This is a genomic window from Burkholderia oklahomensis C6786 (assembly GCF_000959365.1).
GTDB lineage: Bacteria > Pseudomonadota > Gammaproteobacteria > Burkholderiales > Burkholderiaceae > Burkholderia > Burkholderia oklahomensis.
The window spans coordinates 4051013-4108683 of record NZ_CP009555.1 but is presented as its reverse complement, the minus strand read 5'-3'; the positions used below and the strand labels follow the sequence as shown (position 1 = coordinate 4108683).

The following is a 57671-nucleotide window of genomic DNA, read 5'->3' as shown; positions in this document are numbered from 1 at the left end:
GCGCGGGCTCAATTGCCCGCTGCCGATCCTGCGCGCGAAGAAAGCGCTGGCCGACATGGAAAGCGGCCAGATTCTCAAGGTGCTCGCCACCGATCCCGGCTCGCAGCGCGATTTCGCCGCGTTCGCGAAGCAGACGGGCAACGAGATCGTCGAGTCGTCGACCACGCAGGACAAGACGTTCGTTTTCCTGATGCGCCGCCGCTGACGCGCAAGGCGGCGGTGCCGCGTCGTTCCGATGCCGCGCGGGCGTGCCCGGCGCGGCATTTTTTCATCGCGGGCTTGCCGCGCGAACGCCGCAAACGAACGCGCCGGGCCGACGGCGGCCCGGCGCGTCTGACAATCCTTAAACCACCTGTCATCGCGCACTGCTTATACTGCGCTGTCGGATCTCGTCTGCAGAAACACGCCGTGCGACGCCGCGGCCGTGGACGGGACGTATCGCGAAGGACATGCCCCGTGCGTGTCGTTGCGGCAAACAGGGGAATGTCATGCTGTTCAGATCGGGAACGATTCGGATACCGTTCGAGCCGAACGGCAAGGCGCGCGAGCGGATGCGGCCGATGCAGCGCGTCGAGCTCGATCCCGAGCATGACCGCCATGCGCGTGCCGCGCTGGAGGCCTATGCGGATGCGAGCGCGGTCGACATGCCGTGGCTCGCCGAATGGATGCGCGAAGCGCTCGGCAGTCCGCAGCCGGACCTGACGCGCTGCGCGGCGACCGTCGAGCGCGTGTTCGATCTCGCGCACGCATGGGCGGCCGATCAGCCGGACTATGCGCGCGCCGCTTGGGAGCACGTGCGCGGCCGTCTGCACGAAGCGTTGCAACACGCGCCGCGTGCGATCGCACGCGGCGCACTCGAAACCGATCCGGCCTAGCGGAGCGCTCCCGGCGTGCTCGTCGGGCAAGCAGCTGGCGGCGCGGCGTGCGGTTCGATCACCGTTGACATAATTACGCGGCGATACGCACATTTCTCAGGACGTTTTCATACTACCATCATGAAAACGCCGTTCAGGCGTGCCCCGTTTTTGAGATATGGGGCATCGATCACATAGAATACCGGTTCGCGCGTAGCGCGCCGGACAATCATCACCATTCAGCCGATAATGGCGGGTTATTACGAATCGGGGCTCGTGCGGGCTTGCCCATGGCCGCTCGGCGGACGCGGGAGCCCGAATGGATTTCGTTTTGCGGGGTGCTATGAGAATTGCTGTACTGGATGACGATCAGGCCCAAACGGATTTTGTCAGTCAGACGCTGACTGCCGCAGGCCATACGTGCTATGCGTTCAAGGAAGGCAAGGCGCTGAAGAAGCGCCTGCAGCGCGAGACGTTCGATCTGCTGGTGCTCGACTGGAACGTGCCGGACATGTCCGGCGAGGAAGTCCTGAAGTGGGTGCGGGCGAACCAGGTCGAGCATCGTCTGCCGATCATCTTCATGACGAGCCGCGACGACGAAGCGGGCATCACGCAAATCCTGAACGCGGGCGCCGACGACTACGTCGTGAAGCCCGTGTCCGGCCCGATCCTGCGCGCGCGGATCGGCTCGCTGCTGCGCCGCGCGTATCCCGTCAACGCGGAGTCGTCGATCCGCGAGTTCGACAACTACAAGTTCGACGCGAACCTGAAGCAGGCGTACGTCGGCGACAAGCCGGTGAGCCTCACGCAGAAGGAGTTCGAGCTCGCGCTGCTGCTGTTCCAGCACCTCGACCGGCCGCTGTCGCGCGCGCACATCCTCGATCTCGTCTGGAAACAGGCGACCGACATTCCGTCGCGGACGATGGACACGCACATTTCGATGCTGCGCACGAAGCTCGGCCTGCGTCCGGAGAACGGCTACCGACTCGCGCCGATCTACGGCTACGGCTACCGGCTCGAGCGCGTGATGCAGGGAGACGCCGAGTGAGCGCAAGCGGCATCGTGACGAAGTACGTGCTGACGGCGTGCTGCGCCGCGGCAGTGGCCCTGGCGGCGCAGCACGCCGGCGCGCAGCCGGCGAAGCGCCCGGCCGCGCAGACCGTCGACTACACGACGCGCGGCGGCGACACGCTGTACGACGTCGCGGCCCGCTACCTGCAAGGATCGGACGATTGGCCGCTCGTCGCGCAGCTGAACGACGTGCCGGTGCCGAAGCACCTGCAGCCGGGCATCGTGCTGAAGCTGCCCGCGGCGCGGCTGCGCAAGGAGCGGCTGTCGGCGCGCGTGATCGCCGCGCACGGCACGGTGGAGAGCGCGGGGCGCGGCTCCGCGCAGTTCGCGCCCGTCGCCGTCGACACGACGCTGACGGAAGGCGACCGCCTGCGCACGGGCGCGAACGCGTTCGTCACGCTCGAGCTCACGGACGGCACGCACCTGAGCATGCCGCCCGACAGCCAGATCGATCTCGCGACGCTGCGCCGCACCGTGCTGACGGGCACGCTCGAGCGCGTGATCGATCTGCGGCGCGGCTCGGTCGACAGCGAAGTCACCCATCTGAAGAAAAAGGACGATCGCTTCCAGATCCGTTCGCCGTCGGTCGTCGCCGGCGTGCGCGGCACGCGCTTTCGCGTGAATTACGACAAGGACGGCCATGAGTCGACGACGGTCGAAGTGCTGGACGGCACGGTCGGCGTCGCGCCGAGCGTGAAGCGCACGACCGACACGCTCGTCCACGCGAACTTCGGCAACGTGTCGAGCGCGAGCGGCGTGGTCGGCAGCCCGATCGCGCTCCTGGGCGCGCCGCAGCTCGCCGATCCGGCGAAGGTGCAGGACGAGCCGCAGGTGGCGTTCGATCTCGTGCCGCTGGGCGGCGCGCAGAGCTACCACGTGCAGATCGCGCGCGACGCGGGCCTGTACGATCTCTTCAAGGAATTGCGCGTGAATGCGCCGCACGCCGCGTTTGCGGACGTGCCGGACGGCACCTATTTCGTCCGGATCTCGGCCGTCGATTCGCACGGCCTCGAAGGCCAGCCGCGCATCTACGCGTTCGAGCGCCGACGCTTCGGGATCGACGCGTCCGCTGCGCCCGCCGACGGCGGATACGCGTTCCGCTGGTCGACGACGGACGGCGGCGCGGCGGGCGGCGCGACGCGCTTCCGCTTCGTGCTGTCGGGGGCGAAGGACCTGAGCAATCCGATCGTCGACCAGGTCGACGTGCAGGGCGGGCGCATCGTCGTATCGAACCTGAAGCCTGGCGACTACTACTGGTCCGTGATCGCGGAGCGCTTCGAAGGCGGCCGTTTCTACGAGAAGGCCAGCGCGGTCAACGCGTTCACGATCGCGCGTTGATGGGCGGCGGATGAGATTCGACCGCACGCAACGGCGGCGGCTGCTTGGCCGCCGCTTTCTCGTCGAGTGGATCGCGATCGGCTGTCTCGGGATCGCGGTGATCCTCGGGGGCGTCGCGGGCCGGATGACGGCGAGCGTCGACCGGATCATCTACGACCGCTTGCTGACGCTGCGCAAGCTGCCGATCGAGCCGAACATCGTGATCGTCGAGATCGACAACCGCAGTCTCGACACGCTCGGCCGCTGGCCGTGGCAGCGCAGCGTCCATGCGGAATTCCTCGACGCGCTCGCGAAAACGCAGCCGGCCGCCGTCGTCTACGACGTGCTGTTCACCGAGCCGTCCGCCGACGACAAGGCGTTGGCGAAGTCGCTCGATCTCGTGCCGACGTTCCTGCCCGTGCTGCTGAGCCCCGAGGAGGGCGACGGCACGCGCACCGTCAATCCGCCCGTGCCGGTGCTCGCGCAGCACGTCGCGGGCGCGGGCCACATCAATCTGGAAGTCGACCCGGACGGTATCGTGCGCAGCGTCGCGCTCTTCGAGAGCGACGGCCGGCACCGCTGGCCGCAACTGATGGTGCCCGTGTTCCACGCGCTCGAGAACGGCCAGCTGAAGCTCGCGCAGCCCGCGCCCGTCGCGCGGCGCGCGCACGACATCGCACGGGACGACAACGGCGAATCCCGCTATTTCATTCCGTTCAGCCGCGCGTCGCAGAACTATCCGGCGATCTCGTTCGTCGACGTGCTCGCGGGCCGCGTGGACCCCGAGCAGCTCCGCGGGAAGATCGTGATCGTCGGCGCAACCGCGTCGGGACTCTACGACCGCTTCGCGACGCCGATCTCGGGCGAGTTCGGTCCGCTGCCGGGCGTCTACATCCATGCAAGCGTGCTCGATACGCTGATGACGGGGCGCGCGATCTCGCCCGTGTCCGGCTGGCTCGTGTTCAGCGCGTCGCTGCTGCCGCTCGTCGTTCTGCTCGCCGGCTTCCTGATGCTGTCGCCGTGGCGCTCGCTGCTCCTCACGCTGAGCCTCGCGGCGCTCGCGGTCGCGTCGAGCACGGCGCTCCTCTACGAGGCGAGGCTGTGGCTGTCGCCCGCGCCGGCGATCTTCGGGCTGATCGCGGTCTACCCGATCTGGAACTGGCGGCGCCTCGAGATGACGATGTCGTACCTGCGCCACGAGCTGCAGCGTCTTGCCGACGAGCCGCATCTGCTGCCCGAGGCGCCGCGCGAGCGGGGCGAATTCGGCGGCGACGTGCTCGAGCGGCAGATGGCGCTGATGGCGCAGGCCGCGCAGCGCGTGCAGGACATGAAGCGCTTCGTCTGGGACAGCCTCGACAGCATGCCGGAGCCCGTCGTCGTCACCGATCTCGCGGGTACCGTGCTGATCGCGAACCACGCGGCGAAGCGCTATTGCGCGCGGCTCAACGCGCCGGCGCCGGAAGGGCGGCCGCTGCGCGTCGCGTTCGGCGAGCTGGCGTTTACGAAGACGGTCGACGGCAACGCCGAGCAGGACCTCGACATCCGCACGCACTGGCCCGCCGCGCTCGACCCGACGCTCGACTACGAGAACGACGTGATGGAGCGCGGCATCGAAGTCCGCGACCTGAGCGGGCTCGATCATCTGCTACGCTACGCGCCGTGCACGAACGCGCAGGGCCACGTGACGGGCTGGATCGCGAGCCTCGTCGACGTGACCGCGCTGCACGCGGCCGAGCGGCAGCGCGAGGAAGCGCTGCACCTGCTGTCGCACGACATGCGCTCGCCGCAGTCGTCGATCCTCGCGCTCGTCGAGATCGAGCGGCAGCGGGCCGAATCCGATCACGCGCGCGGGCTGCTCGCGCGGATCGAGCGCTACGCGCAGCGCGCGCTGATGCTCGCCGACGAGTTCGTGCAGCTCGCGCGCGCCGAGTCGCAGACGTACCAGCTCGAAGCGGTGAGCTTCACCGACCTGCTGATCGACGCGAGCGACGAGGTCTGGCCGCAGGCGCAGGCGAAGCGGATCCGCATCGACACGTCGCTCGGCGACGAGCCGTGCTGGGTCGGCGCCGACCGCTCGCTGATGACCCGCGCGCTCGTGAACCTGTTGAACAATGCGGTCAAATACAGTCCGACGGATACGGTGATCACGTGTACGCTATCGGTCGAGCCGGACACGAAGCGCCTGCGCTGCACGATCCGCGACCAGGGCTACGGCATTTCGCTCGAGGATCAGCGGCACCTGTTCGAGCGCTTCAAGCGGTTTCACACGAGCGAGCGGCCGGAAGTCGCCGGGTCCGGGCTCGGGATGGCGTTCGTCAAGACCGTCGTCGTGCGGCATGGCGGCGGCATCGGCGTCGACAGCACGCCGGGCGTCGGCACGGCGATCACCGTGTCGCTGCCGACGCTCGACGAGCCGCCGGCGTGACGCCGGCGCGATTCGACGCCCGGCGCGGGTGGGGCCCGCGCACGGGCGAATGGCTAGGACGGGGGCGAACAGCGATATGGGAGAAGCTATGAAGATCTTGTGGGCGGGGGCGGCGCTGGCGGGCGCGTTGTTGTCCGGATGCGCGTCGGTGACGACAGGCGTCAGCGCATCGGCGGCGCCGGGCGCGCTCGCGGGCACGCGGACATACGATTTCGCGCGGACGGCCGCGCAGGCCGATAACGCAGACTACCGGCAAGTGGAAACGCTCGTGCGCCGCGAGCTCGCGCAGCGCGGCTTCGACGAAGCGGCCGACGCGCAGGCCCGCTATCGCGTGACGATCGCCTATGCGACGCAGCCGGCGTCCGTCGCGCTGACGATGCCGGGCTGCGGCGGCGCGCAGCAACCGGCGTGCGTCGTGGTCGACGGGCCGGCGCCGTTCGCGCTGCCGTTCGCGGGCACGGTCTACCGGCACGTGCTGACGTTGCGTTTCGTCGAGCGCAGCAGCGGCGCCGAGGCGTATCGCGTGTCGGCGGCCGTGCAGGACCGGCGTCCCGACGCGCTGCGGGCGGCGCCCGCGCTCGTGCGCAGCGCGCTCGCGCGCGTGCCGTACACGGACGGGAAGGGCTGGCTGGTCGAAACGAAGAAGAGCGACGCGGACGCGATGCCGGGCGTCGTATCGGTGAAGCCCGCCCGCTCGAACTGAGCGGGGGCGGGCGGCGGTGCGCGGCGCGGCAGGAGTGGACATGGCCGCCCGCTGCGCCTGACTGGGGGTTACGACGGCTGTGTTTCGCTGCGCGAGCGCAGATACGCTTCGAACTCGGTCTTTACTTCGGGATGGCGCAGCGCGAATTCGACCGTCGCCTTCAGATAGCCGAGCTTGCTGCCGCAGTCGAAGCGGGTGCCGCGATACTTGTACGCGAGCACCTGCTCGTCGGCGAGGAGCGCCTGGATCGCGTCCGTCAGTTGCAGCTCGCCGCCCGCGCCGGGCTTCAACGCGCGCAGGTGATCGAAGATCCGCGGCTTCAGCACGTAGCGGCCGACGACGCCGAGGTTCGACGGCGCGACTTCGGGCGCGGGCTTCTCGACGATCGCGGACATCTTGATGATCGAGTCTTCCCACTCCTTGCCGTCGACGATCCCGTAGGACTTCGTGTCCTCGGGCGGAATCTCTTCGACGCCGATCACCGAGCTGTGATAGTGGTCGAACACGTCGACCATCTGCTTCATCACGGGCGGGTCGCCGTCGAGCAGATCGTCCGCGAGGATCACGGCGAACGGGTTGTCCGCGACGAGCTTCTCCGCGCACAGCACCGCGTGGCCGAGGCCGAGCGCTTCCGGCTGGCGCACGTAGAAGCAATCGACGTGGCTCGGCTTGATGTTGCGCACGAGATCGAGCAGCTTTTCCTTGCCGCGCGCTTCGAGCTCCGCCTCGACTTCATACGACTTGTCGAAATGATCCTCGATTGCGCGCTTGCTGCGGCCCGTCACGAAGATCATTTCGGTGATGCCCGCTGCAATCGCTTCTTCCACCGCATACTGGATCAACGGTTTGTCGACGACCGGCAGCATTTCCTTCGGACTCGCCTTCGTGGCGGGCAGGAACCGCGTGCCCAAGCCCGCGACCGGGAAAACCGCCTTGGTGACTTTCAGCATGATTGAACCCTTGTTCCTCGTATTGATTCGGCCGAATCAAATGGTGATTGCAGCATTATAGTGAACGCAAGATTCCTTACGGATTGTTACGCCGGCAGCCGGGCAAGCTGCGCACTCAGTTTCGTCAACATATTCTGAAACTCTGCGAGCCGCTTTTGCTCTTGTTCAACCACGGCGGGCGGCGCCTTCGCGACGAACGCCTCGTTGCCGAGCTTCGCGTTGCACTTCACGACTTCGCCTTCGAGGCGCGCAATCTCCTTTGACAGGCGCTCGCGCTCCGCCGCGACGTCGATCTCGACCTTCAGCACCAGCTTGTTGTCGCCGACGATCGCGATCGGCGCGCCGTGCGCTTCTCCATCGAGCGCCGCTTCGTCCGCGAGGACGCGCACTTCGGACAGGCGCGCGAGCGCCTGGACGTACGGCGCGAACGCTTGCAGCTTCGCGGCGTCGCCGGCTGCGAGAAGCGGCACCTTGGTCGCGGGAGACAGATTCATCTCGCCGCGGAGATTACGGCATGCATCGACCACTGTCTTCAGTTCGGCCGCCCACTGTTCGGAGGCCTCGTCGAGCTTCTTCGGATCGGCGATCGGATACGCCTGCGTCATCAGCGACGCTTCGCCTTCCGCCTTGCCCGCCGGATAGCGGCCGGCGAGCGGCGCGACCTTCTGCCACAGCGCCTCGGTGATGAACGGGATGACCGGATGCGCGAGACGCAGCACCGTCTCGAGCACGCGCAGCAGCGTGCGGCGCGTCGCGCGCTGCTGCTCGGGCGTGCCGTTCTGGATCTGCACTTTCGCGAGTTCGAGGTACCAGTCGCAGTACTCGTCCCAGACGAACTTGTAGATCGCGTTCGCGATGTTGTCGAAGCGGTAGTCGGTGAAGCCCTTCGCGATGTCCGCCTCGACGCGCTGCAGGAGCGACACGATCCAGCGGTCCGCGGCCGAGAAGTCGAGATATCCGCCCGGGCCGCAGTCGGCGGCGCCGCACGACTGCGGCTTGTCGAAGCCGCAGTCGTGACCCTCGCAGTTCATCAGCACGAAGCGGGTCGCGTTCCACAGCTTGTTGCAGAAGTTGCGGTAGCCTTCGCAGCGCGCGAGGTCGAAGTTCACGTTGCGGCCGAGCGTCGCCATCGACGCCATCGTGAAGCGCAGCGCGTCGGTGCCGAACGCCGGGATGCCGTCGGGGAATTCCTTGCGCGTCTTCTTCTCGATCGTCGCGGCCTGCTTCGGATTCATCAGGCCCGTCGTGCGCTTCGCGACGAGCGCGTCGAGACCGATGCCGTCGACGATGTCGATCGGGTCGAGCGTGTTGCCCTTGCTCTTCGACATCTTCTGGCCTTCGGCGTCGCGCACGAGGCCGTGCACGTAGACCGTCTCGAACGGCACCTTGTTCGTGAAGTGCGTCGTCATCATCACCATCCGGGCGACCCAGAAGAAGATGATGTCGAAGCCCGTCACGAGCACCGACGATGGCAGGAAGTGCCTGAGCTCGGGCGTGTCGTTCGGCCAGCCGAGCGACGAGAACGGCACGAGCGCCGACGAGAACCACGTGTCGAGCACGTCCTCGTCGCGCCTGAGCGGACCCGTGTCGCCGTTCGCGGCGGCCTGCGCGCGCGCTTCCTCTTCGCTGCGCGCGACATACACGTCGCCGTTCTCGCCGTACCACGCGGGGATCTGATGGCCCCACCAGAGCTGGCGCGAGATGCACCAGTCCTGGATGTTCTCGAGCCATTGGTAATAGGTGGTCGTCCAGTTTTCCGGCACGAACTTGATCTGGCCGCTGCGCACGACGTCGAGCGACACCTCGGTGATCGACTTGCCCGGATGGAACGTGCCTTCCGGCGCGGGCTTCGTCATCGCGACGAACCACTGATCGGTGAGCATCGGCTCGATCACGACGCCGGTGCGGTCGCCGCGCGGCACCATCAGCTTGTGCGGCTTCACCGATTCGAGGAGGCCGAGCGCGTCGAGCTCGTCGACGATCGCGCGGCGCGCGTCGAAGCGGTCGAGGCCGCGGTACGGCTCGGGCGCGTTGTCGTTGATCTTCGCGTCGAGCGTCAGGATCTCGATCGGCTCGAGCTTGTGGCGCAGGCCGACCTGGTAGTCGTTGAAGTCATGCGCGGGCGTGACCTTCACGACGCCCGTGCCAAATTCGCGGTCGACGTAATCGTCGGCGATCACCGGAATCTCGCGGTCGCAAAGCGGCAGCTTCACGTGCCGGCCGATCAGGTGCCTGTAGCGCTCGTCTTCCGGATGAACCATCACCGCGACGTCGCCGAGCATCGTCTCGGGACGCGTCGTCGCGACGGTCAGGTGGCCCGAGCCGTCGTCGAGCGGATACTTGATGTGCCACAGATGGCCGTTTTCCTCTTCGCTCGCGACCTCGAGGTCGGACACCGCGGTGAGGAGCACGGGATCCCAGTTGACGAGGCGCTTGCCGCGATAGATGAGGCCCTGTTCATAGAGGCGCACGAACACTTCGCGCACGACGCCCGACATCTTGTCGTTCATCGTGAAGTACTCGCGCGACCAGTCGGGCGACGCGCCGAGCCGGCGGATCTGGCCGGTGATCGTCGAGCCCGACTTTTCCTTCCATTCCCATACGCGCTCGACGAATTTCTCGCGGCCGAGTTCGTGCCGCGACACGCCTTGCGCATCGAGCTGGCGCTCGACGACGATCTGCGTCGCGATGCCCGCGTGGTCGGTGCCGGGCAGCCACAGCGTGTTGTGGCCGAGCATCCGGTGGTAGCGCACGAGCCCGTCCATGATCGTCTGATTGAACGCGTGGCCCATGTGCAGCGTGCCCGTCACGTTCGGGGGCGGCAACTGGATCGAGAAGTCAGGCCGGCTCGGGTCGAGCGCGGGAGTGGCATGGCCGCGCTTTTCCCATTCCGGCCCCCATTGGGATTCGATGGTCTGGGGCTCGAAACTCTTCGCAAGCGTGGTGTCGCTCATGGTAGGAAATTCGCCGAAAGATGGGGTGATTGATGCGGAAACCGTCAATTATAAATGGATGCGCATCCGCTGGGCGGCGCAGGCCGCGCGCGATTTATAATGTCCGGTCTGCGTCCACCCGCTCGACCGCCTTCTCTCCATGCCCGATCTGCTCGCCAACCTGAACCCCGAACAACTCGCCGCCGTCACGTTGCCGAACGAGCCGGCGCTGATCCTCGCCGGGGCGGGCAGCGGCAAGACCCGCGTGCTCATCACGCGGATCGCGTGGCTGATCCAGCACGGCTACGCGTCGCCCGCGACGGTGCTCGCCGTCACGTTCACGAACAAGGCCGCGCGCGAGATGATGGCGCGCCTGTCCGCGATGATGCCGATCGACACGCGCGGCATGTGGATCGGCACGTTCCACGGCCTCTGCAACCGGATGCTGCGCGCGCACCATCGCGACGCGGGCCTGCCGCAGACGTTCCAGATCCTCGACACGGCCGACCAGCTCTCCGCGATCAAGCGGCTGATGAAGGCGGCGAACGTCGACGACGAGAAATATCCGCCGAAGAACGTCCAGTACTTCATCAACAACGCGAAGGAGCAGGGGCTGCGTCCCGACAAGGTCGACGCGACCGACAGCTTCAACCGCAAGTTCGTCGAGCTGTACCAGGCGTACGACCAGCAATGCCAGCGCGAGGGCGTGGTCGATTTCCCCGAGCTGCTGCTGCGCTGCTACGAGCTGCTCGCGCACAATCCGCCGCTGCGCGCGCACTATCAGGCGCGCTTCAAGCACATCCTCGTCGACGAGTTCCAGGACACGAACAAGCTGCAGTACGCGTGGCTGAAGCTCCTCGCGGGCGGCCACAACGCGATCTTCGCGGTCGGCGACGACGACCAGTCGATCTACGCATTCCGCGGCGCGAACGTCGGCAACATGCGCGACTTCGAGAACGAATTCCGCGTGCGCAACCTGATCAAGCTCGAGCAGAACTACCGGTCGCACGGCAACATTCTCGACGCGGCGAATCATCTGATCGCGAACAACGCGCACCGGCTCGGCAAGAACCTGCGCACCGACGCGGGCCACGGCGAGCCGGTGCGCGTCTACGAGGCGGCGACCGACGCGCAGGAAGCGGCGTGGATCGTCGAGGAGATCCGCTCGCTCGTGAATACGGGCCTCGCGCGCAGCGAGGTCGCGGTGCTGTACCGGAGCAACGCGCAGTCGCGCTCGATCGAGCACACGCTGATGACGGCGGGCATCCCGTACCGCGTGTACGGCGGCCTGCGCTTCTTCGAGCGGCAGGAAGTGAAGCACGCGCTCGCGTATCTGCGCCTCATCGACAATCCGAGCGACGACACCGCGTTCGCGCGCGTCGTCAACTTCCCGACGCGCGGGATCGGCGCGCGTTCGATCGAGCAGCTTGCCGACGCCGCGCGCCTGTACGACTGCTCGATGGCGGCCGCGATTCCGTACGTGACGGGCAAGGCGGGCACGAGCCTCGGCGCGTTCGCGAACCTGATCGCGAAGATGCGCGCGGAAACGGCGCAGATGAGCCTGCCCGAGACGGTCGAGCACGTCGTGCGCGCAAGCGGCCTCGCGGAGTTCTACCAGGGCGAGCGCGAAGGGCAGGATCGCCTCGAGAACTTGCAGGAATTGGTGAACGCGGCCACCGCGTTCGTCTCCGAGGAAGGTTACGGGCTCGACACGCCCGCGCGGTCGATTCCGCTGCATGCGCGCGCGAGCGCGGCGCCCGAGCTCGCCGCGGGCGACGCCGATCCGGCCGATGCGGTGCTCGCGCCCGCGAACCTCGCCGATCCCGCGCAGAACCCCGACGCGATGACGCCGCTCGCGGGCTTTTTGTCGCATGCGTCGCTCGAGGCGGGCGACAACCAGGCGCAGGCGGGCCAGGACGCGGTGCAGCTGATGACGGTCCACGCGGCGAAGGGGCTCGAGTTCACCGCGGTGTTCATCACCGGGCTCGAGGAAGGCCTGTTCCCGCACGAGAACAGCGCGGTCGAATCCGACGGCCTCGAGGAAGAGCGCCGGCTGATGTACGTCGCGATCACGCGGGCGAAGGAGCGGCTCTACCTGTCGTTCGCGCAGAGCCGGATGCTGCACGGCCAGACCCGCTACAACATCCGCTCGCGCTTCTTCGACGAGCTGCCGCAGCACGTGCTCAAGTGGCTGACGCCGAAGGTCGAGGCGGGCGCCCGCTGGGGCGGCCGCTCGGACAACGCAGGCTGGGGCCGCGACTGGTTCGCGCGGCCGGGCGGCGCGCGCGACAGCGTCGTCGACGCGGCGGTGTCCGCGCCGCTGCCCGCGTTCGCGAACCAGCAGCGCGAGGCCGAAAACGGCTTCCGGATCGGCCAGCAGGTGTTTCACACGAAGTTCGGCGAAGGCACGGTGACCGCGCTCGAAGGCAGCGGCGCCGACGCAAAGGCGCAAGTCAAATTCAAGCGGCACGGCGAGAAGTGGCTCGCGCTCGCGGTCGCGAAACTGCAGGCGGTCGAATGAATCGGCAGACGTTTTCGAACCGGCCGCTCGGCATCCTCGCCGCGTTGCCGGAGGAGTTGGGCGACCTCGTCGCCGCGATGCGCGGCGACGGCCGCGTCGACACGGTCACGCTCGGCCAGCGCGATTACCACGTCGGCGTCGCGTACGGCGTGCCGTGCGTCGTCACGCTCGCGCGGATCGGCAAGGTCGCGGCCGCCGCGACGGCGAGCGCGCTCATTCATCGCTTCGACGTGCGCGCGGTCGTGTTCACGGGCGTCGCGGGCGGCGTCGCGAGCGACGTGAGCGTCGGCGACGTCGTCGTCGCCGACACGCTGCTGCAGCACGATCTCGACGCGTCGCCGCTCTTTCCGCGCTTCGAGGTGCCGCTCCTCGGCGTCACGCGCTTCGCCGCCGACGCCGCGCTCGCCGCGCAGTTGAAGGTCGCCTGCGCGCGCTTCGTCGAGGACGAGGGCGATGCGCTGAACCTGCGCTTCCGGCTGCGCGGCGCGCGCGTGCGCGAAGGGCTCATCGTCAGCGGCGATCGCTTCGTGTCGAGCGAGCGCGAAGTGACCGCGCTGCGCGACGCGTTGCCGGATGCGCTCGCGGTCGAGATGGAAGGCGCGGCGCTCGCGCAGGTGTGCCACGAGTACGGCGTGCCGTGCGCGATCGTCCGGACGATTTCCGATACCGCCGACGATCACGCGAGCGCGTCGTTCACGACGTTCCTGACCGACATCGCCGGTGCGTATTCGTCGGGCATTCTGAAGCGATTTCTCGCCGCGCACGCGAAGGCGGCTTGATTCGATAGCGGGTCGGGCGGCGCGCCGCCGCGGACCGCGCCGGGTGACGGCGGTTCGATGCGCGGCGTGGGCCGGACCGGTCGGTTCGGCGGCGGCGCGCGCCATTTCTCTTGACCGGAACCAGCCGGTATCTACGGCCGCCGCGATGCGGCGTTCGCCGCGCGCACGGCACGCACCGCACCGCGCCGCGCTACGTGCAGATCGACATCGATTCATCGGCGGTCGACGCGGACGACGCGCCGGCGACGGCCCCGAATCCGGTCCCGCCCGTGCATCCGCGCACCGATCGCTTTTGTCTCAGGCGGATCCCCGGATTGCGCCGCCCCCTCAAGCAGCCCGCTTGCCGAGCGCCTTCTTGCTCTCGACGTTCGGCAGGAACACCGTCAGCACGCCGATCAGCGGCAGGAACGAACAGATCTTGTAGACGAACGCGATGCTCGTCGCGTCGGCGAGCTGGCCGAGCACCGCCGCGCCGACGCCGCCGAGGCCGAACGACAGGCCGAAAAAGAGGCCCGCGACCGTCCCGACCTTGCCCGGAATCAGCTCCTGTCCATAGACGATGATCGCCGCGAACGCCGACGCGAGCACGACGCCGATCACGACGGTCAGCACCGTGGTCCAGAACAGGTTGGCGTACGGCAGCATCAGCGTGAACGGCGCGACGCCCAGGATCGACGTCCAGATCACGTACTTGCGCCCGATCCGGTCGCCGACCGGCCCGCCGATGATCGTGCCCGCCGCGACGGCCGCGAGGAACACGAACAAGTGGATCTGCGCGGCCTGCACCGACAGATGGAATTTGTCGATCAGATAGAACGTGAAATAGCTGTTGATGCTGGCGAGATAGAAATACTTCGAGAACACGAGCATCACGAGCACGCCGACGGCGAGCATGACCTGCCGCCGCGACAGCGTCGGGTGCGCCGTATGCGCGGCCTTCTTCTTCGCGGCCGGATGGCGCTGGTACCAGCGGCCGATCTGCACGAGCACGAAGATCGCGACGAGCGCCGCGACCGAGAACCACGCGATGCTGCGCTGGCCGTGCGGGATCACGATGAGCGCGGCGAGCAGCGGCCCGAGCGACGAGCCGGCGTTGCCGCCGACCTGGAACAGCGACTGCGCGAGCCCGTGCTGGCCGCCCGACGCCATCCGCGCGACGCGCGACGATTCCGGGTGGAACACCGACGAGCCGCAGCCGACGAGCGCCGCGGCGACGAGCAGGAGCGGGAACGACGGCGCGAACGACATCAGCAGCAGGCCCGCGAGCGTGAAGCCCATGCCGATGGGCAGCGAGTACGGCTGCGGGCGCTTGTCCGTGTAGAGCCCGATCACGGGCTGCAGCAGCGACGCGGTGATCTGGTAGGTCAGCGTGATGAGGCCGATCTGCGCGAACGACAGTGCGAACGCCGATTTCAGCATCGGATAGATCGCGAGGATCAACGACTGGATCATGTCGTTGAGCAAATGCGAGAAGCTGATCGCGCCGAGCACCGGATAGACGGTGCGCGAGACGGCGGCGGCCGGCGCGGACGGCGTGGTGGGGCGGGCAACGGACGGACGGTTGTCGAGGCTGGTTTCCATAGGAATGCGAGTGTCTCGGAAGGGGCGCTGCGTGCTCGAAAGGGCACGGCGCGTGTTTTTTCTTTGATGCGTCAACGGAGTCTAATGTGGCTCATCGGCAATGTCCGGCCAACTTTTGTCGCAAATCGGACAATTCTGCGTGCGACTGTTGCGCGCTTTTGCGCGCCGGCCCGCGTGTTTAGCGTTTGCGCCGTTGCCGGCCGGGCGCCGCGCGCGAGACGAGGGGTTTTACCCCACTCAAGAAAAAAAAGCGTCTGCCGTAGATCCCGGCAAGGCGTATCGCGCGAGCGCCGACGGTCACGCCGAAACCGCCTTTTCGGCCGCAGCACAAGAACGGGGATCCATCGATGAAAGGAGTATCGCTGCACGGCAAGCACTTCCTGCCCGACGACTCGACGGGGAGCCAGGCGCGCGCGCCCAGGCCCGGCAAGTCGCGCCGAGGGCGCCGCGCGTGGTCGGTGAAGACGACGCTGCGCGCCGCGTTCGCCGTGCTGCTCGTGGGCACGCTCGCCGTCGGCCTGTTCTCGCTCGCGCAGATCAGCCGGCTCAACAGCTCGATCAAGTCGGTCTACGAGCAGGGGCACGTCGCGAGCCGCGCGGCCGAGGAAGTGCGCGCGTCGGTGCTGCGCGCGAGCCGGGCGCAGAAGATGCTGATCACCGCGACGACCGCGAAGGAGCGCGACGACCTCGGCGCGGACATCGACAAAGGGCTCGCGGCGATCGGCGCCGAGCTCGCGACGCTGCAGCGGCATGCGGACGGCGCGGCCGACGACGCCGCGCGGCTCAACGCGTTCAGCGCGGCCGTCGCCGCGTGGAGCGGGCATCTGCGCGATTTCGTGAAGCTCGTGCGCGAGCAGCCGCTCGATCTGTCGCAGATGAGCTGGCAGGTCGGCTCGCAGGACGTGTCGCTGCTCGTCGAGACGGGCAAGCTCGAGAAGCGCGTCGACGGGCTCGTCGACGCGCGCGGCGACGCGTCGAAGGCGACGCTCGACGCATCGGGCGCGATCTACCGCGAATCGTTCGCGATGCTCGCCGCGATGACGGCCGCGCTCGTCGTGCTCGCGTTCGTGATCGCCGCGTGGGTCGTGCGGCGGCTCGGCGCGCAGCTGGGCGGCGAGCCCGCGTATGCGAAGGAGATCGCGGTCAGCATCTCGCGCGGCGATCTGTCGAACGCGATCCGGCTCGACCGCCGCGACCACGACAGCATGCTGCACGCGCTGCGCGACATGCAGGAGGGGTTGGCCGGCACCGTGCGGGAGATCTCGGCGAGCGCCGAGGCGATCGCGTCCGCCGCGGGCGAGATCGCGATGGGCAACCTCGATCTGTCGCAGCGCACCGAGCAGCAGGCGGTCGCGCTCGAACGGACCGCGACGAGCGTGGGAGCGCTGACGTCGACCGTCCATCAGAATGCGGAAAACGCGCGCCAGGCGAGCACGCTCGCGGCGAACGCGTCGTCGGTCGCCGAAGCGGGCGGCACGGTCGTCGGCCGCGTGGTCACGACGATGAACGAGATCGACGAGAGCGCGAAGAGCATCCGCGACATCATCGGCGTGATCGAGAGCATCGCGTTCCAGACCAACATCCTCGCGCTGAACGCGGCCGTCGAGGCGGCGCGCGCGGGCGAGGAAGGGCGGGGGTTCTCGGTCGTCGCGAGCGAGGTGCGCTCGCTCGCGCAGCGCTCGGCGACGGCCGCGAAGGAGATCAAGGCGCTGATCGGCGCGTCGGTCGAGCGAGTGGCGAACGGCGCGGTGCTCGCGCAGGACGCCGGGCGCACGATGGACGAAGTCGTGCGCGCGGTGAAGCGCGTGACCGACATCATGGGCGAGATCTCGGCCGCGTCGAACGAGCAGAGCTCGGGCATCGACGCGATCGAGCGCGCCGTCACGCAGATGGATGCGGGCACGCAGCAGAACGCGGCGCTCGTCGAGGAGGCGGCCGCGGCCGCGCGCTCGCTCGACGAGCAGGCGCAGATGCTGAAGGCGATGGTCGGGCGCTTTCATTTGCCCGCGCACGCGGTGGGTTGAGCGGGCGCGCGTCGGCTCGCTGTCGCGCCGCGTGTCGCGCCTGCGTCGCATCGCATCGCGGCGCGGCGGACAGGCCGAGATGCGCTGACGGCCCTGGCCGCGAACACGGCGTTCGACGTCGAGGCATGTGCCGCGAGGCGGCGGGCGGCGCCGGAGCAAGCCGCTGGCTCCGCTCGCGCTCTATCGGGCCGTGTCGTGCCCCTCGGTGACGAAGCGCCCGCCGCTGCCGGGCGCCGTATCTTTCCGCCGCGGCTTGCCGGCAAGCGCCCCTGAAGCAAGACGGCCGGCGCGCAATCGCGCACCGGCCGTCTTCCCACGCCGCGCGCCGTTTCGCGCGGCCACCTCGAGTTCGAATCGCGGCCTACGGCCTACGGCCTACGGCCTACGACTTGCGATTGCCGCCGTCGTCCGGCTCGACGATCACCGTGCACGTCGTGCCAGCCGACAGCACGAGATCCTTCGGCACCTCGTCGATATGGATGCGCACCGGCACGCGCTGCGCGAGCCGCACCCAGTTGAACGTCGGGTTCACGTCGGCGACGAGGTCGCGGCTCTGCGGATTGTCGCGGTCGTAGATGCCGCGCGAGATGCTCTCGACGTGGCCCTTCAGCACGCCGCCGCTCATGAGCCGCATCTGCGCCTTCGCGCCGATCTTCACGCGCGGCAGCTTGGTTTCCTCGAAGTAGCCGTAGACCCAGAACGAGTGGCTGTCGACGATCGCGAGCTTCGCCTGGCCGGCCGTCGCATAGTCGCCCTTGAACACGCTCAGGTTCGTGATGTAGCCGTCGACCGGCGCGACGACGCGCGTGCGCTCGAGATTGAGCTTCGCGGCGTCGAGCGCGGCGATCGCCTGCTGGTACTGCGCCTCGGCGCTCGACGCGGTCTGCACCGAGTTCTCGCGGTTTTCCTTCGACACGACGAGCGCGTCGAGGTCCGCGCGGCGCGCGGCGTCGGCGCGGCGCATCTGCAGCTCGGCGCGGCGGGCGGCGACGGCCGCCTGCGCCTGCTCGATCGCGATCTGGTAGTGCGACGGGTCGATCTGCATCACGAGGTCGCCTTTCTTCACGAACTGGTTGTCGCGCACCGGCAGCTCGACGACCGCGCCCGACACGTCCGGCGCGACGTTGACGATCTCCGCGCGCACGCGGCCGTCGCGGGTCCAGGGCTCGTCCATGTAATGGACCCACAGCGTGCGCCCGATCAGGATCGCGACGATCAGGATGGCGGCTGTCGCGACGAAGCCGAAGAGTTTTCGCAAGAGCATGGTTCGATTCATTTCAACGGTAGACGGCGAGACTGAGTCCGCCGCAAATGCAGACGAGGAGGCTCGCCCGGAACAGCGACGGGTGCCAGACGACGCGGTAGAGCCCCGTGTAAGCAAGCAGGCGGTCGATCAGCCAGGTCGCGAACGCGCCGATGACGAACATCAGCACGACGGTCGGCACGTATGCGTCGAGGATGGCGAGGTCGCGCGGCATCATGATGGAGCTCCTTCTTGAGCGGGCGGCACACGCTCGCCATTGAGCGCGGCGAGCGGCGATTCGGGATCGAGCAGCGCGGTGCGCACGAAATGCAGGTGCGACAGGATCCGCTGCAACTGGTGGCGCGCTTCGCGCGGCGGCGCGAACGTGACGAGCGCCTGCCGGGTCGCCGCGATCGCTTCGACCGCGGCCGCGAGCGCCGCGTCGAAGCGCGCGGGCGTCGGCTTGCCGAACAGCGCGGCGAGCGCGTCGCGCGCCGACTCGATCGCGCGCCGCCACGGCATCGTCGCCGCGTAGCGCGGATCGTGCGGCAGCGTCGCGAGCTCGTGGCGCAGGTCGATCACCGCGTTGCCGGTCTCGAGCACCGCGAACATCCAGCGCAGCGCATCGCGCTGCGCGTCGGGCTGGTCGGCCGACAGCGTGTGCGCCTGGAACATCAGGTCGCGCGCGCCGCTTTCGAATCGCGTGCGCAGGCCCGCGAGGCGCGCATGGCACGCGGCGACCGCCTGATGGCGCAGATCGGCGAACAGGCGCTTCTTGAGCCACGGCGCGCTCGGCGGGAACAGCACCGCGAACGCGATCGCCGACACGATCATCGACAGCACGAGCGCGAGCGCGTCGTTCATGAAGCCGACCGGGTCGTAATGCGTGACGTTTTCCGGGCCGGCGAGCGTGCAGAAGAAGATCAGGTAGCCCGCGCCGCAGCCCGCGTACTTCGGCTTGAGCGACAGGAACACGCCGGGCGCGAGGAACGGCGCGAGCGCCGCGCACAGCAGCGCGAAGCCGTCGATGTGCGGATAGACGCCGAACATCAGCACGAAGCCCGTGACGACCGCGAACGCGGTGCCGAGCGCCATCTGCGCGGCCATCTTGGTCGGCTGCGGCGACGACGACGCGAGCGCGCACACGGCCGCCGCGTTCAGCACGAGCATCACGCCGCTCGGCCACGCGCTCTCGATCCAGAACACGCTCAGGAGCAGCATCACGCTCGCGGTGCGGATTCCCGCGATCAGCGCGGCAGTCGCGTTCGTGCGCGGCTCGTAGCGCTCGATCCAGCGCTCGCGCTCGTGCGTGCTCGCGGCGAGCGACGCGTAGGTCGCCGCATACGCGTGCAGGTCGGTGACGAAGCGATACAGCAGTTCGGACGCGGTGTCGAAATCGAGGAGCGGAAAGCCGGACTGCGTCTCGTGCTCGGCGCGCGTCGCGCGGATCCGGCGCGGCAGCGCGTCGCGATACGCGAGCAGCTGCTCGGCCGCGCGCGCGGCGTCGGCGGACGTGCGCACGTGCTCGCCGTCCTTCGACAGGAGCGGCGCGATCTCGCGGAAATACGGCTCGAGCGCGTCGACCGCCTGCGCGTTCGCCGCGTGCAGCCGGTTCATCAGCTGATGCAGCGCGTGGAAGCGGCTCGACGCGGTCATGAATTCGCTGTTGAGGCGCGACAGCCGGCCGCTGCGCATCCGCGTGTCCGGGTTCTCGAACACGGCCATGCTGCGCGCGGACTCGAAGCCGACGACGTCCGCGACGAAGCGCGTATGGACGCTCTCGATCTTCGAGCGGTCGAGCGTGCCCGCGAGCGCGGCCGCGACGTAATCGACGAACGCGCCGAAGCGCCGGCGCACCGTCGTGCGCATCTGCTCGCCCGTGTACTGCGGGAAGATCAGCGCGCTCACGATGCCCGCCGACAGGATGCCGACCGAGATCTCGGACACCCGCGTCATCGCGGTCATGAACGCGCCGTCGGGATGCTGCGACGCGGGCAGGCCGATCAGCGCGGCCGTGTAGCCGGCGAGCAGGAATCCGTAGCTGCGGAAGTTGCGATTGCGCGCGGCGCCCGCCGTGCAGACGGCGACCCACAGCGCGACCGCGAGCAGGAACAGCACCGGCTGCTGCGGGAACAGGCCGACGAGCGCGAGCGTCGCGGTCAGGCCGACGAACGTGCCGATGAGCCGGTAGAAGCTCTTCGCGAACACCGCGCCGCTTTGCGGCTGCATCACGATGAACACGGTCGTCATCGCGGTCTTCGGCGCGGGCAGGTCGAGGACCATCGACACGCCGAGCGCGAGGAACGCGGCGACGAGCGCCTTCGCGAGATAGAGCCACGCGGCGCCGTCGGTGTGCGCCCAGTCGCTCATCGACGCGACGAACGCGGCGCCGGCCGACTGCGGCGGCGGGGCGGAAGCGGGGGAGGCGGCTGACATGATCGGCTCCTCGGTTAGCGCGCGGCGCGCGCGCCGGACGTTGCGGGGTTCGCCGCAGCGGACGTCGGCGCGGATGTCGGCGCGGACGTCGGCGCGAACGCGCCGGCGATGCCGGTCGCGGTCGCGACGCGTGCCGTTGCCGACGCGCGTGCCGTGGCAGCCGCGCCGGTGCCGGCCGGCGAAGGGGATGCGGCCGCGCCGGCCGGAGCGTGGGCTCCGGTCGAAGCACCCGAAGCACCCGAAGCACCCGAAGCACCCGTGCCCGTGCCCGTGCCCGTGCGCCCGGCATCTCCCGCCGGCGCGTCATGCGGCGCGTCGCTTTCGGTTTCGAGCCCGCCGCCGAGCGCGACCATCAGCGACGCATGCGCGGCGAGCCGAGCGGCTTCGATGCGCGTCTGGTTCTCCTGCGCGGTCAGCAACTGGCTCTGCGCGAGCAGCACGTTCACGTAGTCGGTCAGCCCGCGGCTGAAGCCCGTATGCGACAGATCGTACGAGCGCCGCGTGAGCGCGACCGCGCGCGCGGCGTCCTTCTGCTGCGAGTCGAGCGAGTGCAGCCGCACGACGTTGTCGGCGATGTCCTTCAGCGCGCCGACGATCGTCTGGTTATAGTGCTCGACCGCCTCGTCATAGCCGGCCGACGCGACGCCCAACTGCGCGCGCAGCCGGCCGCCCTCGAAGATCGGCAGCGTGAGCGCGGGGCCCGCGGACCAGCCGCCGTTCATCGCGCGCAGAAACGTCGCGAACGGCGCGCTGACCGCGAAGCCGCCGAGCGACGCGATCAGGTCGACGTTCGGGTAGAACGCGGCCTTCGCGACGTCGATCCCGCGCGCCTGCGCGCCGACCGTCCAGCGCGCGGCGACGACGTCCGGCCGGCGGCCGATCAGCTCGGCGGGCAGCGCGGACGGCAGGCCGGCGGTTGCGTCGAGCGCGAGCCTGGGCCGCGCGAGCGACGCACCCGCGCCCGGTCCCTTGCCCGCGAGCGCGGCGAGCTGGTGGCGGCCGAGCTGAATGGCCTCTTCGTACGAATCGATCTGGCGTGAATAGTCGGGGAGCGGCGCTTCGGCCTGGCTCACTTCGAGCTGCGTGCCGATGCCCGCGCGAAGACGCTTGTGCGCGAGTTCGGCGAGCTCGCGCTGGCGCTCGTAGGTCGTGTGCGCGATGTCGAGGAGCGCGTAGTTCTTCGCGAAGTCGACGTACGCGCGCACGACGTTCGCTTCGAGCTCGAGCTGCGCGGCGCGGGCGTCGGCCGCGCGGGCGCGCGCCGCGTCGAGCGCGCGCTCGGCGTTGTTCTTGTCCTTGCCCCACAGATCGAGGTGGTACGACAGGCTCAGCGTGCCCGTGTTGTTCCAGGTGTCGGCGTTGGCGAGCGGGCCGGGGCCGTAATAGACGTTGTCCGGCCAGTGCTGGCGCATCAGCGACAGGTTGCCGTCGATCTGCGGCAGCTCCTCGGCGTGCGCGATGCGCGCGAGCGACTGCGCCTCGCGCACGCGCGCCTGCGCGGCCGCGAGCGACGGATTGCCGGCAAGCGACGCGGCGATCCACGCGTCGAGCTGCGGATCGCGATACGCGCGCCACCAGTCGGACGCGGGCCAGCCCGCATCGCGGTCGGCCGCCGCGATCGCCGCGCCCGCGTCGAGCGACGCCGGATCGGTCTGCTTTGCTTGCGGTGCAACATCGCCCATGCTCGCGCATCCGGCCATTATTAATGAGAATGCAAGAACCGCGAGTGCAAGCGCCCCTCTTGTTGCCGGAGACTGCACGATTTTCTCCCTTTCGGATAAAGATGAGTCGGATGCGATTATATTTTTTTGCGGATTGCCAAATAAACCGACAATGGTGCAACGCATTCTTACGGACATTGAGACAATATTGTTGAATATTTATGCAACAATCCTCCCGGATTCAATAGGGAAATAGCATGGATACGCTCCAAAACATGCGTGTGTTCGTCCGCGTGGTCGATGCGGGCAGCTTCACGGCGGCGGCGCAGCAGCTCAATTCGACGACGGCATACGCGTCGCGAGCGGTTTCCGATCTCGAAGCGCATCTGCGCACGCGCCTGCTGAACCGGACGACGCGCCGCATCGCGCTCACCGAGGCGGGCGAGCGCTATCTGCAGCGCTGCGAGCAGATCCTCGCGTACGTCGAGCAGGCCGAGGCGGAAGCGAGCGACGCGCACGCGCGCCCGTCCGGCAAGCTGAAGGTGCACTGCATGACGAGCCTCGGCCAGCACTACACGGTGCCCGCGGTGTCGCGCTATCAGCAGCGCTATCCGGAGGTCCACGTCGATCTGACGCTCGCGCAGCGGCTGCCGGATTTGCTCGACGAAGGATTCGACGTGTCGCTCGTCGTCGGGCGCGAACTGCCTGATTCGGGGCTCGTGTCGCAGCGGCTCGGCGTGACGTTCAGCGTCGTCTGCGCGTCGCGCGGCTACATCGAGAATCACGGCGCGCCGCAACGGCCGCGGGATCTCGCGAATCACGTGTGCCTCGGAATGGTTGCGCCCGGCCTCTACTGGGACGAATGGAAGCTGATGGGGCCGCGCGGCGAGGAGAGCGTGACGCTCGCGCCGCCGCCGTTTCGCGTGAACGTCGCGGAGGCGCTCGCGGCCGGCATTCGCGAAGGGATGGGGATCGGCGTGCTGCCGCTCTATTCGGCGATCGCCGGGCTGCGCAACGGCGACTTCGTCCGCGTGATGCCCGAGTACCGGTCGCACGTGATGAACATTTATGCGCTCTACGCGTCGCGCCAGTATCTCGACGCGAAGATCCGCACGTGGGTCGACTTCCTGCGCGACGAACTGCCTTCGATTCTCGAAGCCGACGAAGCGGCGCTCGAGCGCTTCACCGTGCAGACCTGAGGCGGCGCTCTACCGAATTGACGCATTTTGACGCTGTCGCAACACTTTTTTACGCTCGTGCCGCACCGGGTTTGTTACTGTCTTCCCATGCATTCGTTCAACGCAATCGACGGATCGGGGGGAAATCGATGAATACGCCTTTGCTGCTGGGTTTCGGCGCGCTCGCGCTGTTCGGCGCAATCGGGATCGCCGCGTCGCGCGAGATGCTGCGCGCGCTCGAAGCGCAAAAGCGCCGCGTGCCGGTGCCGGTGCCGGTGCGCGTGCGCACGCATCGTCCGCATCGGGACGGCCGCCGCACCGTGCTCTGAACGCCTGGCGAGGCGTGGAGTTTTGTTTTGCCGCGCGCTCGCGTCACGCGAGCGTGACGACCTTGTCCCATTCGAACGACGGATTTTCCCGCTCGCCGGTGCGCCGGCGGATGTAGCCGTGCGGATTGCAGACGACCCGCGTGCCTTCCGCGGTCGTGTAGTCGAACGACGTATGCGTATGACCGTGAATCCATAGCGCGACGGGCGGCCGCACGAGCGCGCTCAGATCGCTGATGAAGCCGGCCGACGCGAGATCGTCGGCGTAGCGCGCGGCGAGGCTCGCGCGGTGCGGCGCGTGGTGCGTGACGATGATCGTCGCGCCCGCCCACGGCTTCGCGAGTTCGCGCTCGAGCCACGCGCGGGCGGTGCGATGCAACGCGAGCGCGTCGCGCGGCGCGAAGCTGCGCGGGCTCGGCGCGGAGTTCGCGGCCGGGCCGGGGGCTTTTTCGGCGTGCCCGTTCGTGCCGGCGGCCTTTTCCGCCGTCGCAATCTCGTCGGCCGCTTCTCCGTCGCCCGGCCAATCCACCTGAATCAAGCCCTTGAAATCGAGCATCACGCGCTCGCATTCGGCGATCGACTGCGCGCGCGTTTCCGCGTCGCCGCCGAACAGCTCGAAATCGCTCCAGAGCGTCGTGCCGAGCACGCGAAAGCGTCCGGCCGGATCGGCGTATGCGGCGTTGTTCAGGTAGTGGACGTGATCGAGCGTCGCGGCGGCATCGCGCATCGCCGCTTCGAGCGCGCCGAACTCGCCGTCGTAATACTCGTGGTTGCCGGGCACGTAGACGACGGGCACGTCCGGATCGAACGTCTCCGCCGCCCAGCGCAAGCCTTCCGCGTGATTGTGGATATCGCCCGCGAGCACGACGAGATCCGCGGGCGCGTACGGGATCGCGTCGGGCTCGTTGCATTCGAGATGCAGGTCGGACAGCACGCGGATCTTCACGGACGGCTCCTTCGTGTCGCGGTTGGCGGCGTCAGCGCAGCACCTTGCCGGGGTTCATCAGGTTGAGCGGATCGAGCGCCGTCTTCAGCGCGCGCATCAGCCCGATCTCGACGGCCGGCTTGTAGCGCTGCGCGTCGTCGATCTTCAGTTGGCCGATGCCGTGCTCGGCGCTGATCGTTCCGCGATGCTTGTGGACGTTGTCGTAGACGATCCGGTTGATGGGCGCCTGGTGCGCGGCGAGGAACGCCTTCGGATCGCCGCCTTCGGGCATCTGCACGTTGTAGTGCAGGTTGCCGTCGCCGAGGTGGCCGAACGTGACCATCCGCGCGCCGGGCGCGGCCGCCTGGATCGCCGCGTCGGTCTCGTCGATGAAACGCGCGATCGACGAGATCGGCACCGCGATGTCGTGCTTGATGTTGAGCCCTTCGTCCGCCTGCGCGAGCGGGATGTGCTCGCGCAGATCCCAGAACGCGCGCGACTGCGCGAGGTTTTCGGCGACGACCGCGTCCACGACGAACCCCGCCTCGAACGCTTCCTCCATCATCCTCTCGAAAAGCGCGCGCGCGTGCGCTTCGCTTTCGTTGTCGGACAATTCGAGCAGCACGGTCTGCGGATGCGTCGCGTCGAACGGGTAGCGCAACTGCGGATAGTACTTGCCGACGAGCTTCATGCAGAAGTCGGACATCAGCTCGAAGCCCGTCAGCAGCGGGCCGGCGGCGCGCTGCGCGAGCGCGAGGAAATCGAGCGCCGCGTGCGGCGATTCGAGCGCGGCGAGCGCCGTGACCTTCGCGGCGGGGCGCGGATGCAGCTTCATCACCGCGGCCGTGATGATGCCGAGCGTGCCTTCGGCGCCGATGAAGAGATCGCGCAGGTCGTAGCCGGTGTTGTCCTTGCGCAGCCCGCGCAGGCCGTCCCAGATCTCGCCTTGCGGCGTGACGACCTCGAGACCGAGGCACAGCTCGCGCGCGTTGCCGTAGCGCAGCACCGCGGTGCCGCCCGCGTTCGTCGCGAGATTGCCGCCGATCGTGCAGCTGCCTTCCGCGGCGAGGCTCAGCGCGAAGAGCCGGTCCGCTTCCTGCGCGCGTGCCTGCACGTCGGCGAGGACGACGCCCGCTTCGACGGTGATCGTGTTGTTGTGCGGATCGAGCGCGCGCACGCGGTTCAGGCGCGCGAGGCTCAGCACCGCCTGCGCGCCGCTCGCGTCGGGCGTCGCGCCGCCCGCGAGGCCCGTGTTGCCGCCTTGCGGCACGAGCGCGACGCGGTGCTCGACCGCGAGCTTCACGAGCGCCGCGACCTCTTCGGTGCTCGCGGGCTTGAGCACCGCGCACGCGGCGCCCTGATAGCGGCGGCGCCAGTCGGTCAGGAACGGGGCGGTGTCGTGAGGATCGGTCAGCACGTAGTCGGCGCCGATCGCCTGGCGGCACGCGTCGACGAAAGTGGAAGAGGAAGTCATGGCGTTCGTTCGGAAGTCTGGCAATCGAGAAAATCAGGAACGGGGGCGGCCGGGCGCGGACGGACGGTCTTGCGCGTGCTTCGCCGTCTGCTTCGCCGCTTGTTTCGCGGCGCGCTTGTACGGTGCGACGTAGGCGAGCGCGGCGCAGAAGAAGCCGAGCGCGAGCGCGGCCTCGAACCAGCCGAGCCGCGCGGACAGGCCGCCGTCCGTCATGCCGCGCACGATGCCTTCTGCAAGATAAATCAAAATCAGCATCGACGCCCACTGCAGCGTGTAGACGCTGCGCCGCCACACGCCGGGCAGCGCGAGCGCGAGTGGCACGGCCTTCAGGATCAGCGCGGAGCCGCCCGGCCGCAGCGGCGCGAGCCAGGTTTCCCACGCGACGCAAAGCGCGATCAGCGCGACGAGGCAAAGCACCGCCGCGCGCGCGGCGAGCGGTTTCGCCGAGCCGGGCGCGGGCGCGTTCATGCGGACGCGGCGCCGAGCAGCGACGCGGTCCGTGCGAGCCGCGCGCCGAGCGCGTGCGCGAGCGCCTTTTCGTCGGCGGAAATGCGCTCGTGCGCGGCGTCGGCCGCGCGCGCGAAATGGGACGCGCCGTATGGCGTGCCGCCCGTCTGCGTGACGGACAGCGCGGATTCGGTATAAGGAATCCCGACGATCATCATGCCGTGGTGCAGGAGCGGCAGCATCATCGACAGCAGCGTCGATTCCTGGCCGCCGTGCAGGCTGCCCGTCGACGTGAACACGCTGGCCGGCTTGCCCGCGAGCGCGCCCGACAGCCATTGCGGCGTCGTGCCGTCGAGGAAGTACTTGAGCGGCGCGGCCATGTTCCCGAAGCGGGTGGGCGAGCCGAGCGCGAGACCCGCGCATTCGTCGAGGTCGCGCGGCTCCGCGTACGGCGGGCCGTCGTCGGGGATGTCGGGCTGCGTCGCCTCGCAGACGGTCGACACGGGCGGCACGGTGCGGATGCGCGCCTGCATGCCCGGCACGCTGTCGATGCCCGCCGCGATCGCGAGCGCGAGTTCGCGCGTCGCGCCGTGGCGGCTGTAATAGAGCACGAGGATGTCTTTCATAGGCCCCTTGAGTGAGCGGCTATTATAGGGGCTGAAGCCGCAGCGAAGGGACGCGGCTCGACCTGTCGCGCGACGCGCGCGGCGCCTGCAGCAAAAGGAGAAAGCCGTTGCCGAAGTTGAGCGTCGACCTCGACACCATCAAGCGTCTCGCGCGCTTCGCCGCGAAGCGCAGCGCGGAAGACCGCATCCCGCAGGTCGCGGGCAGCCTCACGTTCACGACGATGCTCGCGCTCGTGCCGCTCGTGACGGTCGCCTTCGCGCTCTTCACCGCGTTTCCGATGTTCGCGTCGTTCCAGAACTCGCTGCAGGGGTTCCTCGCCGATCACCTGATGCCCGCGCAGTTCAACAGCCAGATCTTCAAGTACCTGAACCAGTTCGCGGCGAAGGCGAAGGGGCTGACGACGGCGGGCCTCATCGTGCTCGTCGTCACGGCGGTGATGACGATGATGACGGTCGAATCCGCGTTCAACCTGATCTGGCGCGTGCGCAAGCCGCGGCCGTTCGCGCAGCGCGTGCTCGCGTACTGGGCGCTCATCACGCTCGGGCCGCTGCTGTTCGGCGTGAGCCTTTCGATTTCGTCGTACCTGTTCACGAAATCGCTCGCGTTCGCCGGGTCGACGAGCACGCCGCCCATCTTCGAATGGCTGCTGACGGCCGCGTCGCTGCCGCTCACGGTGCTCGCGTTCACGCTGCTGTACGTGTATCTGCCGAACTGCACGGTCGCGTGGCGCGACGCGGCGGTGGGCGGCGTCTGCGCGGCGGTCGCGTTCGAGCTCGCGAAGCGCGGCTTCGGCTACTACGTGCGGCGCATTCCGACCTATACCGCGGTGTACGGCGCGTTCGCGACCGTGCCGATGTTCCTGCTGTGGATGTATCTGAGCTGGTTCGTCACGCTCGCGGGCGCGATGATCGCGTCGGCGCTGCCGGCGATCCGGGTCGGCCAGTTCCACCGAATCCACTATCCGGGCAGCGACCTGCTCGATTCGCTGGAATTGCTCGCGCGGCTCGCCGAGGCGCAGGAGGCGGGCAAGCCGGGCTATACGGCCGCGCGGCTCGCGCTGATGGCGCGCTGCGACATGGAAACCGCGCAGCGGCTCCTGTCGACGCTCGAGGAGCGCGAGTGGGTCGCGCGGCTGCAAAGCGGCAGCGACGCCGCGCCGCACTACGTGATGCTCGCGAACCCGCAGCGCCTGACGGTCGCGAATCTGTTCGACGTGCTCGTGATCAATCGGTCGGAACTCGTCTACCAGGCGCAGCGCGGCAAGACGGAGGTCGACTGCGCGGCGCTTCTCGACGCGTTCGCGAGCGAGAAGCTCGACCTGTCGCTCGCGGAACTGATCGCGCGCCGCAAGGCCGGCGCGGCGCGGGGCGCGCAGGAAGCGGCGCGGCCGACGTCGACGCGGCCGCCGCGCACCGCCTGACGCGCGGACGAAGCCGGTGTCATCGCGGCGTCATTTTTGGAAGGGTGTCGACACGACGCTCGTGCGACCGCCGCAAAGCGCGGGCCCGCTCGGACGGCGGCCGCGCGACGCGCGGCGCCGGTGCCGCCCCGGCTTGCGGCGCATCGTTCGCCCGCCGCGTGCCCAAGCGGGTCAGATCGAAAGCTTGCCGGTGCAGATGTCCTTGAACATCACCCAGTCGCCCATCAGGCTGTAGATCGGGTGCCGGAACGTCGCGGGGCGGTTCTTCTCGAAGAAGAAGTGCCCGATCCACGCGAATCCGTAGCCGCAGACGACGGCGGCGGGCAGCCACCACCAGAGGCCCGTCGCGAGCGCCATCGCGACGCAGCCGATCACGCCGAGCGAGCCGATGAAGTGCAGCCGCCGCGAGACGATGTTGCGGTGCTCGTCGAGATAGAACGGATAGAACTCGGCGAAACTCGAGAAATGCTCGGTATGCGCGGAATGTGCCATGACAGTCTCCTCGGGCGCCGGCGGCAGCCGCGCGGCGCGTCACGGGTTTCATTGTGCGGCGGGGCGCCGCCCGCCGCAACCGGTGCGGCTGTCCACCGCCGCGCGCTTTCCTTTTGCGGGGCTTTCCGTTAGGATCGAAAGCCGATTATGCACAAGTTGCAATAGGGGACAACGATGCGCGTCAGCGATATTCTGAAAGTCAAGGGCAATACGCTGTTTACCGTGACGCCCGATATGCCGCTGCGCAATGCGGTCGACACGATGGCGGAACACGACATCGGCTCGCTCGTCGTGATGGAGTACGGCGATCTCGTCGGGATCCTGACGTTCCGCGAGATCATCCTGCGCCTGAAGGCGAACGGCGGCAGCATCGGCGAGGTGCTCGTGCGCACCGTGATGGACGAGCCGCTCACGTGCACGCCGGAGACCGACATCGACGAAGTGCGCCGGATGATGCTCGAGCGGCACGCCCGCTACATGCCGGTGCTCGACAAGCGCGTGCTGATGGGCGTGATCTCGTTCTACGACGTCGCGAAGACGGTCGTCGAGGCGCAGAGCTTCGAGAACCGCATGCTGAAGGCGTACATCCGCGACTGGCCGGAACCCGACAGCGACGAGCGCAAGCCGCTTGCGAGCTGAGCCCGCGCGCGGCCGCGCGCGCAGGCCGCCGGGCGGCGCTTCCGTCCCGGCGATCACTACCATTTCTTCGTCCGCCTGCGTGCGCGATCGTGCCGACGCGATGCGCGGGCGCATCCACGCATGAGCGATCCCTCCATTCTTTCGACCGCGCGGCGCGAGAAGCGCCACGCCCGCCCGTCGCAGTTCGATCTGCTGCGCGAGCGCCGCTTCGCGCCGTTTTTCGCGACGCAGTTCATGGGGGCGCTGAACGACAACGTCTTCAAGATCGGCTTCACGTCGCTCGTCACGTATCAGACGGCGAAATTCAGCGGCATCGATCCGAAAACCGCCGCGTTCGCGATCTCGGCGATCTTCATTTTGCCGTTCGTGCTGTTCTCGGCGACGGCGGGGCAGATCGCCGACAAGTACGACAAGGCGCGCCTCACGCGCTTCGTGAAGACCTTCGAGATCGCGCTGATGCTCGTCGGCGCGGCGGGCTTCGTCACGCATGGCGCGCTGCTGCTGTATCTGTGCACGTTCATGATGGGCATGCACTCGACGCTGTTCGGGCCCGTCAAGTATTCGTACCTGCCGCAGCATCTGAACGATCACGAGCTCGTCGGCGGCAACGGGCTCGTCGAGATGGGCACGTTCGTCGCGATCCTGATCGGCACGATCGTCGGCGGCGCGGCGGCGGGCATCTCGGGGCGCGGCGAGGTGCTGCTCGCCGTCTGCTGCGTCGGCGTCGCGCTCGTCGGGCGGCTCGCCGCGGCGGGCGTGCCGGCGACGCCCGCGCCGCAGCCGAATCTCTCGATCAACTGGAACCCGTTCTCGGAAACGTGGCGCAACCTGAAGCTCGCGCGCGCGAACCGCACGGTGTTCCTGAGCCTGCTCGGCATCTCGTGGCTGTGGTTCGTCGGCGCGACGTTCCTCACGTCGTTCTTCGGCTTCGCGAAGGACGTGCTGTCGGCGAACCCGGACGTCGTCACCGTGCTGCTCGCGACGTTCTCGTTCGGCATCGGCCTGGGCTCGCTGCTGTGCGAGCGGCTGTCGCGGCGGCACGTCGAGATCGGGCTCGTGCCGCTCGGCTCGCTCGGCATCAGCGCGTTCGCGATCGAGCTCTACTTCGCGAGCCACGCGCTGCCCGCGCAGACGCATTTGCTGACGGTCGGCGAGTTCCTCGGCCACGCGGCGCACTGGCGGATTCTCGCGGACCTGTTCCTGCTCGCGATGTTCGGCGGCTTCTACAGCGTGCCGCTCTATGCGCTGATCCAGAGCCGCAGCGCGCCGACGCACCGCGCGCGGATCATCGCCGCGAACAACATCCTGAATGCGCTCTTCATGATCGTGTCGGCGCTGATGGCGATGCTGCTCACGAAGGCGGGCGTCAGCATCCCGGGGATCTTCCTCGTGACCGCGCTCCTGAACGTCGTCGTCGCGTCGTACATCTATTCGCTCGTGCCGGAGTTCCTGCTGCGCTTCATTGCGTGGGCGCTCGTGCATACGTTCTACCGGATCCGCCTCGTGCACGCGGAGCGGATTCCGGATGACGGCGCCGCGCTCCTCGTCTGCAACCACGTGAGCTACGTCGATGCGCTCGTGCTCGCGGCGGCGAGCCCGCGGCCGATCCGCTTCGTGATGGATCACCGGATCTTCAAGACGCGCTTCGCGAACTGGGCGTTCCGCCACGCGAAGGCAATCCCGATCGCGTCGCGCCACGAGGACCCCGCGATGCTCGCGCGCGCGTACGACGCGTGTGAGGCCGCGCTGCGCGAAGGCGAGCTCGTCTGCATCTTTCCGGAAGGCAAGCTGACGAAGACGGGCGACATCAACACGTTCCACCACGGCGCCACCGAGATCCTGGCGCGTGCGAGCGTGCCCGTCGTGCCGATGGCGCTGCGCGGGCTGTGGGGCAGCGTGTTCTCGCGGCACGAGGACGCGCGCTGGCCGCGTCCCGTGAAGCGCGGCGTGATGAGCCGTCTCACGCTCGCGGTCGGCGAGCCGATCCCGGCCGCGGCGGCGACGGCCGAGGCGCTGCAGTCCGCCGTGGCCGAGCTGCGCGGCGCGCGGAAGTGAGCGGCGCGCGCTGCGGGCGGGGCGGGTCGCTTCGTCATGACGGCCGCCCGTGTTCGAACGCGGTTCAGGCCGGGCGATGCGTTGCGGCGCCCGCCCGGTCGCCTCGCGGCCCGATCGGGAAGGCCCGTTGCATCGCGCGCCGGCTGCTTTCCCGTTTTGTTCCGAGTCGTTTCGCTGTATTGGTGGCGCCATGTCCGGTCGTGCGACGCCGCCAGGCGGTGCGCAACATCGGCCGGCCGCGCGCCATATCGCCGCATCGCCCGAAACGGGCTGGCATAATGACGATTTCCCCGACTGACTCTCTTTGGACGGCCCTATGTCCGGCAACACCCTCGGCACGCTTTTCACTGTCACGACCTTCGGCGAGTCGCACGGTCCCGCGATCGGCTGCGTGATCGACGGCTGCCCGCCGGGCATGGCGCTCACGGAAGCCGACGTCCAGCTCGAGCTCGACCGCCGCAAGCCCGGCACGTCGCGCCACGTCACGCAGCGTCAGGAGCCCGATCAGGTCGAGATCCTGTCCGGCGTGTTCGAAGGCGTGACGACGGGCGCGCCGATCGCGCTCCTCATCCGCAACACCGACCAGCGCAGCAAGGACTACGGCAACATCGCCGACACGTTCCGCCCCGGCCATGCCGACTACACGTACTGGCAGAAATACGGCGTGCGCGACTATCGCGGCGGCGGCCGGTCGTCGGCGCGGCTGACGGCGCCCGTCGTCGGCGCGGGCGCGATCGCGAAGAAGTGGCTGCGCGAGCGCTTCGGCGTCGAGGTGCGCGGCTACATGAGCGCGCTGGGCGAGATCGAGATTCCGTTCGTCGACTGGTCGCACGTGCGCGAGAACCCGTTCTTCGCGCCGAACGCGGACGTCGTCCCGCAGCTCGAGGACTACATGGACGCGCTGCGCAAGGACGGCGATTCGATCGGCGCGCGGATCAGCGTCGTCGCGTCCGGCGTGCCGGCCGGCTGGGGCGAGCCGCTCTTCGACCGCCTCGATGCGGACATCGCGCACGCGATGATGGGGATCAACGCGGTGAAGGGCGTCGAGATCGGCGCGGGCTTCGCGAGCGTCGCGCAGCGCGGCTCGGTGCACGGAGACGAGCTGACGCCGGAGGGCTTCGTCGGCAATCACGCGGGCGGCGTGCTCGGCGGCATCTCGACGGGGCAGGACGTCACGGTGTCGATCGCGATCAAGCCGACGTCGAGCATCCGCACGCCGCGCCGCTCGATCACGAAAGCGGGGGAGCCCGCCGTCGTCGAGACGTTCGGCCGTCACGACCCGTGCGTCGGGATTCGTGCGACGCCGATCGCCGAGTCGATGCTCGCGCTCGTCCTGATCGATCACGCGCTGCGGCATCGCGCGCAGTGCGGCGACGTGTCGACCGCGACGCCGAGGATCGCGGCGCGCGCGCCGGGAGCGGAGTGAGCATGATTTGAACACGCGCGGCGCATCCCGCGCCGCTGGCGTGCGGCGCGTCGAAATCGCCGCATATCGAAGAAATCGGCAAAAGACGAAGTCGAAAAAGCGGGCGCCTCGGCGCCCGTTTCGTTTTGCCGCATCCGCCGATGCGGCCGCCATGCCCGCGCGGCGCGCGGGCGTGCGGTCACATGTTCGGATAGTTCGGCCCGCCGCCGCCCTCCGGCGTGACCCACACGATGTTCTGCGTCGGGTCCTTGATGTCGCAGGTCTTGCAATGCACGCAGTTCTGCGCGTTGATCACGAGGCGATCGGTGCCGTCGTCGCTCTTCACGAACTCGTAGACGGCGGCCGGGCAGAAGCGCGCTTCCGGCCCCGCGTACGTGCGCAGGTTCACGTTCACCGGCACGGACGCATCCTTCAGCGTCAGGTGCGCCGGCTGGTTCTCCTCGTGATTCGTGTTCGAGACGAACACCGACGACAGCCGGTCGAACGTCAGCTTGCCGTCCGGCTTCGGATAGTCGATCGGCTGGCACTGCGACGCGGGCTTCAGCATTTCGTGGTCCGCGTGCTGGTGATGCAGCGTCCACGGCACGTTGCCGTTCATCAGCTTCTGCTCGACGCCGACCATCAGCGTGCCGAGGTACAGGCCCTTGCCCATCCATTGCTTGAAGTTGCGCGCGCGATAGAGCTCGGTGTAGAGCCACGATGTCTTGAACGCGTCCGGGTACGCGGTCAGCTCGTCGGCCTGGCGGCCCGCCTGCACCGCGTCGAACGCGGCTTCGGCGGCGAGCATGCCGGTCTTGATCGCCGCGTGGCTGCCCTTGATCCGCGACGCGTTCAGGAAGCCCGCGTCGTCGCCGACGAGCGCGCCGCCCGGGAACACGGTCTTCGGCAGCGACAGCAGGCCGCCTGCCGTGATCGCGCGCGCGCCGTACGACACGCGCTTGCCGCCTTCGAGGAACGGCCGGATCGCCGGATGGGTCTTGTAGCGCTGGAACTCTTCGAACGGCGACAGGTACGGGTTCGTGTACGCGAGGCCGACGACGAAGCCGACGACGACCTGGTTGTTGTCCATGTGATACAGGAACGAGCCGCCGTACGTGTCGGACGACAGCGGCCAGCCGGCCGTGTGGATCACGAGGCCCGGCTTGTGCTTGACCGGGTCGATTTCCCACAGCTCCTTGATGCCGATGCCGTACGCCTGCGGATCGCTGTTCGCGTTCAGCTTGAACTTGTCCATCAGCTGGCGGCCGAGGTGGCCGCGCGCGCCTTCGCAGAAGAGCGTGTACTTCGCGTGCAGCTCCATGCCGAGCTGGAAGTTCTCGGTCGGCTCGCCGTCCTTGCCGATCCCCATGTTGCCTGTCGCGACGCCCTTGACCGAGCCGTCGTCGTTGTAGAGGATCTCGGCCGCCGGGAAGCCCGGGAAGATCTCGACGCCGAGCGCCTCGGCCTGCTGGCCGAGCCAGCGCGTGACGTTGCCGAGGCTGATCACGTAGTTGCCGTGGTTCTTGAAGTTGTCCGGCAGCGCCCAGTTCGGCACCTGGAACCCGCTCTTCTCGGTCAGGAACAGGAAGCGGTCTTCGGTGACGTCGACGGTGAGCGGCGCGCCTTGCGCCTTCCAGTCGGGGAACAGTTCGGTGATCGCGCGCGGGTCCATCACGGCGCCCGACAGGATGTGCGCGCCGATCTCGGAACCCTTTTCGAGCACGCAGACGCCGATTTCCGTGCCTTTCCCAGCAGCGAGCTGCTTGAGGCGGATGGCCGCCGACAGGCCTGCGGGGCCGCCGCCGACGATCACGACGTCGTATTCCATCGATTCGCGCGGGCCGTATTGCTCGATGAGGCTTGCGGGGGTCATGAACGCTCCTCTAACCATTAGAATGCTTTTATTCGGGATCGTATTGTCGGCGAAATAAAACGCTCGCCGCAACAGCGGAATCCAAGATTAGCACGATCGTTCTATTTGTGGGGTTGGGTCGCACGCGGGAACGCTTCATACTGGTGCGGCATGATGTCATCGGAATAATGAGGAGTCGGCATGGGCCGTTCGATCAATCTGGAAGGCAAGGTCGCGTTCATCACGGGCGCGTCGAGCGGTCTCGGGCAGCGCTTCGCGCAGGTGCTGTCGCAGGCGGGCGCGAAGGTCGTGCTCGCGAGCCGGCGCGTCGAGCGCCTGAAGGAACTGCGCGCGGAAATCGAGGCGGCGGGCGGCGCCGCGCACGTCGTGTCGCTCGACGTCACCGATTACCAGAGTATCAAGGCGGCTGTCGCGCACGCGGAAACGGAGGCGGGCACGATCGACATCCTGGTCAACAATTCGGGCGTGTCGACGATGCAGAAGCTCGTTGACGTGACGCCCGCCGATTTCGAATACGTGTTCGATACGAACACGCGCGGCGCGTTCTTCGTCGCGCAGGAAGTCGCGAAGCGGATGATGATGCGCGCGGGCAACGGCAACGCGAAGCCGGCGTACCGGATCATCAACATCGCGTCGGTCGCGGGCCTGCGGCCGTTCTCGCAGATCGGCCTGTATGCGATGAGCAAGGCGGCCGTCGTCCACATGACGCGCGCGATGGCGCTCGAATGGGGCCGCCACGGAATCAACGTCAACGCGATCTGCCCAGGCTACATCGACACCGAGATCAATCACTATCTGTGGGAAACCGAGCAGGGCCAGAAGCTGCAGTCGATGCTGCCGCGCCGGCGGGTCGGCAAGCCGCAGGATCTCGACGGATTGCTGCTGCTCCTCGCCGCAGACGAGTCGCAGTTCATCAACGGCTCGATCGTATCGGCCGACGACGGCCTGGGCATCGCGTGAGCGGCCGCGCCGAACGGTTTCACCTTGCAGACAAGAAGAGTGCGATGAGCGATTACACCCCTGTTTTCGAAATGTCGATGCCGATCCGCTGGGGCGACATGGACGCGTTCGGTCACGTGAACAACACGGTCTACTTCCGCTACATGGAAGAGGCGCGCGTCACGTGGTTCGGCAAGCTCGGCATCGCGGGCGGCAACGGCGAGGGGCAGGGGCCCGTCGTCGTCAACGCGTCGATGGAGTTCCTGAGGCAGTTGCACTATCCGGGCGATGTCGTCGCGCGGCTGTCGGCCGCGAAGCCCGGCCGCAGCAGCTTCGACACGGCGTTCGAGCTGACCCGCTCGGACGACCCCGAGCGCGTGTACGCGCGCGGCGCCGCGCGCTGCGTGTGGGTCGACTACGCGCTCGGCAAGTCGGCGCCGCTGCCGGAGCTGCTGCGCAATACGATCGAAAGCGCGCTGCAGGCGAAGGTCGCTTGAGCGCGGCGGCGCGCTGACGCTCGCTTTCGCGCTTGCTTTCTCGAAGCTTCACCAGCCGGGGCCGACCGGCGCGTAGCCCGGGGTTTGATTGGCTGCCGCCGTGGCGGCAGCGCCGAAGTTGGGCCAGGCCGGATAGTACTGTCCCGACACGGCCTGGTACGTTCCGGCGATCTTGGGCGCTCCTGCCGTTCCGGTTGATCCTGTCGAGGAGGTGATCGTCACCAGGCCGAAATACGGCTCGTAGATGTTTGCACTGTACGGCGACGACAGCTCCATGTCCGAGTAGCAATACGCGTAAACCGGTCCGTATTGGCCATATGGCTGATTGGCTATCCATGCCATCAGCGCCTTGTACTCACGGGCCTGATTCGCCTGCGTCAGATAGGAAGGAGCCATCGTCTGAAAATCGGCGTTCGTGTATTGCTGCGAGCTGCCGCCCAGCTGGCCGGTGAAATTGGCGGCGCCGTCCGACGCGGTTGTCGCAACGCCGAACTCCGTGATCACAATGGGTTTCCCTCCATCGCCGTTTGCGCTCATCAGGTCGCGCAGGCTCGTTCCCGTGTAACTGGCGAAGGTCTTGCCGGTGGGGGATGGCCAGCCGTAGGAAGGCGACGAGAAGGTATGCCACATGATGTTGAACGGATTTGAGTAATCCGGGTACACGGAGTTGAGGGTCGTGCTCGGACACTGATCGCCTGGCGACTGCCAGTCGTCGCTGTGACAATGAGGATGGTGAGCGAGCCCGTCGAAATACCCCTGCGCGCCGTTCGCGTACATCACGGCCAGCCAGTCGCGCGGCTCCCATTGCGACGGAACCGGGTATCGGGAATCCACCGAATTCGCCAGACCGGCTACGCCGGCCGACGGAAGCGCACCGGTTCCATTGTTCGGCGACGTGATGCATCCCGAACTGCCGCCCGCATAGACGGATGCCGATGGATTGGCCTGTTTGATCGCCGAATACGCGCTCTTCACGATCCGGGTATAGAGCACCGGATCGTGAGGGATGAAATTGGGGCCGCAATTCGGTTCGTTCCAGATTTCCCACGCATCGATTTTCCCGCCATAACTGTCGCTGCTGTAATGTTTGGCGGCCGCCCGGGCAAAGTTGGTGTAAGCCGTGGGGTTCGGCGCGCACAGCGCGTAGGCGCCGTTATTCGACTGCCGGTAGCTGCTCGGACATTGCGAACTGACCGCCCAGCGCGGCGTCAACGTGATCACGCCGAGAATTCGCATTCCATAATTTCTGGCTGCCCGGACGACGATGTCCGTCGTGCCCCAGGTCAGGCCGCTGCTGAGGCCGGGATTGGGATCGCTCGTGAAGATCCATGTCGACGCTGGCTGGATCTCCGACCAATCGAGATGAAGGCGCAACCAGCGCACGTTCATTGCGGCAACGCCCGCCATATAATTATTGATCGCTTGCGCCGGATTTTTGGGATTCTGATTGATAATGTCGAGGATTTCGCCGCCCAGGTCGATGCCCGTTACCGGTGTATTGGTTTGGGAAAATGCGGAATGGCATCCGATCAGGTTCATCATAAAAATGACGAATAAATATTTTGCTCTCGCGATAATCATGAATTCACCTGGCTCTTTGAATTGGCGTGGCTAATTTGAGATTTGGGCAATCCGATCGATGCGAGAGTCCGCCGCGGCGTTTTGCTGAGGCAAGGCGGCCCCTTCGGGAGATCGTCCGGCCGCTCGATTATTCAGCTCCCTGCGGCGCCTGTCGTAGTGCGCCGGCGGCCTTGCGGCCGGCAGCATGAAAATGTCGCGCCCTGGCGTCGATCGAAGGCGCTGCGAAGCAGGAACGAACGAGCATCCGGCTCGACCAAGGCGATATGAAACATCCGGCCGAAAGGCCGACATTTTCGCTATCTATATAATCTCTATTGATTGATAAATGTGAATACGTTGCTTTCCGTGTGATGCTTCAGATTGATTGATCTAATTCGGACTGTGTTGCCTAAGGTTAAATAATTTTTTCGAAAAAGTGTAGAGCCGAAATTCGATCTAATCGGTATCGGGAAAAGAAATTGTTGAGCTTTGGGTGGCAATGGATCGGCTGCGGTTGCGGCAAGTACTCGATTCATTGGCGTTCTTGATTCCCCGGCAGCCGGCGGGGCGGGACGCGGTCATTCGTGCGCGCTCGTCCGCCTGCCTGGGCAGCCGGCGTTCCGAGTCTTCACTGCCCGAGCAGGCGTTGCACCAGCTCGGCCGTATTTCCCGTCCCGTATTTGCGCATCAGCCGCGCGCGATAGATGTCGACCGTGCGCGAGCTGATGTCGAGCACGCGGCCGATCTGCTTGCTCGTCTTGCCGGTCGCGAGCTGCGCGGCGATCTCGCGCTCGCGCGGCGTCAGTTCGACCGCGACGCGCCGCGTCGCGCTCAAGTCCTCGAACGTCCACACGCCCGCGGCGAGCGGCGCCGTGCGGTCGAGCGCGCGGCCCGTCACGTGGCACCAGAACAGCTCGCCGCTCGCGCGCTTCATGATGCGGTCGTCCGCGTAGCTGCCGTGCGCGATCATCACGGGCGAGATCCGCTCGCCGATCCGCTCGAATTCGTCGGACGACGGGTAGAGCACCTCGAACGACCGGCCGATCAGGTCGGCGCGCGCGCAGCGGAAGATCGCGGCGAGTTCGTCGTTGCAATCCTCGATGACGCGATCGCGCGACAGCACGAGGCCGATCGGCGCGAGATGGAAGGCGGTCTGGTAGTCGATGGCGGGCATGTAGCTGACGGACAGTGATCGGGCGGCGCGCGAGCGGCGGCGAATGCTTATGTAATTTTGCGTATTGTGCCGCATCCGGCGCGCATCGTACCCTTTCACAGGTGTCGCGGCTCAGGCCGCGAACGGATAAGAGAAGAAAACGCATCGTCGCGGCAGCATCCGCCGCGGATGCTTAGAATGGTGCGACAGGTCCGTCGCGCGCGCGAGCCGCGCGGGCCGTCGAGCTGGTTTCCATAGAGGAAGGGACATACAGATGAACAAAGTCTACCCAAGCGCGGCTGCCGCGCTCGAGGGCGTCGTCCATGACGGACAGACCTTCGCGGTCGGCGGCTTCGGCCTGTGCGGCATTCCGGAAGCGCTCATCGCCGCGCTGCGCGACTCGGGCGTGAAAGGCATCACCTGCATCAGCAACAACGCGGGCGTCGACGGCTTCGGCCTCGGCCTTCTGCTCGACACCCGGCAAATCAAGAAGATGATCTCGTCGTACGTCGGCGAGAACAAGGAATTCGAGCGCCAGTATCTGTCGGGCGAGCTCGAGCTCGAGTTCACGCCGCAAGGCACGCTCGCGGAGAAGCTGCGCGCGGGCGGCGCGGGCATCCCGGCGTTCTTCACGCAGACGGGCTACGGCACCGTGATCGCGGAAGGCAAGGAGACGCGCGAGTTCGACGGCAAGCATTACGTGCTCGAGCCTTCGCTCACGGCCGACGTCGCGCTCGTGAAGGCGTGGAAGGCCGACAAGTCCGGCAATCTGATCTACCGCCGCACCGCGCGCAACTTCAATCCGATGTGCGCGATGGCGGGCCGGATCACGGTCGCCGAAGTCGAGGAGATCGTCGAGAACGGCGAGCTCGATCCGGATCAGGTCCACACGCCCGGCATTTTCGTGCAGCGGCTCGTGCTCAACGCGACGCCGGAAAAACGCATCGAACAACGCGTCGTGCGCGCGAAAGGAGACTGAGATGGCTTGGAATCGTGACCAGATGGCCGCGCGCGCGGCGAAGGAATTGCAGGACGGCTTCTACGTGAATCTCGGCATCGGGCTGCCGACGCTCGTCGCGAACCACGTGCCAGTGGGCGTCGAAGTGTGGCTGCAGTCGGAGAACGGCCTGCTCGGGATCGGCCCGTCGCCGACCGAGGACGAAGTCGATGCCGACCTCATCAACGCCGGCAAGCAGACCGTGACGACGCTGCCCGGCTCGTCGATCTTCTCGTCGGCCGATTCGTTCGCGATGATCCGCGGCGGCCACATCAACCTCGCGATCCTCGGCGCGATGCAGGTCAGCAAGAACGGCGACCTCGCGAACTGGATGATCCCCGGCAAGATGATCAAGGGGATGGGCGGCGCGATGGATCTCGTCGCGGGCGTGAAGCGCGTCGTCGTGCTGATGGAGCACGTCGCGAAGGGCGACCAGCACAAGATCCTCGAGGAATGCACGCTGCCGCTGACGGGCGTCGGCGTCGTCGACCTGATCATCACGGATCTCGGCGTGATCGAAGTGACGCCGGACGGGCTCAAGGTGCTCGAACTCGCCGACGGCGTGAGCGTCGACGAGATCAAGGCGAAGACGGGCGCGCCGCTCGATGTGAGCGCGGTCGCCTGACGTCGCGGTTTCGGCGCGGCGGCGCGCTTGCGAGCGCCGTTGTCGCCCGGCGGCGCCGCTGAAACGGCGGGATGAAAACGCCCCGTGTCGGGAAGACACGGGGCGTTTTCGCATTTCGATCGGCGATGGTGGGCGCTCGGCTGCGCATCGAGCGGGGCGTGTCGATGCGCGGTGCGGGCCGTCTCGGATCGGCCGCCGCTTTGCGTCGCGGCGTCGCGCGATAGCCGCGGGCGTATCGGGGCGGCGAGCCCCGATACGCCGTGCGCCGCCCGCGGCGCTTGGCGCTCACGCGATCGCGCCGCCGCCGTCGACGAGCACCGTCGACCCCGTCGCATAAGGCGTCGAAGCGAGATAGACGATCGCGTTCGCGACGTCCTCAGGTCGCCCGACGCGCCGCGCGGGCAGCCGCGCGCCCGCCGACGCGTACATCGCGTCGCGCGCGGCGTCGTCGAGCTTCGACCACAGCGGCGTCGCGATGAGCCCCGGCGACACCGCGTTCACGCGCACCGGCGCGAGCTCGAGCGCGAGCCCGCGGGCGAGCGCCTCGAGCGCCGCGTTGATCGCGCCCTGAAGCACCGAGCTCGCGCTTGGCCGCACGCTCAGGAAGCCGGACACGAACGTGAGCGATCCGCCCGGCGCGATGCGCGCCGCGCGTGCGACGCGGTACGCGCCCCAGAATTTGCTGTCCATTGCCGCCTGCGCGTCGGCGAGCGGCAACTGGCGAGCGGGGCCGCTCGGCGTCTGCGCGGCCGATACGATCACGTGATCGAACGGGCCGGCGTCGGCGAAGAAGGCGTCGACGACAGGCGCGTCGGTCGTATCGAGCACCGCTTGCCGGACCGCGCCGCCGATCTCGCGCGCGGCCGCGGCGAGCTTGTTCGCGTCGCGCGACGCGATCGTCACGTCGGCGCCGAGCGCGACGAACGCGCGCGCGGCGGCCGCGCCGATGCCGGAGCTGCCGCCGACGACCAGGACTCGTTTGCCATTGAAAGAAGCGTTCATCGTGTGATCTCCGAAACGAAGGAGGAAAGGGCGCGGCGCCGCTGCGCCGCCGCCCGTCAGAGGGTTTCGCTCTCGCGCAGCGTGAGCGGGCTTTGCAGCGCGTAGCGCGCGATGTCGTCCTTGCGCATGAACACGACGCCCGGGTGCGATTTCGCGTAGCGCAGGAACGCGTCCCAGGCGCGCACCATCTGCGGCGTGCCGCTGATCCGGTCGTGCGCGCTGATCGACATCATCCGCCGCCGCATGCCGGCTTCGTCGTACAACTGATCGAAGTCGAGCTTGATCTGGTCGAGGAACCGCCCGGGCGAATAGTTGCGGCCCTCGACGAGCAGGATGTCGTTGTTGCGCAGCGTATAGGGCACGACGACGAAATCCTTGCCGTTCACTTGCTCGATGAACGGCTCGTCGCGGCTCACGTCGTCGATGTGATACTGGTAGCCGAGCTCCTGCAGCAGCGACAGCGTGTTCGGACCGCGCCGCAGCCAATTGCAGTTGTAGCCGACGGGCCGCGCGCCCGTTTCGGCCTCGACCATGTCGCGCGCGGCGATCAGGAAGCGCCGCTCTTCGTCGCGGGCGAGTGCGTACTGCGAGCTCCAGCGCGGGCCGTGTGCCGCGGCCTCGTGGCCGCGCGCGACGATCGCGCGCGCGAGGTCCGGCCGGTGACGCACGGCCTCGCCGATCATGTGCGACGTGACCTTGATGCCGTGCCGGTCCCACAGATCGAGCATGCGCGGGATGCCTTCGCGGTAGCCGTACGCGAACCACGTCGCGGACGCGAGGTCGACGCTCACCTGCGGCGGGAAGTCGACGTGCGGGAACGGGCTGTCGGCGCCCGTCGGCGGCTGGCCGCCCGCTTCGAACTGCATCGAGATCGAGATCACGAGCCGCGCGCCGTTCGGCCAGAACGCGCCTGGCGCCGCCTGGCCGGCCGGCGAGCGGAGCGGCGATCGGGCGGCGGTCGACGCGGCCGAAGCATGTGCCGAAGCCGCACCGCTCGGCGCGGCCGCCGAGCCGAGCGCGAGCCCGGCCGCCGCGAGGCCGATGCCGCCGCCCGCGCGGGCGAGAAAGTCGCGCCGGTCGGGCGCCGCGGGCGCTGCCGAGGTTGCGGACGCTTCTAGCGTGCTCGTCGTCATGTCCATGTTCTCCCGTCACGCCGCGACGCCAAGCTGGCGCAGCAGCGTCAGGTTGTCTTCGATGTGCCAGTTCTCGGCGATCCGGCCGCGTTCGACGCGGTAGATGTCGGTCGCGATGAAGTCGATCGCCTGGCCCTTGCCCTGCGCGCCCTCGAACGTGCCGGTGAAGTGTCCGCGAAAGCGCAGGTGCACGACGACGCGGTCGCCCGCGACGATCATCTGCTCGATCTCGCACGACATGTCGGGGATCGCTTCACGCATCGTCCGCGACGCGGCGAGCGGGCCGGCAAGGCCGGGCGCGCGGCCGGGCGGCGGCGTGCGGTCGGCGAAGTCGTCGGCGAGCGCGGCGCGCGCGAGCGCCGGGTCGCCGTCGTGCCAGAACGTGTCGTAGCGGCGTGCGGCGAGGATCTGCGCGTCGCGCTGCGCGGCGGGCAGGCTGCGGTCGGCGCTCAGATGCCTGGGTTCGATCAGGCCGGCCGGATCGGCGCGGGCGGGCGCGAGCGCCGCCGCGAGCAGCAGCGCGGCCGCGGCGCGCGTGGCGGGAAGCGAGTGTCGGCGAAGGGTGTCGAGCATGCGGATCTCCGGGGATGCATTGTGTGGCGCGCGATGCCGGAAGGCGGCCGCGCGGGAAAATCGTTCGTTTCGTTCGTACTGCGCAGGCGCCTATGTTAGTTTTCCGTTTTCGATGCAGATACGGGATTCTGGCGAATGGATTCTTCTCAAAAAGGAAAAGGTGGGCGAGGCCGACGGCGGGCGCATCGATGCTGATCGACGATTTGCCGGCACTCGCGACGTTCGCGCGGATCGTCGCGGCAGGCAGCCTGTCCGGCGCGGCGCGCGAGCTCGATCTGTCGCTGTCGGTCGTCAGCAAGCGGCTTGCGCAGCTCGAAGCGCGACTCGGCGTGCGGCTCCTGCAGCGAACGACGCGCGAGCAGACGCTGACCGAGGAGGGCGCGCTGTTCCACGCGCAGGTCGTGAAGATCCTCGCCGAGATCGAGCAGGCGGAGACGCTGATGCGCGACAAGCGCGGCACCGTCGGCGGCGCGCTGAGGATCACGGCGCCGGGCGAACTCGGGCGGCTGCGGATCGCGCCCATCGTCGCCGCGTTCCAGCGGCAGCATCCGCAGGTGACGGTCCAGATGCAGCTCACCGACGCGGTCGTCGATCTGATCGCGCACGATATCGACGTCGCGGTGCGGATCGGCATGCTCGCGGACTCGTCGCTGATCGCGCGCGAGCTCGCGCCGAACTATCGCGTGCTGTGCGCGTCGCCCGCCTATCTCGCCGAGCGCGGCATGCCCGCGCATCCGGCCGACTTGTGCGCGCACCGCTGCATCGTGATGGGCGAGCAGCCGCGCGTCGAATGGCGTTTCGACGGGCCGGAGCCCGTTGCGGTCGAGGTGTCGGCCGCGTTCCTGACGAACGACGGCGGCGCGGCCCGCACGTTCGCGCTCGAAGGCGCGGGCATCGCGCTGAAGTCGATCTGGGATGTGGGGCCGGACATCGCCGCGGGAAGGCTGCGGCGCGTGCTGCCCGAATGCGCGTCGAGCGCGGCGCCGCTTCACGCGGTGTATCCGAGCGGGCGGCACCTCGCGCTGCGCGTGCGGACGTTCGTCGACTATCTCGGCGCCGAGTTGCGCCGCGCGTGGTGCTGGGACGAGCAGTGAGCGACGGCGGTCGATGGCGGGGTTGTCGCCGTGGCGTCGCCGGAACGGATTGGCTGACACGTTCGTTTCGATTGCTGCGGCAGCGCCCGCGATCCTGACTATCTCGGTTGCGCCGGTCCTGGTCGTTTGGACTGCCCGCAGGCAGGGAGTGCCGTCTGCCTCGTCGCCGAAAAGCGCGTTGGTTGAAGGTGTGCGCCGACGTGGGCGGGTCCGTTCGGCTCCGAAGTGCGCTGCGCAAAGGCCGAAGCGAGCGCCGAACGACTTTGGCGGGGATGTCGCGCGGCTGGCTGGGAGCGGAGCGGCATCGACGTCGGCATCTGCGTCGGTTGCCGCGTCGGCGCGGTCGCTTCAGTCGTCCTTTCCGGGCTGCTCGGGCTGTTTGCTCGGACGGCCAATATGCCCTCCGACGCCGCACGGGCCGTCTTGACTGCCACGAGCGCGAGGCCGCTCGATACGAGCGAATCTCCGCGCACGACGGCCGTCCGGCGGGCCGCTAGACGACCGCGTTCGCGCCCGCTGCCGTCTCGCCGTGCAGCCGCCCCGCGATCTGCAGCGCGCGCAGCAGCATGCCGACGCCGCGCCGCGTGTCGGGGTCCCGCAGCAGGCTCCACAGCGCGCGCAGCGGCGGCGCCTCGCGCTGCCGGCGCGCCTCGGCGCTCGCGACGCGCAGCGCGCCGCCCGCCGTCGCGCCCGCCGCGACGACGTCCTCGAACAGTTTGCTGAGCTTCTCGACCGCAGCCTGATCGGCGAAATCGACGAGATCGGCGACGAGCGCGAACAGGTCGACGAGGTTGCCGAGCCGGTCGCCCACGAGGAGCGGCCGCAGTTCGGGCGCGATCGCGGCCCAGGTCGGGTCGGGTGCGGCGGGCGCGTCCAGCGCGGTGGGGCGCGCGTCGTGCGCGGGCGTGGCGGATGACGACATGACGGCTCCTCGGGACGAAGGGCGATTCACGCGAGGCCGCGCGCGACCGCCCAGTAGATGCCGCGATTGAAGCCGACGCGCAGCAGGCCGCCCAGCTTCGTGGGCGGCGTCGGCCGGACGTCGCGGCGGTAGTCGTACCAGAGCGGCATTCCGGCGTCGAGCCCCATTTGCGCGACCGCCTGCACCTTGCCGTCGTAGCACGCGACCGGATGGCCGAGCCGGATCTGCGCGGCGATGTTGTCGGCGATCACGGGCGCCTGGTTGTGGCATGCGCCGCCCGCCTTGCTGACGGGTAGATCGACGGTGTCGCCGATCGCATGGACGTTGTCGATGCCGCGCACGCGCAGCGTCTCGTGATCGGTCGGCAGCCACCCCTCGTCGTCGGCCGCCTCCGACACGCCGCTCTCGCGGACCGCTTCGACCGCGCGGATGGGCGGCGTCGCCATCAGGATGTCGAACGGCTGCTCCGCGCCTTCCTCCGAAGACGCGATCTTGCGCGCCGGATCGACGCGCGCGAGCGTGAAGCCGCGCTGATAGCGGATGCCGCGCTGCTCGAAGAGCGCGGGCAGCACGTCGCAGGTCGGCTTTTGCAGGAACAGGCAATTGCGCAGCAGTTGCGACACGGTCGGATACGTGTAGACGATCTCGACCTTGTCGCGCACGCCGCGGCGGCGCAGCGCGTCGTCGAGCATCAGCGTGGTCTCGATCGGCGCGATCCCGCATTGATGCGGGACGTTGTGCGTCTTCGGGAACGTGACGGTGACGAACACGGTTCCGCGCTCGATCGACGCGATTCGCTCGGCGAGTCGCCGCGCGGGCTCGTACTGGTAGAAATGGTCGCCTGCTTCGGCGAGGCCTTCGATGCGCTCGGGAGACGGCACGCAGCCCGTCGCGATCACGAGATGGTCGTAGCCGTAGCGCTTGCCGCTCTTCGTGTGCACGTGCTGCGTCGCGAAGTCGAAATGCGTCGCGCGATCGACGACGAACGCGATCTCGGGGCGCAGCAGCGAGCGCTCGGCGCGCGTCAGTTCGTTGCGAAAGCACGCGCCGAACGCGACGTACATGAACGCCGGCTTGTAGTCGTGGTCCGGCGAATCGGACAGCAGCGTGAGCCGCACATCGTTGCGGACGACTTCGTCGAACAGTTTCGACGCGAGCTGATTGGCGAGCATCGTGCCGCCGAGCCCGCCGCCGACGATCAGGATCTGCGTGGACATCGTGCGCCTCCTTCTGCCGGACGGATGATGCGTCGCTGGACATCGGCGCGACAGCCGGCTGAAACGAATGGCGAATGCGTGAATTGGCGATATGTTTTTTTTGATGAGCCGAGCGTATGAAATGAATCGGGCGAAGTCAATTACACGACAATTACGCGACGGCGTTTTCGCGCGCGAAGCGCGAGCGGGCGGCGATGGCCGGGCCTGCCGCGGGCCGCGCCGCAGCGGTTCGCGAACGGGGCGTGCGACATATTGCTGCAGTCGCCGGTTCGTCCATGCGACGCATCGATTCGTCGACCGGGCATCAGCGATCGATTCGATCATTCGGTTCGACTTTCCTGAAATTCGATTCATGAAATAGATCGACCGGATATTTCTTCTCGGGCATGCGGCGCGCGCGTCGCTGCGAGTCGCTGCGCGTCGCGTAACGCGCCGTTCGGCCGACCGGCCTCGCGCGGCGAAGCGGTTTACAATCGGTCCATGTGTTCGGCGGCCCGTCGCCATCGGGGCGCCGAGCGTTCGACCATGCCGATCGTTCGTCAGGATGCGCCGATGCCATCGAACCTTGTCACTTCCGTCTCTCCACGCGAGCGTCGCGTGCAATGCGCGCATCCAATGGGCTTGCACCACGTCGCGTACACCGAGTGGGGCGATCCCGTGAATCCGCGCGTGCTCGTCTGCGTGCACGGCCTCACGCGCTCGGGGCGCGATTTCGATCGTCTCGCGACAGCGCTGTCCGACGTCTATCGCGTCGTCTGTCCCGACGTGGCCGGGCGCGGCCGGTCGGACTGGCTCGCGGATCCGGGGCTCTACGGCGTGCCGCAATACGTCGCCGACATCGTGACGCTGATCGCGCGTCTCGATGTGGAGCGCGTCGACTGGTTCGGCACGTCGATGGGCGGCCTGATCGGCCTCGCGCTCGGCGGATTGCCGGGCACGCCGATCGGCAAGATGATCGTCAACGACATCGGCCCGCACATCGAGCCCGCCGCGCTCGAGCGCATCGGCGAATATACGGGGCTCGACAAGCGCTTCGCGACCGAGCAGGAGGGCGTCGATTACCTGACGTCGCTGTCGTTGCCGTTCGGCCCGCTCACGCCCGACGAGTGGCGCGCGCTGAACCGGCCGCTTCTCGTGCAGGACCCGGACGGCTCGTGGCGCGCGCGCTATGACCCGCGCATCGCGGTGCCGTTCAAGGCGGCGACGCCGGAAGCGAATGCGCAGGGCGAGGCTTGGCTATGGCATTCGCTCGAGGCGTTCGCGGGGCCGCTTCTCGTCGTGCGCGGCGCGCAGTCGGATCTGCTGTCGCGCGACACGGTCGATGCGATGAAGGCGCGCGGACGCGCGGTGTCGAGCGTCGAGATCGCGGAAGCCGGCCATGCGCCCGCGTTCGTGAGCGCCGAGCAGATCGCGATCGCTCGCCAATTTTTCGTCGGAGACGCGCCGCACGCGTCATAATATGCGGTTCGGCGCGGCCCGCACGCGAGCTTGCCGCGCCGTCCACCGATCAACCATCCAACCGGGAATTCTCATGGCAGTTACTCGTCACCACGTCGGCCCCCGTCTTTCCGAAATCGCGATCCACAACGGCACCGTCTACCTCGCGGGCCAGATCGCCGAGGACACGGCGCAGGACATCAAGGGCCAGACGCGCGAAGTGCTCGGCCACATCGACCGCCTGCTCGGCGAGGCGAACAGCGACAAGTCGAATCTGCTGTCGGTGCAGATCTTCATCTCCGACATGGCGAACTTCCCGGGCATGAACGAAGTGTGGGACGCATGGGTCGCACCGGGCGCGACGCCGCCGCGCGCGACCGTCGAGGCGAAGCTCGCGAACCCCGCGTGCCTCGTCGAAGTGGTGGTCGTCGCCGCGCAGCGCAGCTGAACCGGAGCGCGACACGTTTTTTCCGGCAACACGCACTACCCGACGATGACAGCCGATTCCGCTTCCGCCGCGACCGCCGCGGCGCCGTCATTCGACGACGTGCTCGCGTTCGTGCGCGAGCATGCGGGCGACGCGCGCTTGTCGTCGGGCGAACTGCTCGCGGACCATGCAGCGGGCACGTCGACGATCATGCAGCGGCTGAACGTCGATCCGCCCGCGGTGCAGGCAGCCGCGCTCTTCGCGCTCGCGCCGTATCTGAGCGATCCCGAAAAGCAGATCGCCGAGCGCTTCGGCGACGAGGTTGCGCGCCTCGTCACCGACGTGCGCAAGCTGCTGCGACTCGGTACCGTGAGCCTGCGCGCCGCGCAGAGCGCGCCCGTCGACGCGGGCCGCGACGCACAGGCCGAGCGGCGCGCGCAGATCGAGGCGCTGCGCAAGATGCTGCTCGCGTTCGCGCAGGACATCCGCGTCGTGCTGATTCGGCTCGCATCGCGGCTGCAGTCGCTGCGCTATTACGCGGCTGCGAAAATCGAGCCGCCGCCCGACGCCGCGCGCGAAACCCTCGAGATCTACGCGCCGCTCGCGAACCGGCTCGGGATCTGGCAACTGAAGTGGGAGCTCGAGGATCTCGCGTTCCGCTTCGAGGATCCCGTCACGTACAAGCGTATCGCGAAGCTGCTCGACGAGAAGCGCATCGAGCGCGAGGCGTACGTCGCGGAGGCGATCGAGCGGCTGCAGCGCGAGCTCGCGGCCGCGCATATCCAGGCCGAGGTGAGCGGCCGTCCGAAGCACATCTACAGCATCTGGCGCAAGATGCGCGGCAAGGAACTCGACTTCTCCGAGCTCTACGACGTGCGCGCGTTTCGCGTGATCGTTCCGGACATCAAGGATTGCTACACGGTGCTCGGCATCGTCCACCACCTGTGGCAGCCGGTGCCGAAGGAATTCGACGACTACATCTCGCGGCCGAAGCCGAACGGCTACAAATCGCTGCACACGGTCGTGATCGGCGACGACGGCCGCGCGTTCGAAGTGCAGATCCGCACGCAGGAGATGCACCGCTTCGCCGAATACGGCGTCGCCGCGCACTGGCGCTACAAGGAAGCGGGCGCGCGCGGCTACGGCGGCCAGTTCTCGGCAAGCGAGAAGTACGACGAGAAGATCGCTTGGCTGCGCCAGCTCCTCGCGTGGAAGGACGAGGTCGCGGACAGCGGCGGCGACGGCGACGCGAGCGGCCGCGAAGCATGGGCGCAGTTGCGCGAGACGACGCTCGACGACGACCACATCTACGTGCTGACGCCGCAGGCGCGCGTGATCGCGCTGCCGCAGGGCGCGACGCCGGTCGATTTTGCGTACCACCTGCACAGCGAGCTTGGCCATCGCTGCCGTGGCGCGCGCGTCGACGGTGCGATGGTGCCGCTCAACACGCCGCTTGCGAACGGCCAGACGGTCGAGATCGTCGCGGTGAAGGAGGGCGGCCCGTCGCGCGACTGGCTCAATCCGCAGCTCGGCTATCTGCACAGCTCGCGCGCGCGCCAGAAGGTGCGCGCCTGGTTCAACGCGGTCGATCAGCAGGAGACCGTCGCGCACGGCCGCGCGCTCGTCGAGAAGACGCTGCAGCGGGAAGGCAAGACATCGGTCAATCTCGAGCACCTCGCGGCGAAGCTCGGCTTCAAGTCGCCCGACGAGCTGTTCGCGGCCGTCGGCAAGGAGGAGTTCAGCCTGCGCAACGTCGAGCAGGCGCTTTCCGACGCGCCCGCGCCGGAACCCGAGCCTGAAGCGCCCGCGAACTTCGAGAAGCGCGCGAGCGGGGCGAACGTCGCGCACGGCGCGTCGACGGGCGTGCTCGTCGTCGGCGTCGACGCGCTTCTCACGCAGCTCGCGCGCTGCTGCCGCCCGGCGCCGCCCGATCCGATCAGCGGCTTCGTCACGCGCGGCAAGGGGATGTCGATCCATCGCAGCGATTGCCCGACGTTTCGCCGGATGGCCGAGCGCGCGCCCGAGCGCGTGCTGCAGACGACCTGGTCTGCCGACGTGCTGGGCGGGCGCGGCGCGTCCGTCTATCCGGTCGACTTGATGCTCGAAGCCACCGACCGGCAGGGGCTGTTGCGCGACATCTCCGAAGTGTTCGCGCGCGAGAAAATGAACGTGATCGGCGTGAAGACGCAGAGCCGCCGCAATGCGGCGTTCATGCAGTTCACAGTCGAGGTGTCGAGCGCGTCGCAGGTGCAGCGCGCGTGCACGCTGCTTGGCGAGGTCCAGGGCGTCGTTCGGGCGGCCCGCAAGGCGTGAGCGCTGGCAGGCCGCCCGCCGGCGGCTGCGCTGCTCGGCAACGGGTGCGAACTTTGCCGAACAAAATGCACGAAAACGCTTGCCAAGACGAAAAGAGCTCCATATAATTTCAGCTTCTTCAGGCTCGTAGCTCAGTTGGTTAGAGCACCACCTTGACATGGTGGGGGTCGTTGGTTCGAATCCAATCGAGCCTACCAACGACATCGGCTGGAGCTCGGTTCGCCGGGCTTCGGCGGCAGTAGAAAATTCTACGCAAAAGGCGAATACGGTTATGACACCGCGAACGTTGACCGAAACCCATTCGGAGCGACGCTAGTCGAGGAACGTTTTCGCCTTGTGGTATTGAAGCATCGGAATGCGGCCCCTCGAAAGCGGGGCCGCATTTTTTTTGTCGCGCGCTTTTGCTGGCGGTTTCGCGCGTTGTTAGTCCGCCGCTCACTGACGGCATCACGGAGATTGCTATATGGTTTCGATACGCTTGCCCGACGGCTCGGTTCGCCAATACGAGCATCCGGTGACGGTCGCCGAAGTGGCGGCGTCGATCGGCCCTGGTCTTGCGAAGGCCGCGCTTGGCGGCAAGCTCGACGGCGAGCTCGTCGATACGTCCACGCTGATCGATCGCGACGCGTCGCTCGCGATCGTCACCGACAAGGACGCCGACGGCCTCGACATCATCCGTCACTCGACTGCCCACTTGCTCGCGTACGCAGTGAAGGATCTGTATCCGGACGCGCAGGTGACGATCGGGCCCGTGATCGACAACGGCTTCTATTACGACTTCTCGTATCACCGTCCCTTCACGCCCGAAGATCTCGAGAAGATCGAAAAGCGCATGCAGGAGCTCGTGAAGAAGGACGAGCCCGTCACGCGCCGCGTCGTGTCGCGCGACGAGGCGGTTTCGTACTTCCGCAGCATCGGCGAGAAGTACAAGGCCGAGATCATCGAGTCGATTCCCGCGAGCGACGAGATCAAGCTGTACGCGCACGGCGGCTTCACCGACCTGTGCCGCGGCCCGCACGTGCCGTCGACGGGCAAGCTGAAGGTCTTCAAGCTGATGAAGGTCGCGGGCGCGTACTGGCGCGGCGACTCGAAGAACGAGCAGCTTCAGCGCATCTACGGCACCGCCTGGACGAAGAAGGAAGACCAGGACGCGTACCTGCACATGCTCGAAGAGGCGGAAAAGCGCGACCACCGCAAGCTCGGCAAGCAGCTCGATCTGTTCCACATCCAGGAAGAGTCGCCCGGCATGGTGTTCTGGCACCCGAAGGGCTGGACGCTGTGGCAGCAGGTCGAGCAGTACATGCGCCGCCGTCTCGACGCGGCCGGCTACCTCGAGATCAAGACGCCGATGATCATGGACCGCTCGCTGTGGGAGGCGTCCGGCCACTGGCAGAACTATCGCGAGAACATGTTCACGACCGAGTCGGAGAAGCGCGACTACGCGGTCAAGCCGATGAACTGCCCGGGCCACGTGCAGGTGTTCAAGCACGGCTTGCGCTCGTATCGCGATCTGCCGCTGCGCTACGCGGAATTCGGCTCGTGCCACCGCAACGAGGCGTCGGGCGCGCTGCACGGCCTGATGCGCGTGCGCGGCTTCGTGCAGGACGACGCGCACATCTTCTGCACGGAAGAGCAGATCAACTCCGAGGCGATCGCGTTCAACAAGCTCGCGATGAGCGTCTATGAGGATTTCGGCTTCGACCGCATCGACATCAAGCTGTCGTTGCGACCGGAGCAGCGGATGGGCTCGGACGAGACGTGGGATCACGCCGAGGATGGCCTGCGCAAGGCGTTGAAGGCGTGCGGCGTGGAGTGGGAGGAGTTGCCGGGCGAGGGTGCGTTCTACGGCCCGAAGATCGAGTACCACATCAAGGACGCGCTCGGCCGCTCGTGGCAGTGCGGCACGTTGCAGCTCGACATGATGTTGCCGGAACGGCTCGGCGCCGAGTACGTCGCCGAGGACAACAGCCGCCGCCGGCCGGTGATGCTGCACCGGGCGATCGTCGGCTCGATGGAGCGCTTCCTCGGGATTCTGATCGAGCACCACGCCGGTGCGATGCCCGCCTGGCTCGCGCCCGCCCACGCAGTTGTGCTGAATATCGCCGAAAGTCAGGTGGAATATGCGCAGACTGTTGCTCAATCGTTGCAAAAACAAGGGCTTAGAGTGTCGGCCGATTTGCGCAACGAGAAAATTAGCTATAAAATACGCGAGCACACGCTCGAAAAAGTTCCCTATCTGCTTGTCGTAGGCGATAAAGAGCGTGAAGCACAAACGGTAGCCGTGCGTGCCCGTGGCGGCGTCGATCTGGGTGTCATGCCCGTCGAAGCCTTCGTTGAGCGTCTGCGTGAGGACATCCAGGCGTTCAAGTAACCGCCCTGGCAGCGCGGCTCGTTTTTTTAATTTTTAGAGGAAACGTAACATCGCTACTGATAAGTCGTCGCATCGCATCAACGGTGAAATCACTGCACCGGAAGTGCGTCTGGTCGGGGTCGATGGCGAGCCCATCGGCATCGTGAAACTCGCCGAGGCTTTCCGTAAATCGGAAGAACTGGATGTTGACCTGGTGGAGATCGCGCCGCAAGCGGCTCCGCCGGTGTGCCGTCTGATGGATTACGGCAAGTTCAAGTACCAGGAAGCCAAGAAGCAGCACGAGGCGAAGCTCAAGCAAAAGGTCATCCAGGTCAAGGAAGTGAAGTTCCGCCCGGGGACCGATGACGGCGATTACAACGTCAAGCTTCGCAACCTGGTGCGCTTCCTCGAGGAAGGCGACAAGACGAAGATCACGTTGCGTTTCCGCGGCCGGGAAATGGCTCACCAGGAAATCGGCATGCGGATGCTCGAGCGTCTGCGCACCGATCTCGACGAAGTCGGTCAGGTCGAGCAGATGCCGAAGATGGAAGGGCGCCAGATGATCATGGTGCTCTCGCCGAAAAAGAAGAAGTAACGAGCATGCCGCGCGGATGCGCGGCGGTTCGGTGAAGTGGTTCGGCACGTCGTCCGGTCAGGGCGGCGCGCCTGAAACGACGGTGGTCGCGCAAGCGTCGCGCCGTATACAAGTGGACTGGGTTCCGAAGGGCGGGTTGAGGGCGCAAGCCAACCGCACACCCACCTCCATCAAATAAACTGGAGTTGTTCGTCATGCCTAAGATGAAGACCAAGAAGAGCGCTGCAAAGCGCTTCGTGGTGCGTCCGGGCGGTACCGTCAAGCGCGGTCAAGCCTTCAAGCGTCACATCCTGACCAAGAAAACCACGAAGAACAAGCGTCACCTGCGCGGCGCCACGGCAGTTCATGATTCCGATCTGAACTCCGTCCGCGCGATGCTTCCGTTCGCGTAACCCCTCAATCGATACTCACAGGAGAGAATCATGCCTCGAGTCAAACGTGGGGTAACCGCACGGGCCCGTCACAAGAAGATCATCAACCTGGCCAAGGGTTATCGCGGCCGTCGCAATAACGTCTACCGCATCGCCAAGCAGGCGGTGATGCGCGCGGGCCAGTATGCGTACCGCGACCGCCGCAACAAGAAGCGTGTGTTCCGCGCACTGTGGATCACGCGTATCAACGCGGCCGTGCGTCAGCACGACATGACCTACAGCGTGTTCATCAACGGCCTGAAGAAGGCGTCGATCGAACTCGACCGCAAGGTGCTGGCCGACATGGCGGTGTTCGACAAGGCTGCTTTTGCCGCGATCGTGAAGCAGGTGAAGGCCGCCGTTGCAGCCTAATTGCGAAATTAGCACTGCGTGGTGAGCTGCAGCGATGTTCCGGTAGTCGCGGCCGCTGCAGCGAAAACGGGGCTCTTCCGAGCCCCTTTTTTGTTGGGTCGGGCGTTTCGCTCGACGAGCACAACTGACGTTGGAAGTGATGGGATCAATGGATCTGGACCAGATTGTCGCCGACGCGCAGCAGTCGTTCGAAGAGGCTGCGGATATCACCACGCTCGAGAACGAGAAGGCGCGGTTTCTCGGTAAGTCGGGCGCGCTGACCGAGCTGCTGAAGGGCCTCGGCAAGCTCGATCCCGAAACGCGCAAGACGGAAGGCGCGCGCATCAATGTCGCGAAGCAGCAGGTCGAGGCCGCGCTCAACGCGCGCCGCCAGGCGCTCGCCGACGCGCTCCTGAACCAGCGTCTCGCCGCCGAGGCGATCGACGTCACGCTGCCGGGCCGCGGCACGGGCGCGGGCAGCCTGCATCCGGTGATGCGCACGTGGGAGCGCGTCGAACAGATTTTCCGGTCGATCGGCTTCGACGTGGCCGACGGCCCCGAGATCGAAACCGACTGGTACAACTTCACCGCATTGAACAGCCCGGAGAACCATCCGGCGCGCTCGATGCAGGACACGTTCTACGTCGACGGCAAGGATGCCGACGGTCGCCCGCTGCTGTTGCGCACGCACACGAGCCCGATGCAGGTCCGCTACGCGCGGATGAACCGGCCGCCCATCAAGGTGATTGCCCCCGGCCGCACGTACCGCGTCGACAGCGACGCGACGCACTCGCCGATGTTCAATCAGGTCGAAGGCCTGTGGATCGACGAGAACGTCAGCTTCGCCGACCTGAAGGGCGTCTACACCGATTTCCTGAGGAAATTCTTCGAGCGCGACGACATCCTCGTGCGCTTCCGCCCGTCGTACTTCCCGTTCACCGAGCCGTCGGCCGAGATCGACATGATGTTCGAGCACGGCAAGAACGCGGGCAAATGGCTCGAGATTTCCGGCTCCGGCCAGGTGCATCCGACGGTGATTCGCAACATGGGCCTCGACCCCGAGCGCTATATCGGCTTCGCGTTCGGCAGCGGCCTCGAGCGGCTGACGATGCTGCGCTACGGCGTGCAGGATCTGCGTCTCTTCTTCGAGAACGACCTGCGCTTCCTGCGGCAGTTCGCGTAACGGCGCGACCGTCTCGCTCCGCGCCCGGCCGGCCTACCGAGGCGGCGCGCCGGGCCTCGATCTAACCTGTTTCGAACGTGGATATCCATGCAATTCCCTGAATCCTGGTTGAGAACCTTTGTCGATCCGCAACTGACGACGGACGAGCTGTCGCACGCGCTGACGATGGCGGGGCTCGAGGTCGAGTCGCTGCGCCCGGCCGCGCCGCCGACCGAGAAGATCGTCGTCGGCCGTGTGATCGAGGTGGTCAAGCATCCGGATGCCGACAAGCTCAACGTCTGCCAGGTCGACGCCGGCACGGGCGCGACGCTCCAGATCGTCTGCGGCGCGCCGAACGTCGCGCCGGGCATCAAGGTGCCGGTCGCGCTCGTCGGCGCGAAGCTGCCGCCCGCCGAAGAAGGCGCCGAGCCGTTCGCGATCAAGCTGTCGAAGCTGCGCGGCGTCGAGAGCCAGGGGATGCTCTGCTCGGCGCGTGAGCTGAGGCTTTCCGACGACCACAGCGGCCTCATGATCCTGCCCGAGGACACGCCCGTCGGCGAGGACATCCGGGATACGTTGAGCCTTGACGACACGGTCTTCGAAATCAAGCTGACGCCGAACAAGGCGGACTGCCTGTCCGTGTTCGGCATCGCGCGCGAGACGGCCGCGATCACGGGGGCGCCGCTCACGGCGCCCGACATCCGTCCGGTCCTCACCGAGCTGACCGAGACGCTGCCCGTCAAGATCTCCGCGCCGGATCTGTGCGGCCGCTTCTCCGGCCGCGTGATCCGCGGCGTGAACGCGCGCGCGAAGACGCCGCAATGGATGATCGAGCGCCTCGAGCGCGCGGGCCAGCGCAGCGTGTCGGCGCTCGTCGACATCTCGAACTACGTGATGTTCGAACTGGGCCGCCCGTCGCACGTGTTCGATCTCGACAAGATCCACGGCGGCATCGACGTGCGCTGGGGCCGGCGCGGCGAGTCGCTGAAGCTCCTGAACGGCAGCACGGTCGAGCTCGACGAGACGGTCGGCGTGATCGCCGACGATCGCCAGGTCGAGAGTCTCGCGGGCATCATGGGCGGCGACAGCACGGCCGTGACGCTCGACACGACGAACATCTACCTCGAAGCGGCGTTCTGGTGGCCGGACAGCATCCGCGGCCGCGCGCGCAAGTACAATTTCTCGACCGATGCGGCGCACCGCTTCGAGCGCGGCGTCGATTACTCGACGACCGTCGAGCATGTCGAGCGGATCACGCAGCTGATCCTCGACATCTGCGGCGGCCAGGCGGGCCCCGTCGACGACCGGATCGCAAACCTGCCGCAGCGCGCGCCGGTGGCGATGCGCGTGTCGCGCGCGAACCGGATCATCGGCGTCGAGATCGGCGAGGACGAAGTCGCGCAGATCTTCACGCGTCTCGGCCTCGCATTCGAGCGCGACGGCGACGTGTTCAGCGTGACGCCGCCGCCGCACCGCTTCGACATCGAGATCGAAGAGGACCTGATCGAGGAAGTCGCTCGGATCCACGGCTTCGAGAAGATTCCCGCCCGGCCGC

Annotated in this window: 49 protein-coding genes and 1 tRNA gene (2 of these 50 running past the window's edge); 30 read left to right on the top strand and 20 right to left on the bottom strand. The window is 67.5% G+C overall.

The window, feature by feature from the left end:
- From BG90_RS18215 to BG90_RS18190, 6 genes are all read left to right on the top strand, one after another.
- Positions 1–205, top strand: the 3' portion of a protein-coding gene (locus BG90_RS18215; protein WP_004193727.1) for a sulfurtransferase TusA family protein. Its footprint begins 26 nt before the window's first position; the window shows 205 of its 231 coding nt (coding positions 27–231); its start codon lies beyond the left edge, outside the window; its stop codon occupies positions 203–205.
- 283 nt (positions 206–488) lie between these two features.
- Positions 489–875 carry a hypothetical protein gene (locus BG90_RS18210; protein WP_010115746.1) on the top strand — a complete coding sequence of 129 codons (387 nt, stop codon included), beginning with the start codon at positions 489–491 and terminating at the stop codon, positions 873–875.
- Between the two features lie 322 nt (positions 876–1197).
- Entirely contained in the window at positions 1198–1902 is a 705-nt protein-coding gene (locus tag BG90_RS18205) for a response regulator transcription factor (RefSeq protein WP_004193573.1), read from the top strand.
- The gene (locus tag BG90_RS18200) at positions 1899–3263 is read left to right on the top strand and encodes a FecR family protein (RefSeq protein WP_010115745.1); all 1365 of its coding nucleotides are present in this window, start codon (positions 1899–1901) and stop codon (positions 3261–3263) included. The genes BG90_RS18205 and BG90_RS18200 overlap by 4 nt, the downstream gene beginning before the upstream one ends.
- 10 nt (positions 3264–3273) lie before the next feature.
- Positions 3274–5667 carry a CHASE2 domain-containing protein gene (locus BG90_RS18195; protein ID WP_010115744.1) on the top strand — a complete coding sequence of 798 codons (2394 nt, stop codon included), beginning with the start codon at positions 3274–3276 and terminating at the stop codon, positions 5665–5667.
- 88 nt (positions 5668–5755) lie between these two features.
- Entirely contained in the window at positions 5756–6370 is a 615-nt protein-coding gene (locus BG90_RS18190; protein WP_010115743.1) for a DUF4136 domain-containing protein, read from the top strand.
- A gap of 68 nt (positions 6371–6438) precedes the next feature.
- Here BG90_RS18190 and galU read toward each other — a convergent pair whose 3' ends face one another.
- Positions 6439–7320: a UTP--glucose-1-phosphate uridylyltransferase GalU gene (gene galU / locus BG90_RS18185; RefSeq protein WP_010104274.1), complete on the bottom strand. Its 882-nt coding sequence runs from the start codon at positions 7318–7320 to the stop codon at positions 6439–6441.
- Between the two features lie 86 nt (positions 7321–7406).
- Complete coding sequence (locus tag BG90_RS18180) at positions 7407–10274, bottom strand: valine--tRNA ligase (protein ID WP_010115742.1); 2868 nt, start codon at positions 10272–10274, stop codon at positions 7407–7409.
- 139 nt (positions 10275–10413) lie between these two features.
- Here BG90_RS18180 and BG90_RS18175 point away from each other — a divergent pair, with 139 nt between their 5' ends.
- Both BG90_RS18175 and BG90_RS18170 read left to right on the top strand, forming a co-directional pair.
- Entirely contained in the window at positions 10414–12774 is a 2361-nt protein-coding gene (locus BG90_RS18175) for a UvrD-helicase domain-containing protein (protein WP_010115741.1), read from the top strand.
- Positions 12771–13553: a 5'-methylthioadenosine/adenosylhomocysteine nucleosidase gene (locus BG90_RS18170; RefSeq protein ID WP_010115740.1), complete on the top strand. Its 783-nt coding sequence runs from the start codon at positions 12771–12773 to the stop codon at positions 13551–13553. Before BG90_RS18175 ends, BG90_RS18170 begins: the two co-directional genes overlap by 4 nt.
- Positions 13554–13880: 327 nt before the next feature.
- Here BG90_RS18170 and BG90_RS18160 read toward each other — a convergent pair whose 3' ends face one another.
- Positions 13881–15134: an MFS transporter gene (locus BG90_RS18160; RefSeq protein ID WP_010115738.1), complete on the bottom strand. Its 1254-nt coding sequence runs from the start codon at positions 15132–15134 to the stop codon at positions 13881–13883.
- 347 nt (positions 15135–15481) lie between these two features.
- Here BG90_RS18160 and BG90_RS18155 point away from each other — a divergent pair, with 347 nt between their 5' ends.
- Positions 15482–17158: a methyl-accepting chemotaxis protein gene (locus BG90_RS18155; protein ID WP_010115737.1), complete on the top strand. Its 1677-nt coding sequence runs from the start codon at positions 15482–15484 to the stop codon at positions 17156–17158.
- Between the two features lie 382 nt (positions 17159–17540).
- Here the strand turns inward: BG90_RS18155 and BG90_RS18150 are convergent, their stop codons facing one another.
- The 4 genes from BG90_RS18150 to BG90_RS18135 are packed head-to-tail and all read right to left on the bottom strand — an operon-like array spanning position 17541 to position 22537.
- Positions 17541–18422 carry an efflux RND transporter periplasmic adaptor subunit gene (locus BG90_RS18150; protein WP_010115736.1) on the bottom strand — a complete coding sequence of 294 codons (882 nt, stop codon included), beginning with the start codon at positions 18420–18422 and terminating at the stop codon, positions 17541–17543.
- Positions 18423–18435: 13 nt separating this feature from the next.
- Positions 18436–18639 carry a DUF1656 domain-containing protein gene (locus BG90_RS18145; RefSeq protein WP_004191885.1) on the bottom strand — a complete coding sequence of 68 codons (204 nt, stop codon included), beginning with the start codon at positions 18637–18639 and terminating at the stop codon, positions 18436–18438.
- The gene (locus BG90_RS18140) at positions 18636–20837 is read right to left on the bottom strand and encodes an FUSC family protein (RefSeq protein ID WP_025989848.1); all 2202 of its coding nucleotides are present in this window, start codon (positions 20835–20837) and stop codon (positions 18636–18638) included. Before BG90_RS18140 ends, BG90_RS18145 begins: the two co-directional genes overlap by 4 nt.
- 14 nt (positions 20838–20851) lie before the next feature.
- Positions 20852–22537 carry an efflux transporter outer membrane subunit gene (locus tag BG90_RS18135; protein ID WP_045568261.1) on the bottom strand — a complete coding sequence of 562 codons (1686 nt, stop codon included), beginning with the start codon at positions 22535–22537 and terminating at the stop codon, positions 20852–20854.
- A 218-nt stretch (positions 22538–22755) separates the two neighbouring features.
- On the opposite strand from BG90_RS18135, the gene BG90_RS18130 reads away from it, so the two are divergent.
- Positions 22756–23697: a LysR family transcriptional regulator gene (locus BG90_RS18130; protein WP_010115732.1), complete on the top strand. Its 942-nt coding sequence runs from the start codon at positions 22756–22758 to the stop codon at positions 23695–23697.
- 128 nt (positions 23698–23825) lie between these two features.
- Entirely contained in the window at positions 23826–24005 is a 180-nt protein-coding gene (locus tag BG90_RS36470) for a hypothetical protein (protein ID WP_025989847.1), read from the top strand.
- A 43-nt stretch (positions 24006–24048) separates the two neighbouring features.
- Here the strand turns inward: BG90_RS36470 and BG90_RS18120 are convergent, their stop codons facing one another.
- From BG90_RS18120 to wrbA, 4 genes are read right to left on the bottom strand one after another with little or no spacing between them, the layout of a single operon-like run.
- Positions 24049–24948, bottom strand: a complete 900-nt coding sequence (locus tag BG90_RS18120; protein WP_010115730.1) for a metallophosphoesterase — start codon at positions 24946–24948, stop codon at positions 24049–24051.
- 31 nt (positions 24949–24979) lie between these two features.
- Positions 24980–26401 carry an FAD-binding oxidoreductase gene (locus tag BG90_RS18115; RefSeq protein ID WP_010115729.1) on the bottom strand — a complete coding sequence of 474 codons (1422 nt, stop codon included), beginning with the start codon at positions 26399–26401 and terminating at the stop codon, positions 24980–24982.
- A gap of 33 nt (positions 26402–26434) precedes the next feature.
- Positions 26435–26869: a DUF2069 domain-containing protein gene (locus BG90_RS18110; protein ID WP_010104230.1), complete on the bottom strand. Its 435-nt coding sequence runs from the start codon at positions 26867–26869 to the stop codon at positions 26435–26437.
- Positions 26866–27474, bottom strand: coding sequence for an NAD(P)H:quinone oxidoreductase (wrbA, locus tag BG90_RS18105; RefSeq protein ID WP_010104227.1), 609 nt, complete (start codon positions 27472–27474; stop codon positions 26866–26868). The genes BG90_RS18110 and wrbA overlap by 4 nt, the downstream gene beginning before the upstream one ends.
- Positions 27475–27581: 107 nt before the next feature.
- On the opposite strand from wrbA, the gene BG90_RS18100 reads away from it, so the two are divergent.
- Complete coding sequence (locus BG90_RS18100) at positions 27582–28895, top strand: YihY family inner membrane protein (protein ID WP_010115728.1); 1314 nt, start codon at positions 27582–27584, stop codon at positions 28893–28895.
- 171 nt (positions 28896–29066) lie between these two features.
- On the opposite strand, the gene BG90_RS18095 is transcribed toward BG90_RS18100, so the two are convergent.
- Entirely contained in the window at positions 29067–29387 is a 321-nt protein-coding gene (locus BG90_RS18095) for an Mpo1-like protein (RefSeq protein ID WP_010104217.1), read from the bottom strand.
- Between the two features lie 174 nt (positions 29388–29561).
- Between BG90_RS18095 and BG90_RS18090 the strand changes: the two genes are divergently transcribed.
- The 3 genes from BG90_RS18090 to aroC all read left to right on the top strand — a co-directional run bounded on the left by BG90_RS18090 (position 29562) and on the right by aroC (position 33507).
- On the top strand, positions 29562–30026 hold the full coding sequence (locus BG90_RS18090; protein ID WP_010104215.1) for a CBS domain-containing protein: 465 nt from the start codon (positions 29562–29564) through the stop codon (positions 30024–30026).
- 120 nt (positions 30027–30146) lie between these two features.
- Entirely contained in the window at positions 30147–32081 is a 1935-nt protein-coding gene (locus BG90_RS18085) for an MFS transporter (RefSeq protein ID WP_010115727.1), read from the top strand.
- A 316-nt stretch (positions 32082–32397) separates the two neighbouring features.
- Positions 32398–33507, top strand: a complete 1110-nt coding sequence (gene aroC, locus BG90_RS18080) for a chorismate synthase (protein WP_010115726.1) — start codon at positions 32398–32400, stop codon at positions 33505–33507.
- Positions 33508–33685: 178 nt separating this feature from the next.
- Here aroC and BG90_RS18075 read toward each other — a convergent pair whose 3' ends face one another.
- On the bottom strand, positions 33686–35359 hold the full coding sequence (locus tag BG90_RS18075) for an electron transfer flavoprotein-ubiquinone oxidoreductase (RefSeq protein ID WP_025989846.1): 1674 nt from the start codon (positions 35357–35359) through the stop codon (positions 33686–33688).
- Between the two features lie 180 nt (positions 35360–35539).
- On the opposite strand from BG90_RS18075, the gene BG90_RS18070 reads away from it, so the two are divergent.
- Together BG90_RS18070 and BG90_RS18065 are read left to right on the top strand one after the other, a co-directional pair.
- Positions 35540–36319 (top strand): SDR family oxidoreductase, encoded by a 780-nt coding sequence (locus tag BG90_RS18070; protein WP_010104203.1) that lies wholly within the window; start codon positions 35540–35542, stop codon positions 36317–36319.
- Positions 36320–36363: 44 nt separating this feature from the next.
- Complete coding sequence (locus tag BG90_RS18065) at positions 36364–36795, top strand: acyl-CoA thioesterase (protein WP_010115724.1); 432 nt, start codon at positions 36364–36366, stop codon at positions 36793–36795.
- Positions 36796–36843: 48 nt separating this feature from the next.
- Here the strand turns inward: BG90_RS18065 and BG90_RS18060 are convergent, their stop codons facing one another.
- Both BG90_RS18060 and BG90_RS18055 read right to left on the bottom strand, forming a co-directional pair.
- Positions 36844–38376: a cellulase family glycosylhydrolase gene (locus tag BG90_RS18060; RefSeq protein WP_010115723.1), complete on the bottom strand. Its 1533-nt coding sequence runs from the start codon at positions 38374–38376 to the stop codon at positions 36844–36846.
- A 607-nt stretch (positions 38377–38983) separates the two neighbouring features.
- Positions 38984–39529, bottom strand: coding sequence for a PAS and helix-turn-helix domain-containing protein (locus BG90_RS18055; RefSeq protein WP_010104198.1), 546 nt, complete (start codon positions 39527–39529; stop codon positions 38984–38986).
- Between the two features lie 253 nt (positions 39530–39782).
- Here BG90_RS18055 and BG90_RS18050 point away from each other — a divergent pair, with 253 nt between their 5' ends.
- Positions 39783–40487, top strand: a complete 705-nt coding sequence (locus BG90_RS18050; RefSeq protein WP_010115721.1) for a CoA transferase subunit A — start codon at positions 39783–39785, stop codon at positions 40485–40487.
- Between the two features lies 1 nt (position 40488).
- A complete protein-coding gene (locus tag BG90_RS18045) occupies positions 40489–41130 on the top strand; it encodes a CoA transferase subunit B (RefSeq protein ID WP_010104196.1) in 642 nt (213 codons plus the stop codon).
- A gap of 285 nt (positions 41131–41415) precedes the next feature.
- Here BG90_RS18045 and BG90_RS18040 read toward each other — a convergent pair whose 3' ends face one another.
- The 3 genes from BG90_RS18040 to BG90_RS18030 are packed head-to-tail and all read right to left on the bottom strand — an operon-like array spanning position 41416 to position 43838.
- The gene (locus BG90_RS18040) at positions 41416–42132 is read right to left on the bottom strand and encodes an SDR family oxidoreductase (protein WP_010115719.1); all 717 of its coding nucleotides are present in this window, start codon (positions 42130–42132) and stop codon (positions 41416–41418) included.
- A 56-nt stretch (positions 42133–42188) separates the two neighbouring features.
- The gene (locus BG90_RS18035; protein WP_038802881.1) at positions 42189–43265 is read right to left on the bottom strand and encodes a polysaccharide deacetylase family protein; all 1077 of its coding nucleotides are present in this window, start codon (positions 43263–43265) and stop codon (positions 42189–42191) included.
- Between the two features lie 15 nt (positions 43266–43280).
- Positions 43281–43838: an ester cyclase gene (locus tag BG90_RS18030; protein WP_038802572.1), complete on the bottom strand. Its 558-nt coding sequence runs from the start codon at positions 43836–43838 to the stop codon at positions 43281–43283.
- Between the two features lie 188 nt (positions 43839–44026).
- Here BG90_RS18030 and BG90_RS18025 point away from each other — a divergent pair, with 188 nt between their 5' ends.
- Positions 44027–44932, top strand: a complete 906-nt coding sequence (locus BG90_RS18025; RefSeq protein ID WP_010115716.1) for a LysR family transcriptional regulator — start codon at positions 44027–44029, stop codon at positions 44930–44932.
- A gap of 493 nt (positions 44933–45425) precedes the next feature.
- Here BG90_RS18025 and BG90_RS18020 read toward each other — a convergent pair whose 3' ends face one another.
- A complete protein-coding gene (locus BG90_RS18020; protein ID WP_052712371.1) occupies positions 45426–45854 on the bottom strand; it encodes a DUF1641 domain-containing protein in 429 nt (142 codons plus the stop codon).
- Between the two features lie 26 nt (positions 45855–45880).
- The gene (locus tag BG90_RS18015; protein ID WP_010115714.1) at positions 45881–47071 is read right to left on the bottom strand and encodes an NAD(P)/FAD-dependent oxidoreductase; all 1191 of its coding nucleotides are present in this window, start codon (positions 47069–47071) and stop codon (positions 45881–45883) included.
- Between the two features lie 348 nt (positions 47072–47419).
- Between BG90_RS18015 and BG90_RS18010 the strand changes: the two genes are divergently transcribed.
- The 10 genes from BG90_RS18010 to pheT form a co-directional block, all read left to right on the top strand.
- Positions 47420–48529 carry an alpha/beta fold hydrolase gene (locus BG90_RS18010; RefSeq protein ID WP_232288881.1) on the top strand — a complete coding sequence of 370 codons (1110 nt, stop codon included), beginning with the start codon at positions 47420–47422 and terminating at the stop codon, positions 48527–48529.
- A gap of 73 nt (positions 48530–48602) precedes the next feature.
- Entirely contained in the window at positions 48603–48956 is a 354-nt protein-coding gene (locus tag BG90_RS18005) for a RidA family protein (RefSeq protein WP_010104168.1), read from the top strand.
- 45 nt (positions 48957–49001) lie between these two features.
- A complete protein-coding gene (locus BG90_RS18000) occupies positions 49002–51248 on the top strand; it encodes a RelA/SpoT family protein (protein WP_010104167.1) in 2247 nt (748 codons plus the stop codon).
- Between the two features lie 120 nt (positions 51249–51368).
- Positions 51369–51445: transfer RNA gene (locus tag BG90_RS17995), tRNA-Val, on the top strand.
- Between the two features lie 266 nt (positions 51446–51711).
- Positions 51712–53619 (top strand): threonine--tRNA ligase, encoded by a 1908-nt coding sequence (gene thrS / locus BG90_RS17990; protein WP_010115711.1) that lies wholly within the window; start codon positions 51712–51714, stop codon positions 53617–53619.
- Positions 53620–53668: 49 nt separating this feature from the next.
- Positions 53669–54193: a translation initiation factor IF-3 gene (infC, locus tag BG90_RS17985; protein ID WP_081464034.1), complete on the top strand. Its 525-nt coding sequence runs from the start codon at positions 53669–53671 to the stop codon at positions 54191–54193.
- A 194-nt stretch (positions 54194–54387) separates the two neighbouring features.
- Complete coding sequence (rpmI, locus tag BG90_RS17980) at positions 54388–54585, top strand: 50S ribosomal protein L35 (protein WP_004191477.1); 198 nt, start codon at positions 54388–54390, stop codon at positions 54583–54585.
- A 30-nt stretch (positions 54586–54615) separates the two neighbouring features.
- Positions 54616–54975 carry a 50S ribosomal protein L20 gene (gene rplT / locus BG90_RS17975; protein WP_004192938.1) on the top strand — a complete coding sequence of 120 codons (360 nt, stop codon included), beginning with the start codon at positions 54616–54618 and terminating at the stop codon, positions 54973–54975.
- A 148-nt stretch (positions 54976–55123) separates the two neighbouring features.
- Positions 55124–56137, top strand: a complete 1014-nt coding sequence (gene pheS / locus BG90_RS17970) for a phenylalanine--tRNA ligase subunit alpha (RefSeq protein WP_025989843.1) — start codon at positions 55124–55126, stop codon at positions 56135–56137.
- An 87-nt stretch (positions 56138–56224) separates the two neighbouring features.
- A protein-coding gene (gene pheT / locus BG90_RS17965) for a phenylalanine--tRNA ligase subunit beta (protein ID WP_010115709.1) crosses the window boundary here: on the top strand, positions 56225–57671 show its 5' portion. It continues 986 nt past the right edge of the window; the window shows 1447 of its 2433 coding nt (coding positions 1–1447); its start codon is at positions 56225–56227; its stop codon lies beyond the right edge, outside the window.

Coding starts and splice junctions, on each gene's coding strand:
- BG90_RS18210 (WP_010115746.1), top strand. CDS start 489: ATGCTGTTCAGATCGGGAACGATTCGGATACCGTTCGAGCCGAACGGC.
- BG90_RS18205 (WP_004193573.1), top strand. CDS start 1,198: ATGAGAATTGCTGTACTGGATGACGATCAGGCCCAAACGGATTTTGTC.
- BG90_RS18195 (WP_010115744.1), top strand. CDS start 3,274: ATGAGATTCGACCGCACGCAACGGCGGCGGCTGCTTGGCCGCCGCTTT.
- BG90_RS18190 (WP_010115743.1), top strand. CDS start 5,756: ATGAAGATCTTGTGGGCGGGGGCGGCGCTGGCGGGCGCGTTGTTGTCC.
- galU (WP_010104274.1), bottom strand. CDS start 7,320: ATGCTGAAAGTCACCAAGGCGGTTTTCCCGGTCGCGGGCTTGGGCACG.
- BG90_RS18180 (WP_010115742.1), bottom strand. CDS start 10,274: ATGAGCGACACCACGCTTGCGAAGAGTTTCGAGCCCCAGACCATCGAA.
- BG90_RS18175 (WP_010115741.1), top strand. CDS start 10,414: ATGCCCGATCTGCTCGCCAACCTGAACCCCGAACAACTCGCCGCCGTC.
- BG90_RS18170 (WP_010115740.1), top strand. CDS start 12,771: ATGAATCGGCAGACGTTTTCGAACCGGCCGCTCGGCATCCTCGCCGCG.
- BG90_RS18160 (WP_010115738.1), bottom strand. CDS start 15,134: ATGGAAACCAGCCTCGACAACCGTCCGTCCGTTGCCCGCCCCACCACG.
- BG90_RS18155 (WP_010115737.1), top strand. CDS start 15,482: ATGAAAGGAGTATCGCTGCACGGCAAGCACTTCCTGCCCGACGACTCG.
- BG90_RS18150 (WP_010115736.1), bottom strand. CDS start 18,422: ATGCTCTTGCGAAAACTCTTCGGCTTCGTCGCGACAGCCGCCATCCTG.
- BG90_RS18145 (WP_004191885.1), bottom strand. CDS start 18,639: ATGATGCCGCGCGACCTCGCCATCCTCGACGCATACGTGCCGACCGTC.
- BG90_RS18140 (WP_025989848.1), bottom strand. CDS start 20,837: ATGTCAGCCGCCTCCCCCGCTTCCGCCCCGCCGCCGCAGTCGGCCGGC.
- BG90_RS18135 (WP_045568261.1), bottom strand. CDS start 22,537: ATGGCCGGATGCGCGAGCATGGGCGATGTTGCACCGCAAGCAAAGCAG.
- BG90_RS18130 (WP_010115732.1), top strand. CDS start 22,756: ATGGATACGCTCCAAAACATGCGTGTGTTCGTCCGCGTGGTCGATGCG.
- BG90_RS36470 (WP_025989847.1), top strand. CDS start 23,826: ATGAATACGCCTTTGCTGCTGGGTTTCGGCGCGCTCGCGCTGTTCGGC.
- BG90_RS18115 (WP_010115729.1), bottom strand. CDS start 26,401: ATGACTTCCTCTTCCACTTTCGTCGACGCGTGCCGCCAGGCGATCGGC.
- BG90_RS18110 (WP_010104230.1), bottom strand. CDS start 26,869: ATGAACGCGCCCGCGCCCGGCTCGGCGAAACCGCTCGCCGCGCGCGCG.
- wrbA (WP_010104227.1), bottom strand. CDS start 27,474: ATGAAAGACATCCTCGTGCTCTATTACAGCCGCCACGGCGCGACGCGC.
- BG90_RS18095 (WP_010104217.1), bottom strand. CDS start 29,387: ATGGCACATTCCGCGCATACCGAGCATTTCTCGAGTTTCGCCGAGTTC.
- BG90_RS18090 (WP_010104215.1), top strand. CDS start 29,562: ATGCGCGTCAGCGATATTCTGAAAGTCAAGGGCAATACGCTGTTTACC.
- BG90_RS18085 (WP_010115727.1), top strand. CDS start 30,147: ATGAGCGATCCCTCCATTCTTTCGACCGCGCGGCGCGAGAAGCGCCAC.
- aroC (WP_010115726.1), top strand. CDS start 32,398: ATGTCCGGCAACACCCTCGGCACGCTTTTCACTGTCACGACCTTCGGC.
- BG90_RS18075 (WP_025989846.1), bottom strand. CDS start 35,359: ATGACCCCCGCAAGCCTCATCGAGCAATACGGCCCGCGCGAATCGATG.
- BG90_RS18070 (WP_010104203.1), top strand. CDS start 35,540: ATGGGCCGTTCGATCAATCTGGAAGGCAAGGTCGCGTTCATCACGGGC.
- BG90_RS18065 (WP_010115724.1), top strand. CDS start 36,364: ATGAGCGATTACACCCCTGTTTTCGAAATGTCGATGCCGATCCGCTGG.
- BG90_RS18060 (WP_010115723.1), bottom strand. CDS start 38,376: ATGATTATCGCGAGAGCAAAATATTTATTCGTCATTTTTATGATGAAC.
- BG90_RS18055 (WP_010104198.1), bottom strand. CDS start 39,529: ATGCCCGCCATCGACTACCAGACCGCCTTCCATCTCGCGCCGATCGGC.
- BG90_RS18050 (WP_010115721.1), top strand. CDS start 39,783: ATGAACAAAGTCTACCCAAGCGCGGCTGCCGCGCTCGAGGGCGTCGTC.
- BG90_RS18045 (WP_010104196.1), top strand. CDS start 40,489: ATGGCTTGGAATCGTGACCAGATGGCCGCGCGCGCGGCGAAGGAATTG.
- BG90_RS18040 (WP_010115719.1), bottom strand. CDS start 42,132: ATGAACGCTTCTTTCAATGGCAAACGAGTCCTGGTCGTCGGCGGCAGC.
- BG90_RS18035 (WP_038802881.1), bottom strand. CDS start 43,265: ATGACGACGAGCACGCTAGAAGCGTCCGCAACCTCGGCAGCGCCCGCG.
- BG90_RS18030 (WP_038802572.1), bottom strand. CDS start 43,838: ATGCTCGACACCCTTCGCCGACACTCGCTTCCCGCCACGCGCGCCGCG.
- BG90_RS18025 (WP_010115716.1), top strand. CDS start 44,027: ATGCTGATCGACGATTTGCCGGCACTCGCGACGTTCGCGCGGATCGTC.
- BG90_RS18020 (WP_052712371.1), bottom strand. CDS start 45,854: ATGTCGTCATCCGCCACGCCCGCGCACGACGCGCGCCCCACCGCGCTG.
- BG90_RS18015 (WP_010115714.1), bottom strand. CDS start 47,071: ATGTCCACGCAGATCCTGATCGTCGGCGGCGGGCTCGGCGGCACGATG.
- BG90_RS18005 (WP_010104168.1), top strand. CDS start 48,603: ATGGCAGTTACTCGTCACCACGTCGGCCCCCGTCTTTCCGAAATCGCG.
- BG90_RS18000 (WP_010104167.1), top strand. CDS start 49,002: ATGACAGCCGATTCCGCTTCCGCCGCGACCGCCGCGGCGCCGTCATTC.
- thrS (WP_010115711.1), top strand. CDS start 51,712: ATGGTTTCGATACGCTTGCCCGACGGCTCGGTTCGCCAATACGAGCAT.
- rpmI (WP_004191477.1), top strand. CDS start 54,388: ATGCCTAAGATGAAGACCAAGAAGAGCGCTGCAAAGCGCTTCGTGGTG.
- rplT (WP_004192938.1), top strand. CDS start 54,616: ATGCCTCGAGTCAAACGTGGGGTAACCGCACGGGCCCGTCACAAGAAG.
- pheS (WP_025989843.1), top strand. CDS start 55,124: ATGGATCTGGACCAGATTGTCGCCGACGCGCAGCAGTCGTTCGAAGAG.